Below are 57,671 nucleotides of genomic sequence, written 5' to 3' on the forward strand. Positions count from 1 at the left end.
CTCCTCTCTAGCTTGCTCTAACTTGTTTTTTGACACGTAAATTTTCGCAAGAGTCATATGCGCTGCATCAGCATAGACGGTACGGTTATGTTCATGAATTAATTCATTCGCATAAGCTCGCACTGCTTTAATATTTTGGTTAGAAAGAGCAACCATCATTTGTTCATAGGCAACGGATGCTTGTTGTGTCAGCTTGTCCTGATGCCAGTTTAAATATCGATATCCAGCAATACCAAAGAGTATAAGCGATAATACTACGGTGACTAGATTACCGTATTGCTTCCACCATTTTTTTATCGATTCTAATTGTTCCTCTTCAGTCATATACACTGACATAATACTCTCCTGCACTCACTCAAAATAATCTTTTAAAACTTGATTAATCATATTTTGATCTACTGTAATTTGTTCCGCTTCATTACGTAAATCCTTAATACTAATTTGCTGATTCGCTAATTCATCTTCGCCCAAAATCAAAGCCAGGCGTGCATCACTTTTATCTGCTTTTTTAAATTGACTTTTAAAACTGCCCCCAGCAGTATTTACGGATACTTCAATTTCCGGATAAGTACTACGTATCATTTCAGAAATTATGAGTCCTCGTACCACCGCCTGCTCATTGACAGCAATAATATATAACGCATTTTTCTTTTTCTCTTTTTTCAAAAGATTCAGCGTTTCCATCAGCAAGTATATTCTCTCTATACCCAATGCAAAACCTACCGCAGGCGTTGGGTTACCACCTAATTGCTCTACCAATATATCATATCGGCCACCAGCGCAAACTGTTGCCTGACTGCCTAATTTATCGGTCACCCATTCAAAAACAGTATGTCCATAATAATCAAGCCCTCTAACCAAAACAGGATTGACTACATAAGGCACCTGTAATGCATCCAGACCATCACAGAAAGACTGAAAATGCTCACGACTTTTTTCATCAAGAACATCAATTAATTTTGGTGCATTAGCTAGTAGCTGCTGCATCTCAGGATTTTTACTGTCCAAAATGCGTAATGGATTGCGAGTTAATCTACGTTTGCTGTCCTCATCCAACTGATTTTCATGATCAGTTAAATACTCTACCAGAATTTCTTTATAACGTTGACGCTCAGCTAACTCACCTAAAGTATTTACTTGTAATTGTACAAAATCCGAAAAGCCTAAGTGATCCCAAAACTTGCGAGACATGGAAATCAACTCTAATTCAGCCATGGCGCCAGGCATTCCAAATACCTCAACACCTAATTGATTGAATTGTCGATATCTTCCTTTTTGGGGTCTTTCATGACGAAACATCTGCCCTATATACCAGAGTTTTTGCTGTTGGTTATGTAAGAGGCCATTTTGTAAACAAGCACGCACACAACCGGCAGTACCTTCTGGTCTTAAAGTAATACTGTCTCCATTTAAGTCATTGAAAGTATACATTTCTTTTTCAACTATATCAGTTACTTCACCTATAGTTCGTTTAAATAGTTGGGTACTTTCAATAAGTGGAAAACGTATTTCCTGATAACCATAACTGGACAGAACGCTTATAAAAACTTGTTCGATAGAACGCCATAATGCCGTCACCTCAGGCAAAACATCATTCATTCCTCGTATTGCTTGAATTCGTTCAGCCACCTATCTTCTCCAGAGGTGACATTTCTTGCTTAGGATTTAATAATGACTGCATTTTTGATATATCAGTGAGCTTTAGCTCTGTTGTTTCCGTTGTTGGTGTTTGATTCAACGATAAATCGGCAGGAGCACTTTTGGCAGGAAATACTTGTTGTGTATCACTGTTTTTTTGCCACCAAATACCTACAGCAACAATCACGCCTAAAGCAAACAAAATAGTAAACCAGCGAATAATATGTTCTGCCTTATGAGATTCACGTTTACTTTGCTGCCATAAAAGCGCGCGATCAGATTTTTTCTCAACGACAAACTGCTCATTAAATATTGCTAAATAAGGTTCAGGCGAAGTACCAAGTAATTTAGCATACGCACGTAAATATCCTTTAACGAAGACAGGCTCTGGCAACAAATGGAACTCATTGTTTTCAATTAGCTCAATAATACGTGCCCGCAAGTGCAATTTATTAGCAACATATTCAATTGTATATCCTTTTTGCTGGCGTATGCTGGCAAGTTGCTCGCCTGGATTTTTATCATGTTCTATTATATTTTCATCCAGTGTGGTTATTGTATTCATTATTTACTCCACTATTATCGATATTGGAATTCAAATTATTTATGCTTTGTTCATATTCTGCAGCTATAGCATGTTGCCCAACTTTATCAGAAGCCTCTTTGGCTAAAGATAATAAAACTCTATCATTCAAAACTAATTCTGGATGCTTCTGTACTAGAGCGTATGCCTCTGAGTCATGGCCAGCTTTAATTTCGATTTTCAGTAATTCATAAAAAGATACCTTTCGAGAAGGGTCTTGGTTTAATGCTTTTGCGAAATAAACCTTAGCCTTATCTTCATTAGGAACTGATAGCGCACAAAGACCTGCATTCTCATAAGCTCCCGCAGTATTTACATACTTTAAATCATTAACCGCTTTTAAAAAGTAAGCCTCGGCTTTTTTATAATCGCCTTGTCGACACAAAAATGCACCATAATTATTGGACTGGGCGCCGCCATTCCCTGCTAATGACAAGGCCTTGACATAATATTTCTCTGCTTGGTCTAATTCTTTTGTCTGCTCAAAATAATAAGCCATTGCCGAATTGACATCAGGGGATCTCGGCTCTTGTTCCAATGCGGTGATAAGCTTTTTTTTCGCTCTTGGTCTATCACCTTGTTTTAAATAACCTAAACCTAACTGAACATTATATGATGCAGCCCTACTGAGATTCGGTTTTTTTAAATTTTGTTTTTCACTTTCTTCATCATGTGCGCATGCCTGCAAAAACAAGCTGGCCACAATAAATAAGAGATAAAACTTTTTTAACACAATATTTCACACTAAGGTTAGAAATGATTGCGCATTATAACCGCTTACAAATAAATTAAAAATGATTTGTCACAAATAATGACTTTATTGTGGCACAAAAGTTTAGGCCAGGCGTAATCATTGCTCTGCTGGATGCTGCTCTTGATTTTTTTTAGGCATAAAATGTAATTTTTGCCACCTCTCAGAGCGGCTTGTTCTGTCCTTAACTTCGCCAGCCAACTGCCCACATGCAGCATCGATGTCATCGCCACGTGTTTTTCGGGTAATTGTGTTAATACCATGGGCAATTAATTTATCTCTAAATGCATCAATTGCTTCCTGAGATGAACGCTGATATTGCGTCATTGGAAAAGGATTAAATGGAATTAAATTGACCTTAGATGGAACATTGCGTAACAACTTTATTAATTGACTTGCATGTTCAGGTTGATCGTTAACGCCTTTGAGCATGACATACTCAAAAGTCACTTTTCTTCGTGGTTCATCTTTAAAATAATCTTTACATAAAGCCATTAACTGAGCCAGAGGATATTTTTTATTTATAGGCACCAGCTCATTTCTTAATTCATCATTGGGAGCATGCAAGGAAACAGCAAGGGCTACAGGACTAACTTCTCTTAAACGTTGCAGATCAGGTAATACCCCTGAGGTACTTAAAGTAACACGACGTTTTGATAATCCATAAGCAAAATCATCCATCATAATGTTCATTGCTGACACAACATTATCGAAATTAAGCAAGGGTTCCCCCATACCCATCATCACCACATTAGTGACTTTTTTGTCATGCGCTCCCTGCTGTTGCGATAGCTCACGGACAGCCAACCACACTTGTCCGATAATTTCACCTGTAGATAAATTACGATTAAAACCTTGCTTTGCAGTAGAACAAAACGAGCAGTTTAACGCACATCCTACTTGGGAAGAAACACAGAGAGTCCCACGATTTGCTTCTGGAATGTATACCGTCTCAATGCAATTACCACAATCAAGCTTTAAAAGCCATTTATGAGTGCCATCATTAGACTTCTGACAAGCAACTATTTCAGGTAACTTAATATTCGATAGTTCAGCCAGCTTTTCTCTTAATGACTTGCTTAAATTAGTCATTTTTGTGAAATCAGATAAACCTGCTTGATGAATCCATTGAATTATTTGTTGCGCACGATAAGATTGTTCGCCCCAACTATCCAATAGCTCACGCATTTGTTGGTAATTGTAATCCAGCAGATTTACTTTTTGTGCAGTCATTTTTGCTCCAAATTTAATGACTCAATGAATAGAGTTGCAGCCTGGGTGCAACGTAGCGGAACTCGGGAGTGGGATATGAAATGACTCATAAACCCCAGATTCCGCTACGCTGCACTCAGCCTACAATACAACACTACTCGTGCCATTAAATATCAAAAACTATTTCTTATCTTTCGCAAACTTCATGAGGTTCAAAGAAGAAAGCAATTTCACGAGCCGCATTTTCAAGACTATCAGAACCATGTACTGCATTCGCATCAATACTATCAGCAAAATCAGCGCGGATAGTTCCTGGAGCAGCTTCTTTAGGGTTTGTTGCACCCATAATGTCTCTGTTTTTCATGACCGCGTTTTCACCGTGTAATACTTGAATCATCACTGGACCAGAAATCATGAACTCAACCAAATCATTAAAGAAAGGGCGTGCACGGTGAATATCATAAAAATTTTCTGCTTGTTCGCGAGAAAGTTGCATCATTTTTGCAGCGATTATGTTTAAACCAGCACTTTCAAAACGAGTATAGATTTGGCCAATAACAGATTTAGCTACTGCATCAGGTTTAATAATTGACAATGTTGTTTCTTTTGCCATCGTGGACTCCATAGGGGTTTAGTTAAAGTGCAATATTATACACGAAATGCCGGCTATATGGCTAATATAAATTCATTTTTATATGAATATGCTCTTGATGGCAAAAGCAAAACTAATGTGCTACAACCTTGTTTTGCTTTTTTATATTGATTATTACTCAATTGCCCCAATACTTTTATCAAAATATAAAGGCTCACGATTAATCTCATCTTGCGCAGGATCAATTTTGTATTCAGGTAAGGATTTCATTAAATCAACAACACGAATAATCGTATCGAAAAATTGATTTCTGTACGCATTGGCTGTCCGATTTAACTCATCCGCTTGGTCCACATATTCCATTACCTGATCATCAAAATCTATGTCCAGTTGCAAAATTTCTGCTAACGCGGCTTGTATTTTTCTTTTTAAGTCTTCTGTCAATGAAATTTTAAGCATTTCATTCATTTTCTCTATAAAAAGAGATTCATTAGCTTGAACTTCTGCCATATTGCAATAAATCAAAGCGTGATTAACTGCCTTTCGTATTTGGCTCTTTTTCACTGAGAGAGCAGCAGTTTTAAATATACTATTAATTGACTTAATTGCTTTTTCCAATTCCGTGTTAAACATTTGAGTAATTTGAATCAAAATACGTTGGCTGGTAGCAATCAAGTAATCATGATTCCCCTGTACCTTTTGAAACTCCTCACCAAGCGCAACTAATTGTTGTCGCTCGTTTTCTATCACTTCACGTGTTGCAGCACCTTGTGCCTCCTCACCTTTGGAGTTTTCACCAGAAAGCAGATAATCAATGTATAATTTTTGCACATAAACATGATAATCGTTTGCTTGCTGTAAGACGATACCATTGAGAACACTTTTTAATGGAACTAGTAATATGCGATGATAAAAACTAAATGGACTTTTAATCGCTGCAACCAATTCTGTTTGCACCAAATTGATTTTGTATCTACCTAATATACGCTCAGCGGTTATTACTCCATAAGTTGAAAACCATTGGCTTAACTCAGTATCAATTTCTTGCTCGTTCATTTTTCATCCAATTTAATTTCTTTAAGGTATATGATATAAGACAGTTTATTTTAATTAAGTATAGTGTGTATCCCGCAGATGTTAAAACGATTAGATAATGATTTACAATTATTAAATAACTTTCTTCAGGTAAAAACACCCCAAGCATGGTTAGATTACGCAGCAAATCATATTCCTTTACTATTAATTGACCATGCCCATTGTGAGCGCAAAGCTGCAGCGACTGCAATTAACTTTATGAGCAAATATCCAGAAAAAAGAGAACTTGTTGACGTAATGTCTCCTTTAGCTCGTGAAGAGTTACTGCATTTTGAAAAAGTCATTCATTTTATGACCCAAAAAGGGATCGAATTTTGTCCGCTACAACCCTCAGGCTATGCGACACAAATGCATAAACTGGTTACGAATAAGGATGTACCTCAGCGTCTAAGTGATCAACTGATCATTGGTGCCATTATTGAAGCCCGTTCCTGTGAGCGTTTTTACGCAATCATTCCTTATCTAGAGGATCAAGATTTAATCAAATTTTACAGAACTTTAATTAAATCCGAGGCGCGTCATTTTGAGAATTATTTGAGACTTGCAAAATTATACGGTGGTGATATAGAACAGCGTTTAAAATTGTTTTTATCTTTAGAAAATGATTTTATTTTAGCAACTGACTCGGTATTTCGCTTTCATAGCGGAATACCGCAGCTTCAATGAGTCATTATGTAGGTGTGGGCGTACTATTTTGCTCTGGCTCTTGTTGCTCACCATATTTCAATTTGGCGTTTGCTTTTAAGAATGAAGAAAAGCTAGTATTAGGATCGTTGTTTAAATCATTAAACACATCTTCATCTAATAATGCACCAGTTGTCTTATTTTTATATGCTACTGGAGTCCCACGAGGAGTCCCTGGAGGATTGAGGATAGGTTCATAACCATTTTCTTCTAACCAAAGGTCAACAAATACCTTAAATGCTTTATTTGCTTCATTTTGTTCTTTTACAAGCCTTCCATCTGCAGTTTTCTTATCACCTAAGGAAGCCCCAGTATCAGCACGAGTTAAGTCAGCGATATGAACTTTTCCATCTTTAAACGTAACCTTATGATCTAAAACAGGGGAAGCAATATCACCGACACCTTTAATAAGCTTATGCATTATCGCTGCTTTAATCGACTGATAGATCCTTTCGTTAGGATGAAATATAGCGCCAATATAAGGAACATTTTTAGTTTTTGTTTTCACATAGTCCACTAGCTCGCCGCCAACTTGATCAACAGATATGTTTATTGCTTTATTAAGCTTTGTTAACATGTTCAGCAAGGACATCATGTTAGAACGCCAATCGTTGAAGGCATTTTGCTCTGAGTTAATCATACTGTCAGCCAATTGATCGACTTCTTGCCAATAAGTTTCTGGCCCGCCCTCTCTTCGATTTTTGAGTTTATGCTTGTTTCTCAAGTCGTCCATAAACTTGGCCCACTTTTGTCGCTGCGCCATTTGCGCAGTCTCAAGACCTGATTGCCAATCTTTATCGCGTTGATCTTTACGGAGTTTCTCCACGCCCTCTACGGAGCTTTTATTCGCTTCATCCCTTCGTTTATCAAATTCAGTCGACATATCAGATCACTCCAAAATCAAGGGCGGGCAAAATAGAACCCTTTTGTATTATGATAACACAACAGCTGGGGTTTGTCATCCCAGTCACTGAGGACATACCGTTTTAATTCTTGCGAATTATTTTGATAAGAAATTATGCCAGGTTTATGGGTATGGCCATGAATTAATTGGGTCACTTGATAATGCAACATGTGCTTAATTACCTCAGTTGCAACCACATCCATTTCATCCAAAGGTTTGTTTTGATTCATCTGGCTACGGTAACGTATTTGCTTCACTAAGCGCTCACGATATTTTCTTGTTAAACTTAAAAATAAGACAGGAAATATTCTGTTTCGAGTTATCAGTCGAAAACGTTGATGCGCCAAGTCTTTAGTACAATATCGATCCCCATGTACTAAGAGTATTTTTTCCTGGCCTAATTGGATTACAGTCGGTTCAGGCAAAATTGTCCATCCAGCTAGTTTTGCAAAAGCTTTCCCCAATAAAAAATCACGGTTTCCATGCATATAAAATATATTAATTCCTTGTTTTTTTAAAGAAAATAGCTGCTGTGCAATACCTCGACTCCATTCATCAGTGGTATCATCTCCCGCCCAAGCATGAAAAAAGTCACCGAGAATATAAACATTTTTAACTGAAATCTTTGCCCATTCAAGAAATTGATTAAAACGTTCCTGAATGGCCTGCTCTTCTGGATGCAAATGAAGATCAGAAATAAAAACAGCTTCTATCATAAAGGCTCAATATGTATGTGATCATCCATTAAATAAATTTGACACGGTCCATTATAAGGTTCAATGGCATCGCTTAAGCGATAATATCCAGCAATTGATACTAACTCAGCCTCAAGTGATTGACAAAAAATTCTCGCCTCTTTATCACCGGAGATCCCCGCTAAAGCTCTGCCTCTTAAAGCACCATAAACATGAATGCAACCATCAGCTAACAATTCAGCACCATGGCTGACTGAAGAGGCAATCACCAGATCGGAACCCTTTGCGACTACTTGCTGTCCTGAACGAACTGGCGTGGTAATTAATTTTGTTATTGTTTTTGTTGATTCATGATGATTATTTTCAATTGGTCGCTCAATAATAGGCTTATCTTGAGTCGACGATGCATGTAAGACTGCTAACCCATGGCATTGAGCTAATGTATTATGTACGACACTTCCTCCTTGAATGGCAACAGGAATCATCCCATGTGTGCGCGCGGTTTGGAGCAAAGACGGTAAATCAAATTCCAATTGTTGTACCGAAGACAAATCAAAAACAACAGGGGTATGTTCAAATAATTTGGGGGCTTTGGCAACAGTGTCAACCAGCTGCTGCGAAAAAATATTAGGGTCTGTATTTAATACATGCAATACAGTAAACGTATAAAGACGGCCCTTCAGTTTAAATGCTTGAGTTTGTGTTGTATGTTCACTCATGAGTATGATATCCATAACGAATATTTTTGTTTATACTAACATGTGAAAACCAATAACAGAAGGATATTAAGGTGGATAAACGGTGGTTTGAACAATATCAGAAAGGAGTTCCGCACGAAATTGACTCGAGTCAATATTCTTCCCTCGTAGATTTGTTTAAAGAATCATGCACGCGTTATGCTAAAAAAACCTCATATATCAATTTGGGGAGCGGTATTACTTTTAGTGAACTGGATGAGTTAAGCAGGGATTTGGCTGCGTACCTTCAACAACTTAAATTGGATAAAGGCGCACGCGTAGCAATCATGCTCCCTAACGTTCTTCAATATCCAGTAGCTTTGTTTGCTATCTTACGTGCAGGTTATGTAGTTGTTAATACCAACCCACTGTACACTACAGACGAACTGATTCACCAGATGAATGACTCAGGCGCTGAAGTAATCATTGTTCTTGCAAATTTTGCAAAAACCGTTGAAAAGGCACTAAGCGCCATTCCAGCATTAAAACATGTCATTGTCACTGAAATAGCCGATTTGTTTCCAACGCCGAAGCGTATTATTGTCAATGCAGTAGTTAAATACATTAAAAAAATGATACCTGCTTATGAGATTCCTCACGCAGTAGCATTTAATTATGCATTGCTTGAAGGAAAACAGGCGCCATTACATCACGTAGAGTTAGGTCATAATGACATTGCATTTTTGCAATATACCGGAGGAACAACCGGTGTGGCAAAAGGTGCGATTTTAACTCATGGCAATATGGTCTCTAATGTCCTGCAAGCCGAAGCATGGATTACACCTATAGGTTTAGATGGTGATGAAATCATTGTTACAGCGATTCCGCTGTATCACGTTTTCTCCCTTACGGCCAATTGTTTAACTTTTTTAAAACTGGGTGCAAAGAACATTCTTATTACAAATCCCCGTGATGTAGGACACTTTATTAAAGAAATCAAAAATGGGCATTTTTCAGCAATTACCGGTGTTAATACCTTATTTAATGCTTTATTAAACCATCCTAAATTTAAAGAAGTCGATTTCAGTAAACTAAAAATTTCACTTGCTGGCGGGATGGCATTACAAAAAAGTGTAGCACTTAAGTGGCTGGAAACAACCAAGACGCCTGTATTAGAAGCTTATGGTTTAACAGAAACCAGTCCTGCTGCCATTATGAATCCTATGAATCTTACTGAATATAATGGAAGCGTAGGATTACCAGTTCCTTCCACCGATGTGATTATCCTCGATGATGATGAGCATGAAGTGCCGGTAGGAACAAGCGGGGAAATATGTATTAAAGGTCCTCAGGTAACTCCGGGATATTGGAAACGACCCGATGAAACCGCTATGGTGTTTACTAAAAATGGCTATTTAAAAACAGGTGACATTGGCAAAATGGATGAAGAAGGTTTTATTTATTTGGTCGATCGCAAAAAAGATATGCTACTTGTCTCTGGTTTTAATGTTTATCCAAATGAAGTAGAACAAGTTATCTCAATGCATCCTGGTGTTTTAGAGGTTGGGGTTGTTGGTGTTGTTGATAAGGAGTCCGGTGAGCGTGTTAAAGCCTGTATCGTGAAAAAAGATCCTGATTTAACTGCAGAACAAATCATTGCTTATTGTCGAGAGCATTTAACTGCTTATAAAGTTCCCAAAATAGTTGAGTTTTACTCTGAGCTCCCCAAAACAAACGTAGGGAAGATTCTGCGTCGAGCCCTTAAAGATACTCATGCGGCCTCTCCGAGCCTCCCTGAGAAAAAACCTGCTGTTACCATATAAAATCTTTAGTGTAGCCCGGATTAGCACAGTGTAATCCAGGCTACTTTAATACTAACTGCTTCATTATGTGAGCCGTTGCCCCCCAAACCCAATCTTCATTTGCAGTAAATTCACAGGTGACATAACGACGTCCTTCTCGATCAAATATATAATCTTTATAATTTTTTGCATCTTGAACTAATGTCATTGGAATGGATATGAGGCGAACTACTTCCTGCTGATTTAACTGATAAGGTTGAACAGACTCAACACTCGCATACCAAGGATGAATAATACTTCCTAACAACGTTCTTTGTGCGTTTAATTCTTTGATCAACGTAACGCGGTCTGAGTCAATCCCCAACTCTTCTTGTAGCTCTCGGAGCGCAGTCGCATAATAATTCTCGTCCCCCTCTTCCCATGAACCACCTGGGAAACAAATTTCACCAGGATGCGCCCGCAATTGGTCACTGCGTTTTGTCAAAATTAACGAGTCAGATAATTGCTCATACAGAACAACCACTGCAGAATGCACAATTCTTTTCCCTTTAAGTTCATTTAAGTCCATTAATAACCGCTGCTATTTTGATGAAACATTCACGATATTCATCTTCACTGTCTGAGTCAATAACTATTCCACCACCAGCAGCTAAATGTAAAATATTTTCTTTGGCGGTGATTGTACGAATGGCAATATTAGTATCAAAACGGCCATGTCGTGAAAAATAGCCTATGGACCCGCAATAAATCCCTCGGGCGTAAGACTCTTGCTCTTGAATAATTCGCATGGCTTCAATTTTTGGCGCGCCTGTAATAGACCCCCCAGGAAAGCAAGATACAAATGCTTCAAAAGGCGAAATTTGGGGCATGCATTGCGCTTCAATCGTACTTACTAAATGATGTACTGAATTATAACTTTGTACTTCACATAAATTAGTAACATGCACCGAACCGGGCTGAGCAATTTTACCTAGATCATTTCTTAATAAATCAACGATCATGACATTCTCGGCGCGATTTTTTTCACAAGAAATTAATTTATTTTTTAAATGACCATCTTCAACAAGATCATGAGATCGTCCTATTGTTCCTTTAATAGGAGAAGTCACTACTTTACCCATTTCATGAAGCAGAAATCGTTCTGGTGAGAAACTTAAAATATCAGCATGTTCTGTTCTCAAAAAAGCAGCAAATGGAACAGGGTTTTTCAAACAAATTCTTTCATAAAAAGCCCAGCTGTCTCCCTCATAGGCGGCATGAAATGCTTGTGTCAGATTAACTTGATAGCTTCTTCCGTCTTTCAACGATTGATAAACAGAGGAGAATGCCTCAAGGTAATCCTCTTTAGTCATCAAAGGAGTAAAATTGCTTCTAATTGTTGCTACACCAGGTTGACGAATGGGGTTATTCCATAATTCAAGTACTTCATCAACTATTCTAGGCGTTGATTGATGTGTATTGGCAGCAAATAATGTGATGGCCTTTTTATAGTGGTCAACAATAATGGCCCAATCATATAAACCCAAATTTAATAAAGGCATATTCTCTAATGTGGGTTGTATATTAGCATTAATACCGAGCAACTTTGCTCCAAGATCATAGGCTACATATCCCAGGGCTCCTCCCTGAAAAGGGAGATCCGTCACCGAGGGTATAGGAGATAAAATTTGACTTATTTTTTTCAATGATTGTGATAAATCAGAAGCATTTTGATCGATTTGGATAAAATCATAAGGATAAGCACTAAGAATATCGTAGCGCCCATGAGTTCGGTCAGTACTTTCTAAAAGAGCAAAACCAGGTAAATGCCTTAATTTTTGGTAATAATCGTGTAGCGCATAATGATAGTCCAATGAATGTAGTACAAACTGACTCAAAATAAACCTCATAGGTAATTAATTATTAAGAACTTACTTTTATGTAACCTGATGCAACACTGCGAACCCAGGATATCAATATTTAATAATTTCCAGATTCGCAGTGTTGCATCCAGGCTAACTCTGATAACACGAAATCAACACTAATACTCTGGTTTTTGAATTAATTTGTGAGTATGCTATGCAAACGCTTTATTGACAAGGAGCCACATATGGCAACAGTTGCTCAATTTGATATTACTTATATTCAATTTTTAAATGAACATGGAAAATTAGTTGGCCAACTGCCCACTTTTGCCCATGATCATTCGGCGCTAAAAGAACTTTATAAAACCATGGTTCTGACCCGTACCTTTGATAAAAAAGCTATTGCTTTGCAAAGAACTGGTAAAATGGGAACTTATGCTCCTATTAACGGACAAGAAGCAATTTCTACGGCTATTGGACATGCGATGCGTCCCGAAGATGTACTGATTCCTTATTACCGTGATTATGCAGCTCAGTTTCAACGCGGCGTGAAAATGTCTGAAATTTTAGCTTTCTGGGGTGGTGATGAACGTGGCAGTCAGTTCTCCTCTAATGCAGAAGACTTACCCATATGTGTTCCTATTGCCTCTCAATGTTTGCATGCAACAGGTATTGCATTTGCTTTCCAATATCGTAAACAACCACGTGTTGCCGTAGTTTGTCTTGGTGAGGGAGGAACCTCTGAAGGCGACTTCTATGAAGCAATGAATGTCGCAGGTACTTGGAATTTACCTGTTGTTTTTGTAGTGAATAATAATCAATGGGCAATTTCAGTACCTAGAAACCAACAGACGGGCTCAAAAACGATTGCACAAAAAGCAATAGCTGCTGGTTTTGAGGGCATACAAATCGATGGCAATGACATATTGGCAACAAGACAAGTTATCGGCGATGCGATTGAAAAAGCGCGACGTGGTGAAGGCCCTACTTTAATTGAGGCTTTATCTTATCGTTTATCTGATCACACAACGGCTGATGATGCCACTCGTTATCAACCTGGTTCGGAAGTTGAACAAGCCAAACCTAAGGAACCCATATCACGTTTTAAAGAGTTTCTCGTAGAACAAAAAATCTGGAGTGCACAAGACGAAGAACATTTAGTAATCCACTGTGCTGAGGAAGTAGAAAAAGCAGTCGATGAATACTTAAGTATGAAAACACAGCCTATCAGCAGTATTTTTGATTATCATTACGCTGAATTACCTGAGTATTTAGTAGAACAACGCGCAATAGCTATGGAGGAAGCATCTAATGCCTGATATTACGTTGATTGAGGCAGTAACTCAGGCTTTGGCTTATGAGTTAGCTCATGATGAAAATGTTGTTGTTTTTGGAGAAGATGTTGGCAAAAACGGCGGTGTATTCCGTGCCACAGTAGGATTGCAAGAGCGCTTTGGTGAAAAAAGAGTATTTGATACTCCTCTAGCAGAATCCATGATTGCTGGATTGGCGATTGGAATGTCAATTCAGGGGCTAAAACCTGTCGCTGAATTTCAGTTTATGGGATTTATTTATCCTGCTATGAACCAAATTATTTCCCATGCTGCTCGTATGCGCAATAGAACGCGTGGACGGTTACATTGTCCTCTCGTTTTTCGAGCTCCTTTTGGCGGAGGTATCCGCGCTCCTGAACATCATTCAGAAAGTACAGAAGCATTATTTGCTCATATTCCTGGATTACAAGTAGTAATCCCCTCTTCACCCAAACGAGCCTATGGCTTGCTTTTAGCCGCTATGCGTAATCCTGATCCCGTGATTTTTCTTGAACCCAAACGAATTTATCGTTTGGTCAAGCAACCCGTAGAGGATAATGGTGAAGCACTTCCTATCGGTAAATGCTTTACTTTACAGCAAGGTGATGACGTCACTTTAATAAGCTGGGGCGCTAGCATGCATGAGACCCAACAGGCAGCAAAACAATTAAGCAGCGAAGGAATTTCTTGTGAAATCATTGATGTTGCAACCATCAAACCACTGGATATAGAAACAATTCTAGCTTCGGTAGAAAAAACTGGACGTTGTGTTATCGTTCATGAGGGAGCAAAAACTTGTGGGGTTGGCGCTGAAATTTCAGCACAGATTATGGAACATTCTATGGCTGATTTAATGGCTCCGGTCCAACGAGTAACTGGATATGACACTGTAATGCCCTATTTCCAACTGGAAAAGCAATACATCCCCAGTGTTACACGTATTAAAAACAGCGTTATGAGCATAATGGAGTAATAATGAATATTTTCAATCTACCTGATTTGGGTGAAGGCCTACCAGATGCTGAGATACATGAATGGTTCGTCAAAGAAGGCGATACTGTGGTGGCAGATCAACCGTTAGCTTCTATGGAAACTGCAAAAGCTGTAGTGGATGTACCTTGTCCTCAGTCTGGAACGATTAGCAAATTATATGGGAAACCTGGTGATGTAATTAAAACAGGAGAACCTTTGGTAGCTTTTGAATCAACCAGTGCTAAACCAGCAGATAAAGGAACAGTAGTTGGTAAATTAGAAGAAAGTAACGAAATCTTTGAAGATAATTTTACTGTTGGTGTCCAACACTCTAAAAATCGAATTAAAGCAACTCCCGCAGTGAAAATGCTTGCTAAAAAGTTAGGCATTGATTTATCTACAGTTAAAGGAACTGGAGAGTTTGGTGTTATTACGCGGGATGATGTTCAGACACAAGCAGATAAAAACGCTGAAGTTCCTGCTGGTTTTGAGCCGCTACGCGGAGTTAGACGAGCAATGCTCAATAGTATGATTCAATCTCATACAGAAGTAGTTCCTGTAAGTATTTTTGATGAAGCAGATATTAGTGCGTGGAAACCAGGTACTGATATTACAGTTCGCTTAATTAGAGCAATCACCTATGCTGCTAAAAAAGAACCAGCACTCAATGCATGGTTCGATACCAAACATAGTGCACGTCAATGTTTTGAGCAGGTACATCTTGGATTGGCTATGGATAATGAAGAAGGATTGTTTGTGCCTGTAATTCATAATGCAGGAACACTTTCCGATGCTGATCTGCGGAAAATGATTAATGACTTTAAAAAATCGGTGAGCAATCGAGAGATTACTGCAGATAAATTGAAAGGTGCAACGATAACTCTTTCCAATTTTGGAAAATTCGCTGGCCGTTTTGCAAGCCCAATTATTGTTCCACCGATGGTTGCCATTCTAGCTGTAGGCCGACTCTATCAAGGTGCTGTTGTGAATAACTCAGGAGCCATAGAAGCGCATAATATGCTGCCTTTGTCATTGAGTTTTGATCATAGAGCAGTTACTGGAGGCGAGGCAACTCGTTTCTTAGGTGCAGTAATGGAGTCCCTGCAGAAGGAATAGTAAATTCTTTCTCTTGATGGATGCAACCTGGGTGACGTGTAGAGGACCAGGGATCCAAGCTTAAATCATAGTTCAATCCCGGGTTACGGCTATGCCTCACCCGGGCTACAATTAACAATGTCTATCAAAGAAAAAGCATATTATTGTTGCATTTTTTGTTGTATTTTACCTTTTACTTTTTCAGCCATTTTCATTTTACACTGTTGCAATTGCTCTGGACTAAAATTGGTATTAGGTAATTTTTTTTGTCCCATTGCTACAGGTAAAACACAGTCTTTGACTAATTCCTTACCCGCACCTTGTCCACCTTTAAAGTATCCGTTTTGCATACAGGAGATTGCAATAGCTTTACATGGTCCTGTCCAGCCAAATAACGAAACACTCATTAATAAGCTAAATATACCAATCTTTGCAAATAATTTGTTCATATTAATAATTCCTTTTAGATTGAGGATAAAAAAATCCTATTTTTGAGAACTGCCTCTAAAATATAGCACAATATTTACACATTGCTTTTATTGTAAATAAAGAAGAAAAAACGAATACTTTCATATCTTTTCAAGAGCTCTTAGCGGGAACAAGCCACTTACTATTGAGTCAAATAGCCTATCAGAAGCATCGTAAACCAGGTATGAGCTCCCTTTCTTGATTATGAAACAGAGCATTCAATTTTTCAGCGGAGTTAGCCCAAAATAGTGGCTGTTGGTTGATACTATAGCCACTAGGGGTTAATTCCATATAGCGCTGATTTATCAGCATTACTCGCTATAACCCTTATTCAGCAAGGCTTATAGAGAGAGCATTGATGGTTTTATCCTCCAACAGCAATTTCGCAACCTTATGAATATTAATAGTTTTTTCTGACTTGCAAAATGTAAATATTCATAACAAATTAAATACGTCAAAGTAAATAATATTAGTGCTGCTGGTTCCAAAAGAAAGATTATTTTCGTCAAATTCTTTTTAAAAGTTAAGTATATTTTTCTATCACAATGAATTAGTGTGCACTCATGGATAATGGCATTAAAGGGATTCTCCCAACGATTAAATCATCAGCGTAATAAAAGTAGGGGTATCTTTGTTGTATGAAGCATATAGCTCGTGGTACTACCAACAAAAAACTGTCGTATTTTTGAATGTCCAAATGCGCCCATGATCAATAAATCGATTGCGTGAAGTTCAGCATAATCACTTAAGACAGACTCAACCTCTCCCTCTAATCGAGCACCGACCACATTGACTCCCACCTCTTCTAATGATTTTTTTGCCCCTAAAAAAGCTGACTCATGATTGTTTTTATTAGCCATCACCAAATGGCAGGTTACTCCCTCTAGCAAATGAGAGTGTTCCATCAGGCTATTAAGTACTTTATTTGCACTGGGACTGGCATCAAAAGCAAACATCACTTCTTTGGGAACATTAAAATCCGGCAGAGCGATTAATATAGGACAATGCAGGGTACGAATAATCGTCTCTAATTGACTGCCTATTTGCGATGCATGTGATTGTGTTTGCTCCCCTTGTCGTCCGATTACCACTAATTTTGTTTCATGTTCAAGTGCTAGTAATGTTTCAATGAGGCTTCCATGTCTTTGCAGACAACGAGCCTCTTTAATACCATCAGCTACTATTCGATGATGAGCCTCTTCTAAAAGATGCTTACCGTGTTGTAACGCTATTTTATTTCGCTTCTCATCAAGCGCTGCTAATTCTTCAAGTAATTGTTCACGGCTGCCCAAACCAATAGTACCAGTGAGGTTTGCATGAGAAACCTTTGAAGGATTATCTAATGTATGTAATAGAGTCAGCGGTATTTGAAGTTTAACCGCAGCCCAAGCAGCCCAATCACAAACAGCAGTGGATGGTATTGAACCATCAATACAGGCGATAATCTGATATGACATGAGTTGACTCCTTAACTCAGTGACCGTTCATAAATTTTTCAAGTTCATCGGGCTTATCATGAACGCTAAAACGATCAACAAGTGTTGCCGTTGCTTCATTCATACCGATAATTTCAACATCAGTACCTTCTCTTCGGAATTTTATAACGACCTTATCTAATGAGGAAACTGCGGTAATATCCCAAAAATGAGCATGGCTGACATCGATAATAATTTTATCAATGGCTTCTTTAAAATCAAATGATTGCATGAATTGCTCTGATGAAGCAAAGAAAATTTGACCCAGCACATTGTAGGTTCGACAAGTATTTCCAGCATCAATTGTAGAGCGAATTACAATAAATCGTCCTACTTTGTTAGCAAAAAACAGTGATGCCAGTAATACCCCAATAAATACTCCATAAGCCAAATTATGTGTGGCAACGACTACCGCCACTGTTGCTATCATTACAATATTAGATGATAGCGGATGTTTTCTAAGATTTTTTAATGAATCCCAAGAAAAAGTGCCGATGGACACCATAATCATTACTGCGACCAAAGCAGCCATTGGGATATGTGAAACCCATTCACTTAAAAAAACCACCATTAATAGAAGTACAACACCCGCAGTTAAAGTGGATAGGCGACCACGACCGCCAGATTTGATATTGATAATGGACTGGCCAATCATAGCGCAGCCCGCCATTCCACCAAGAAATCCTGTAACAATATTGGCGACCCCTTGTCCCTTACATTCTCGGTTTTTATTGCTCGGTGTGTCCGTCAGATCATCTATAATCGTTGCGGTCATCATTGACTCTAAAAGACCTACAACTGCAAGTGCCAAAGAGTAGGGAAATATAATAACCAATGTTTCAAAAGTGAGGGGGATTTGTGGCCAAAGGAATACTGGTAATGTATCGGGTAAGTTACCCATATCTCCAACCGTTCGAATCGGCAGGTCAAAAAATATAAAGAGTGCTGTTAAACCAACAATACAAACCAGAGGCGATGGTATGGTTTTATTAATATAAGGAAATAGGTAGATAATCACCAGTCCACCTGCCGTCATGGCATAGACATGCCAAGTCACGTTGGTTAATTCTGGCAGTTGCGCCAAAAAAATAAGGATGGCGAGTGCATTAACAAAACCCGTGACCACTGAGCGTGACACAAAGCGCATCAAACTACCCAGTTTCAAATAACCCGCAATCATCTGAAAAATACCAGTGAGCAGAGTTGCTGCGAGAAGGTATTGTAAACCATGTGCTTTAACCAAAGTAACCATCAACAGCGCCATAGCTCCGGTAGCAGCGGATATCATCCCTGGTCGACCACCGACAAAGGCACTAACAACTGCAATGGAAAATGAAGCATAAAGGCCTACTTTAGGATCTACGCCTGCGATAATTGAGAAGGCTATCGCTTCTGGAATTAGTGCTAATGCAACAACAATGCCTGCCAATAGGTCTGCGCGGACATTGCCAAGCCAGTCCTGACGTGTGGAATAAAATAACATCTTAAGTTTTATCCTGTTAATTGAAATCAATAAACTATGATTTAGGTTTTAAAGTTAGATTTTAAAAACTAATAGCAGAGGAAATCGACCTACTAAGGTAGGGTCTTATCTCTTTAAGTATTTTTATGGCGGCTAAGGTGGGGTAGATAAATAAGTGATCAAAATAATTTGTTGTAAATTAATAAACTGACGTCAAGTATACAAAAATTCATGCTGAATCACAATAACAAGTATTATGGCTTTTGTATTCGGATTTGTAAAAGTAAATTAGCTAAATGCCAACAGTATGCTTAAAACTCAAAAAACCACGCTGTAATCTTTGATCCCAGAGTTTAATATTTTTAGATAGACTCCTTTACTCCAATAGGTACACACCTGAATTTAAGGTATTTATATAAGGTTGGTTTTGAGATACCTAGTTGTTTTGCTATATTATCGGACGTTAATTCACCTTGTCGATAAAGTGCTTCTGCAGCACATGCCTTTTCAGTGGCTTGCTTAGTAAGGCCTTGGGGTCGTCCACCCGTTCTACCCCTTGCTCGTGCAGAAGTCAGACCAGCCATGGTACGCTCACGAATTAAATCTTTTTCGAACTCCGCCAAGGACGCAAATAGATTAAACATCAGCCTTCCTTGGGCTGTAGTAGTGTCAATGGGGTCTTGAATACTAATGATTCCAATTCCTTTTTTTATTAATTCATTGAATGTCGTGATTAAATGTTGGAGCGACCTACCCATACGATCGAGCTTCCATATAATTAATGTATCTCCTGATTTTAGTAATGTGAGTAATTCATTTAACTTAGGTCGATCAGTTTTAGCTCCCTTGGCTACTTCTCGAAATATTTTTTGGCAGCCTGCTTTGGTGAGCGCATCAATTTGTAAATCAAGATTTTGGTCTCGGGTTGAGACTCTCGCATATCCATATATTACACAATCGTTCATTATACCTTCTCTTTATAAGTTCTTTTAACTTTGATAGAATTAACCAATTTCGTTAACTATAAAGCCTTTGATTTCAGGTTGCTAGTGAAGCCTGCGCGGTAGTTAATAATAACCAGCGTTTTTTTTAACTCCTTCCTCTGGCAAAAAAACTCACTGCCTTCAATTTGGAATAACTCTGTGGCTATTAGTGATCATCTTTCCATCTTATCTCAAGAAGAGATAAGTTTACTGTACGATGTGCCTAAAATTGATGAAGAAGACCGTCAATTATTATTTGAAATAACGCCCGAGGATGAGGCTTATCTAAATCAACAGACTATTGTAAACAATAAAATCAATTACCTTCTGCAAGTAGGATATTTTAGGGCAACTAGAAATTTTTATAAATTTACCTTTCAGCAAGTAAAAGACGATACGCTGTATATTATCAATCAACATTTTCCAGAGACTAATTTCCCAAAAAAAGACATTGATATTAATAAACATTACTCTGCCCAAAAAATGATTTGTGGTATTTACAATTACAAACGTTCAGATGCTGAATTTATTGTTAATTTGAACCGTTATGCCAAAAGGCTAACTACCCGTGATTTGCAGCCAAAATTTGTTTTCGATGAACTCCTTGAGTTTTGTGAGCAAAATAAAATTATTCGTCCTAAATATTCAACCCTACAGAGCATTGTTTCAAAAGCTATTAGTCGTGAAGAAAACAGACTAACTTTAAAATTAGAGCGTCTATTAAATAAAATCGAAAAAGCTGACCTTGATAGCTTATTGGCAAAGGAAGATCTATTTCACAATTTAACCTTGTTGAAAAAAGATCCGAAAAATTTTAATACCAAAGAAATGCAGAAAGAACTCTCCAAACAAAGAAAAATTATCGCCTTATTCAATAAAGCAAAAATGGCAATCCCTCTTTTGAGCATTTCCCGGCAGAACATTCAATATTATACAGGGCTTGCTGAATTCTATGACATCAACATACTTCAAAAAATAAACAGGAAAAAGGCAAGGCTATATTTGATCTGCTTTGTTTGGCAGCGTTTTGTTAAATTAAACGATCACCTGACTTCATTTTTTATTCACAAAATGGGTACTTACGAAGATTCAGCCAAAACTCAGGCACAAGCTGGTGTATTGGAAGCCAAGCTTGGAATAGATCCTGCTCGAAAAACAGCAAGTAAGATTCTAAAAATTATTGCTAATCATGACATTGTTCCAGACAATATTAGGCCAAATTGCTATGAGATTATTGAGCAGAAGAATTTTAGTTTATTTGCAGAAAAATTAGCAAATCCATCGATAGATGAACGAGACTATACATGGGCTTATTATGACAATGAATTTGGAGCTATTAAAACGAATTTGCGTTCTATTTTTACAGCTTTGGACTTCAATTCTGAGCAACATGCAGATTTAGGTAACGCGATAGCGTTCATGAAGCAACTAATAAATAGCAAGGACAAAGTAGAGGATACAACGGCACTTGGAGTCCCCCTCGCATTTGTACCATCAGGGATGACAAAATTTTTAATTTATAAGAAACCAGTTCGATCTTCTGGCAAGGGATTAAAGAAAATTAAGTTTGTTGATATCAAGCGTTATGAGGTAATGCTGTACCAGCAAATTACTAAAGAGCTTAACTCTGGAAGTCTGTTTATTTCAGACACAGTGAATTATCGTCGATTGGAAGATGAGTTAATTTCTAAGGATTCCTGGCTAAAGGACAAAACAAAAATACTTGATAATTTATCGGATTGCCTAATTCTAAAACCTATAGCCGAGTTGCTTAAAGCTATGGAGAAAGAGATTGACGGACTATATAAGCGAGTCAATCACCGAATTGTTTCAAAGCAAAATAAAAACATTAAAGTCGATGAGGATAAGTTAACCTGGCGACTACCCTATAAAAAGAAAGAAGATCTCGCTAATAATCCTTTTTATAAAAAACTTGAAACAGTTAGTCTTGCCAGTGGCATTGAGTTTACAGCCCAAGCAACAGGTTTTTTTGATAGCTTTAGCCACATATTAAATAAAGGAACTAAGACATTGGTAAAACCTGAACATGCCAAGGCCTACCTTATAGCGCAAGGAGCCTCTATTGGGAAGAAGCGATTGGCTGAATCTTCTGATGTAAGTATTCACGATTTAAATAATGTTGAAGGTACTTTTATTCGATTAGATTCTCTGGTTGACGCTGGTGATCAAATTATTAATCATATTGCGAAACTACAAATTTTTGAATATTACAATTTATCTGACTACGGAATACATGCAAGCCTTGATGGACAAAAATTAGAAACAAAATATCAAACTATTATGGCAAGGTACTCCACAAAATATTTTGGTTATGGAAAGGGTGTGGTTTCTTATAGTTTAATTGCTAATCATTTACCAGTTAATACTAAGGTAATTGGTGCAAATGAGCATGAAAGTCATCATGTTCTGGATATTGTTTATAACAATACCAGTGATCTAAAGATTACAGCCGTATCTGGAGATATGCATAGCATCAATCGAGTTAATTTCGCACTGATGTATTTGTTTGGTTATGATTTTATGCCACGATTTACCAAAATAAATAGAAAAGCCGACAAAAATCTTGTCGCATTTAAAAAGCCAAATGAATACAGTAAATTTTTAATAAAACCCTCCAAAAAAATAAGCAAACAATTAATTATTGATGAATGGGACAATATTTTAAGAATTATCGCATCCATTGCGATGAAAGAAACCTCACAAAGCACGGTAATAAGAAAACTATCCTCTTATACCCAAACAAACTCTACCTTAAAGGCACTAATCGAGTTTGATAAGATTATTATGAGCATTTATATGCTTAAATATATTGATGATGTTGAAATGAGACGTTGTGTTCACCGTGCATTAAATAGGGGTGAAGCATTTCATCAGCTACGTGCAGCCATACTCAAAATCAGTGGCAAGCAATTGTTAGGAAAAACTGACAAAATGCTAGAAATAAATAATCAGTGCAATAAAATCTTGGCTTGTTGCATGATCTATTACAACACATCCTTATTATCATCTCTTTTAGATCAGGCCAAACAACGTGGTGACGAGGTGTTATGCAATGAAATTAAACGATTATCACCTGTTGCTTGGCAACATTTTAATATGCTTGGGACATTTACATTTTGCAAATCAGAAAATATTATTAATATTCATGAGGTTGCGAAATTACTGTTAGACGAAGAAATTATCAATGGTAGCTCCATAAGCCTTGCTACATAAGGGTTATAGCGAGTAATGCTGATAAATCAGCGCTATATGGAATTAACCCCCACTATTATAACGTCCTCTTGCAGAGGTATGACAGTGCATAAAAAAAATCAGTCGTTCAAGACGCTGATTAATCCTTTTTAAATCCATTTTAGTGTAGATACCTTTTCTTTTTTCAACATTTTCTAATGCCGTAGTTAAGGGGGGCTTTTGTTCATAATTCTCTTTGAGTGTTTTTAACAACTCATTATAGCGTTGCTGTTCGCAAGGAGCTGTCAATAATTCGGATTTATCAGCAAATAATTTTTTTACACTATGATACCGACGCCCTGAAGGCTGAACTGCGGCTAAAACACCTATCTCCGATGATTCACATATTAGTTTATTAAATAAACGCACACTTCCTTTAGAGTGAGCAATACACATAAGCATGTTATATCGCTTGCTATATGGAAGACGCTCATAATTTGCAATCAGATCAGGAATTTTTTTATATAACTCAACACAGGAGCTTATAGGATGTTTTTCAACATCTTGATTCAATAAACCACATTCTTTCATTGTACATAGTAAAGAAGCCAACTGCTTGTTATTGATTATGTATTGCCCAATGGCTCGTTTACACAATAGCAAGAGTTCTGATAGAGTTTTTTTGTGGCGTGACATATCAAAAACTGCAAAGTGACATCTTCTTTGTCTAAGATCAGAGAGCAGATAAGTGCTTTGCTTTTGATTATTCCATGGATTGATTAGAGTAACTTCAAAATCGCCTTGTTGCAAAGGGATAATTTTTTCGACTCGCAATGCATGACGTCCATGCCTCTTACCAAACTCATCAATGCGCCCAAAATCCATTCCTATAAATATAGGAACATTGGGGTTTATTGTTTTTAACTTTACAAGCTTATCTGGATCACGAAAACCCGTTACATAAATCCCTAAAAGCTTACCTAAAAATTCGGTGTCTCTGTGTGTAACAGCGGGATTATTATGAAATTTATTGTGAATGTTATGCGCACGAATGCTTTCTCCTTCCCAGTCTATCTGGTAAAAATAAGCGCTGATGCGTTCTAAAATTTTGACTGCGAGAGAATTGGAAGAGACACCGATTTTACTCTCATCGATTTCTTTTAATTTTTTATTATCAATAAAAATAACATCTTCGTCAGTGACTGGATCGTAAATGCAAGTATATTTCCCACTCATTTTTTCCGAATGCAACTTCATACTGTCATCAGTACGTTTAATGTGGAGAGTAATACCAGCCTCTGTTTGTTTGAATTTCGTACGAACAGCATCTACCCCGTCTGTTTCATTATTAAAAATGCAATCTAAGCTACTTAAGAGAAAGCAATCTCCAGTCTTGCCCTGCTTGATGGTAATGTGTTGACCTTTTTTCGGAAATAATGGTGTCATTGATTACAAATAATCAGTTAGTGAGTACAAATTATTAGACATAATATATTAAAGGATAAATATTAGTACATAATTTATATGATGACACACGATATCTGTGTAATTTAATAGCAAATTAACGCTTTATCAATCTGATTGTTTGCAACGGCCATGTATCAAATACAGCTGTGGTGAATGCTTGTCAATCTATGTCCGTGCAATTATATTCAGTAAAACAGCGAGTCGACATCCTGCATATGTAGCTTGTTTTTGCACTAATAGCTGGGCATTTTCTTGATATTTAGCACTGGGTGTTTCATTAGGGTTCATTTGATAAACATTTTTTAAAGCCAATTTATAGGACATATTTGCCCATTTAGCAGGCCTTGTTTGTTCTTCAATATGCGAACAAGGTAACTTTTGCTCCAATTGCTGGGCAGTATTCTTCACTCGTGCTACATCATATCGCCCAAGAAAGAAACCAGCCCCATTATCCCAATATTGGTGCAAATTTTTACCTACTGGATTTGTTCCTAAAAAGAATAAATTACCACCTAAATCTCCCTTAGGATGTTGAGCACTCACTCTAGTGATTGCATGTAATGGTTGATGGATATCACCTGTTATATGAATCAACATACGTAACGCAAGTTTTTTGTCCGATGCAGATGTCTTTTTAGAAGAAAGTACAGAAGTCGCCTGCTTAATTGTCCGTATCGCATTGGTACTTTCAACAGGAGGCACAGCGGTTCCGTCGCTGGAAAAAGGTTTATCAATATAATGCATTACATCATACCAATACACTTCCCTCCACCTGATTTCATCCATCCAAGTGGATGCACTAACAAAGCTTGAATTAGGCGTATTATGTGTGCGTGAACGTAGATATTTAAAGCACATTTCCTTGGCTTTTGGTGATAAGTTATCATAGGCAATTTGTGCCACTACCCTGTGGCCTGCAGCATTCCATGCATAGCTGTTTAAGGCGCCTAAGCAAAAAATAAGTCCATATATAATTCGTGACATAATTAACCTAAATAGGGAGACCACGCAGGCTCTTGTACATCTCCATCACGTGCAGGCAGTCTCATTCTTATTCTACCGTCAAGGGAAACGATACCTAATACACCTTTATCTTGATTGTGAGTCGCATAAAGAATTAAACGACCATTTGGTGCAACAGATGGAGACTCATCACGACCTGAGGAGGTTAGGCTGACAACAGGACCACCGCTTGCACTTTGTAATCCTATGTTAAATTGCCTGTCATCTCGATGCAACATAATAATATTTTTCATGTCTGGAGTATAAGATGCACGCGCATTGTAGTTGCCTTCAAAAGTTAGACGCGATACTTGGCCATTGGCTAAAGACAAACGATATATTTGTGGCGATCCACCTCTACCCGAAGTAAATAATATACTTTTACCATCTGGAGCATAACGTGGCTCCGTATCAATAGCATCACCAAAGGTTAATTGCTTCATAGTACCTGTATTGATGTCTATATTATAGATTTTAGGTGTTCCACTTTTAGATAATACTACAGCAAGTTCCCTTCCATCAGGCGACCATGCCGGAGCACCGTTGATTCCTGGGAAACTAGTAATTAAACGTCTTTGGCCCGTTTCAACTGAAACAGTAAATATTTGTGCTCTTTTTTTCTCAAATGAAACATAAGAAATGCTTTTACCATTTGGTGCCCAAGCTGGAGACATAATAGGCTCAGAAGAGACTAATAAACTTTGAGGATTATGTCCATCAGCATCAGCAACTTCCAGTGAGTAATGAGTACTGCTTGTAGTTCTTTGCACAGAAATATAAGCGATGCGCGTAGAGAATATCCCCTTCTCTCCAGTTAATTTTTGATATACCTCATCACTAATATGATGCGCCAAGGGCCTTATTTGATTCGCGCTAATTTGAAACGTTTTGGTTAATAAAGTTGCCCCATTAGCAACCGCATCAGATAGGGTAAAACTTACTTCGTAATGATTTCCTACCTGACTTACGCGACCAGTGACAACACTGTCTGCACCCAATTGTTTCAGCGTACTTACCGCCGATTGCGAATTAGCGCCTTGAGGACCTGAAACGATGCGAAACTGTCCTGATAAATTTAAATCGTTCTCAATAACTTGTCCGATTTCTTGTGCAGCACTATCTGAACCAAAAGAATTAATTGCAATCGGTAATGCTGAATTAATCCCTTGAGTTAATTCCAAATCTAGAGCAAAAACTTGCTGCGTCAAAAGTAATAAACATAGTGTAATAATTCGGTTAATCACGAGTTTTACCCCCTCACTTGTTCTGGTCGAACGGTTAAACTTATATCGCGAAACAGATTAAATGTTTCTGCATTCGCAGGTACAGGTAGCGGAGACGCCTTACGAATTGCTGTTTGTGCTGATCGGTCAAGTAATGGATCGCCACTACTACGGGTTAAAGTAACCTCCATTACCGTCCCATCAGGCGCAAGACGTATTCTGAATTGGCTCGATAAGCTGCTGTCAACGTTTTCAGGCAATATCCAATTTCTACCTATGGCATTTACAATAAGTGCTTTATATTTGTCGACTTCACCAGCTATACGTGCTTGTCTTTCAGCATTTTGCGCTGCTTGTGCTTGTTTGGCAGCTGCATCAGCCGCTGCTTGTTTTTTCTTTTCCATTTCTGCTTTTTTTGCCAGTTCGGCATTTTCCTTTTCAGCTTTTTCCTTCTCAGCTTGAGCTTTTTCTGCCATTTTTTTCTTATTCAAATCGGCAAGTTTTTGAGCTTCTAATTTCTGTTCTTTTACCAATTCTTCTTTTTGCTTTTTTAATTCCTCAACACGCTTCGCTTCTAATGCTTTTTGCTCAGCAAGTTTCTTGAGTCGCTTCTTTTCTTCCTCTGCTTGCTTTTTACGTGCAATCGCTATTTTATTGGCTTCTTCTTTAAGTCGTGCAATTTGTTGTTGTTCCTTTATTCTTTGTTGTTTAGCTGCTTCAGCTTGTCGCTTAAGTTCATTTTGTCGATTGATTTCGGCTCGTTTTTGTTGCTCACGTTCTTGCTTTAAGCGATTAACTGTTTCCATTACCTGCTTATTATCAACACTAACTGCCTTCACTACTTCAGGTTGTGGCGTTACAGCAATGGGCTGATCGACTCCTGGAGTATTCTTAGTTTCTGCTGTTAAAACAGGTCGTTGGCTTGAGTTGTCAGTTAATAACATCACGATTAAAAAAAGGTGTAAACCGAGCGCGGCAAAAAAGGCCTTACGATAACTAGGATTGCTTATCATGCTTGCCCCTCTGTTTTTTCTGCCCCTGAATCATCAGTCAACAATCCGACTTGCTCTGCGCCCGCTTGTTTAAGTAAGGCCATAGCCTGAACGACTTTTCCGTATGCTACCCCCTGATCTCCTTTTACTAGTACATTAAGCTTTTGATTTGATTGCTTTGCTAATTCCAATTCTGCAGCAACACGAACCACTAAAGCTTGAGACTCTATAGGTTCAGCAGGTGTACTACTGATGTTAAGGAAATAAGTGCCTTGCTGATTTACTGAAACAATAATAGGCTCTCTATCTGTAGGTGCCAAAGTCTGGCTTGCAGCTTTGGGCAGATCCACCGTAACTCCCTGACTCAGCATAGGTGCCGTGATCATAAAAATAACAAGTAAAACCAACATCACATCGATATATGGCACAACATTAATTTCTGATATGGGACGTTCGCGCTTGGTTTTTGCTCTGATCATTTCAAATTCTACCCTCTTACAGTATCACTGTTTTGTTGTTCTATAAGCGATATTAATTCTTCCTGAAATAAATCAAACCGATTTAATAAATCATTAGCACGTGTTGTATAGCGGTTGTATGCAATAACCGCTGGTATTGCTGTAAATAAGCCTAAAGCTGTAGCTACTAGTGCTTCTGAAATACCCGGAGCCACCATCGCAATAGTCGCTTGTTGTGCATGGCCTAATGCCTGAAAAGAGGTCATTATACCCCAAACCGTGCCAAATAATCCTACATAAGGTGCGATAGAACCTACTGAAGCGAAAAAGGGTAAATGCTTTTCTAGTTTTTCTGCTTCTTTTGCATGAGTAATTTGCATCACTCGCTGTATCGGCTCAATAATGACATTACCTTGTTTTCTGGTCCGTACAAATTCTTTAAAACCTGAATGGAAAATGGCTGCCATGCCATGACGCTCATTTAAATTACTATCAATATCAGCATAAAGTCTGCTTAAATCGCCACTATCCCAAAATCTTCGACTAAACGCTTCGGTAAGCTGTTTTTTTCGGTTAAAAAACCAGGCTCGTTGAAATATTAATGTCCAAGAAGTAATGGATGCAGCAGCTAGTAAAATCATGACTGATTTAACAACCAAACCTGCTTGCATAAAGTACATTAATACATTTGCTTGATTACTCATCTATATTATCTCCAGTACCAAGATCTTATCTATTTTTTCGTAGCCAATATTTGTAGCCTAGGTAAAGGCGTAAGCCGCAACCCAGAATTCTGGACTTGAATAAGGCTCATTTCCCGAGTTCCGCATCGCAGCACCGAAGCGACTCACCTATGCCACGATAATTTTTTTATTTAGTGTGGAAATCGTTTTGGTTTTAAATCACTATCCACACATACCACTTGAATTTTAGCCTCACAAATTATTTTGCCGTGTTGATTGCGCATGCTTTGTTCAAATAAAAAACTACAAGCCCCTAATTGCTGTAGTTGGGTGCTCACTGTCAATAAATCATCCAATCGAGCAGGTGCTTTATAACGAATATGTACATCGTATATTGCAAAAAGGGTATCTTCTTTCGTCAAATCAGAGAGAATTAAATTATTTTCTCTTAATATTTCAGTCCTTGCTCGTTCGAAATAACAAAGATAATTCGCATGATACACAATTCCCATATAATCTACGTCTTCAGCATACACTCGAAAAGAATGTTGATATGTGGTTTTGGCATCCATTAAATTAGTCCTGCTCTACTGTGTTTAAACCAAAATGCTGATAGGCCCTTTGAGTGGCTATTCTACCTCTTGGCGTGCGCATAAGGAATCCTTGTTGTATTAAAAATGGCTCTAAAACATCTTCAATTGTACCTTTTTCTTCTCCAATTGCTGCCGCGATGCTATCAATACCTACAGGACCACCATTAAATTGTTCAATCACGGCTAACAATAACTTTCTATCCATGAGATCAAAACCATGCTTATCCACCTCCAACATTTCCAAGGCCTTTTGTGCAATATCAACACTAATGATACCGTTTCCCTTAACCTCTGCATAATCTCTAACACGTCGTAGTAAACGATTCGCAATACGTGGGGTGCCTCTGGAGCGTAAGGCGATTTCTCTTGCTCCCTCAGGTTTTGTTGTTACATTAAGTAATTGTGCTGAACGCGTAACAATTTGTGTTAATGAGTCTACAGAATAATATTCAAGACGTTGTACGATACCAAACCGATCTCTAAGAGGAGAGGTGAGTAACCCTGCTCGTGTTGTTGCTCCGATTAGGGTAAAAGGAGGTAATTCGAGTTTAATAGATCGTGCTGCCGGGCCCTCACCGATCATGATATCCAGTTTATAGTCTTCCATTGCTGGATAGAGTATTTCCTCGATTACAGGACTGAGTCTATGAATTTCGTCAATAAATAAAACATCATTTGTCTGTAAATTGGTGAGTATTGCAGCAATATCACCTGCACGCTCAATTACCGGTCCGGAGGTTTGACGCAAATTAACACCCATTTCATGAGCAATAATATTTGCTAAAGTCGTTTTACCAAGGCCAGGAGGACCAAATATTAAGACATGATCCAACGCGTCTTTTCGCTTTTTCGCCGCATCAATAAAAATCTGCATCTGCGAACTTACAGCATCCTGCCCTATATATTCACTAAGACTCAAAGGTCTTATAGCACGATCAATAGCCTCTTCTGAGGCAATACTTTGAGTACTGATTAAGCGGTCACTTTCCAGCATAAAGTTCTTATTAGGAGTTCGGGCGAATGAGGTATTTTATCATATGTTTTTTGAATCGCAGCTTATTTGTTGAATTAATGAAGCGAAAAACAAAAAAATTAATCGTTTTCTTAGGCTCACTCTAATAACCTGAAAACCTGGTTGCCCCGGATAAGGTCTTTGCCTGCTTTCGAGACTACTTTAACCAGGTATTTTCGAATTAGTTTGTCATGCCTACTATTTGAGGATAAAGCCCGCCTTGTTGCTGGGTGTCCTCCTCAAATACTTTAGATGGTTTCTCAGAAGAAGCGGCAACCGGTTTAAAAAACATGATTAAACTTTTTTCTCGGTTAAATTCTTCCTCGACGGGAGCACTCGATTTAAACTCATCAACACACTCAAAAAAGTTACTCACTGAGAATATAGCGGCTAAACCAGCGATTGATAATATACCAAGCGCAAAAAATGGATTAACAGCTGCTAGTGGTGCGGCCATTAGAACACAATAGGAGAAAAAAGCACATGCAAGCCCGGCCCAGAATAATAGCTCTAATGAAGTGAAAATATTCTCAAGAACGATTCCTGTTTTTTTTAGAGATTTGATGTCCGCCATTTCTTTTAATACGTCACCAGGTATTACCGTTCCACTCTTTATCTCTTCGAGCCCATGAACCAAAAGTTCGTAAGTTTGTATGCATGCTTCTTCATTTTCTTTATAGTTTGCTTCAATATATAAGTTGTAGTAATACGCTTTAACTGCTTCTAACTCTCTTTTAATTTGTGCATTTAATTCCACTCCATGAAATAATGCATCAATTTTTTCATTGCATTTTTGTAAACGCTTTGTTCGATTAGACATAATTCATCCCTTAATTGCGCATAAAAAAAATAACATTTAGATTGATCAGTAACTAAACACGTGTTTTATATCATAATTGCTTAAACTATAAAAGATAAGGTATTTTTATCTTCTAAAGTTCTCAATACTAGAGAAATGATGCGCTCATAGTGCTATCTGAAATTTCTATTTTTGAAGCAGGTATGGTTATATCAGGCTGAAAAAAAGCTATTAAATATCGCTTTCTCATCCTCGCTATGCAAGAGTGAGTTGATGCCATAAAGTCGTAAAAACTTGTTACGATATTATTAACTAACCGTTCTTTCAAAGCATTAGGCATGAATGAGCTCTTTTACTTTATTTAAATAGATAAGTGACTATAAAATAATCAAAAAATATTTTATACCATAATTGTTAGAAGAAAAAAATGATCACAATTGATCTATGGATGCCATGACTAATTTTCGAGCCCTAAAAATACGAGATCGTACCGTTCCAATAGGGCAATCCATTTTTTTTGCAATATCTTCATATGATTGCCCATCCAGAATATGCATTCCATAACATAAACGTAACTCATCAGACAAAGTAGAAAGGATTGATTCCAATTGTTCACCAAACTCGATATTAATTAATAAATATTCAGGCGATAATTCAACCGAGGGATAATAGTTATCGGCATACTCAGCCTCCATATCCATACGTAAATTGGCTGTACGATAATGATTTTTGATTGTATTTTGGGTAATACGATACAACCAGGTAGAAAATTGACTTTTCTCTTTAAAATAATGTAGATAGCGATAGACTTTAATTAATACTTCTTGTGCCAAATCACTAACATTTGCACGATCTTGAATATGTAAGTGAATAATTTGCTGTATCTTATTATTATACCGTGACAGTAACAGATTATAAGCCTCCATGCTCCCCTGTCTCGCCAAATTAATTAAGTCTTCATCGCTATAAGAAGCTTCTTTATTCATCACTTCCTCATAATTCCATTATATGAATGACTGTATTTTATTTATATCATATGTATAATTATATACCATTAATTTGTTTTAAGATGTAGGAAGCGCAATTGATTGTTTGTAATCTGGTCAAGGAATAAAACAATTCGCTTTTTTTGTCGGTAGCTTTGAAATTCAATGAGTAGAAAAAAAGAGTTGTGAATAAGAATAGTAGCTTGGGTATACGTTTTTTTATTCCCGCGATAGAGCTCTAAAATCCATCCATTACCTGTAGATTCTATTTTTTTAATTGATGAGCACGGACTTTGCTTAGACCAATCCATTTTGAGTAACATGATAATACAGCCAAGCAAGAATACTTTAATCAAGAGATATACTGATGAATAGAGGATTAAAGCAACTGTAATGGAATAAACTACTAAAATTAAACGCAAATAAGTCTTTGACTTTTCGGGTTCAATTGTTATTTCGGATAATAGTGACAATTTTTTTAAGCTCTTTATCTTGAGGGTCCTCGTGTCCCATCAACCAGGCAAATAGCTCTGGATCAGTACAACTTAATAACGAATTCAACGCATCGAGCTCTTGTGGAGTCAATTGCTCAAGTTTGTGTTCGAGAAACTGGTGTAAAATAAGATCCAACTCCAGCATACCTCGGCGGCAGTGCCATTCAATTCTTGCTTTTTCTTTGGGATCCAACATGGCATATCTCTTTTACGAATGAAGCTACGAGTAAATGATACACTACTGACTTTATAAACGGAAATCATTAACCTTGATATTTACAACGCTACTATGGCGAGTTCAAAAAATCAGATACACTCTGCAAAATTTCAATTGGACAGTTATTCGCTTCTGGGCGTAACTTTTATTTTCAGGCTGACAATAATGAGTAAAATTTTTACATACCCAATTAATAATAGAACATTAACAACCTTTCAAAACTTGGAAAACGAGTTAATATTACTGCCCCAAAAAAATTATTTATTTAATTTGTCTTATCTGGATGTTATTGATGTCGTGGGGGATAAAGCCATTGAGTTTCTTCAAGGCCAATTAACTTGCGACTTAAATACCATATCCGACATCCAAATGATTCAAGGTGCCCAATGTAATCTTAAAGGACGAATTCTTGCATTAATGGATGTTATTAATTGGCAAGGCGTTAAGTTAATTCTCCCTAAAGATTTACAAGAGGCGACTATTAATTCATTAAATAAATACGCTTTACTTTCTCGCGTTTCGCTTAAAACGAACTCCCACTTCCATCTCTTTGGATTTTATTTACAAAATCAAAAAGACATTATTCCTGACACCGAGTTTTTCCCAAATACACTTTATTCTCAAACCTATAATGCGCGTTCTTGTTGCTATCATTTAGGGAATGGATTCTATGTTTTTCTAGTTTTAGCCGAAGATGCACAAGAGATACAACAACGCTTTATGGACAAAGAACAGTTTCTTGGTTCTTTGACCTGGCACACCTTAAGACTATCTCACAAACAGATAGAAATTTATCCTGAATCTCGAGGTCTATTTTTACCACATAGACTTGATCTACAACAAACACCATACGTAAGTTTCAATAAAGGTTGCTATAAGGGACAAGAAATTATTGCACGAATGCATTATAAAGCGACTTTAAAACACCAAATGAACATTTATAAAATTAAAACAGAACAAAAAATTTATTCCGGACAAAAAATACTAAATCAATCTGAAGGAGCAGAACTCGGTGAGCTGATTGATTTTTCTATTCTTGGACCTGAACAGTATTTAATTGCGGTAAGTATACTAAAAGAAACCAATCGCACCGTTTTTCTTGAAGGGCATAATCAATCAGTAGAATTGACAGACATAAATGCTAAATAAGATGTAGGTTGAGTCTTGGCCCAACCTACATAAACTCAGGAGTGATAACAGATAGTGTTCCTGGCTGGCAGCCAGGCTCCAGATATATTAGGCTTCTTGCTCCGCTAATGCATAGGATTGCAAAGTAGTTTGCGTGAGATCCAGTAACTCTCTGATTGCGACAAAGAACATGGTGTAGTTCAGCACCGTACTCGCTTTCAGATCGGCCAAAATATAGCGCCAGCGCTGAATTAACGCACGATGAGCCTCTCCCCAAGAAACAAGACGTGCTTGGAAATCGGGGTTATCTCCATCATAGTTAATCAGTCCAGCAGTGAGTTGACGTTGTTGCCAATCCAAATCATCTCGTAAAGCTTCTCTAGATAAAGACTCCCAATGATTCTCGCTTGGATGTATAATAATTTGTTTTCTTATCCAGGCCAGATCTAAGAACTCGCCAATTCCGAAATAAATTTCAGCAACCTGAGCTACTTTCATATTTTTCTTGTGAGCGATTTCTATAATATCCGTTGCAGCAAACAAACCACGAGTTACGGTTAACTCATGAGCTAAAGCTGGAGGAATATCCTCGTCAATAAGCTCTTGATAATGCTCTGCATATTTTGCTCGTCGTTCTTCATTTAAAATAGCTGGGACGGACATCTTCAGCTCAGTAACGCCTTGTGCATAAAGTTTTACAACTTCAGAAATATCCACAGATCGGCGTTGACTACGCAAGAACCAGCGTGTAATGCGTCGTGCTAATCTGGAATAAAGCATCATCATTTCTATTTGTTTTTTGGCGCTAACCTTAGTACCCAGTTCTTCGATTTGCCTCCAAACAGATTCCAAATTAAGCACTGAACGAGTGATTATGTATGCTCTTACAATGGCTGAAACTGGAGCTCCAGTTTCATCTTGCAATCTGAAGACATAAGTAAACCCCATTTCGTTTACTATGATATTGCTTAAGCGGGTTGCGATAATTTCTCTTCTTAGTGGATGAGATTGCATTTGCTTGCTAAATCGCTCTTGTAAAGGCTTAGGAAACGAACTAATTAAAAATTGCGTCATGTAGCTTTCTTCAGGAACACCTGAAGCCAGAATTTGCTCCTTCAGAATTGTTTTGCTGTAACACATCAATACAGCAATACTCGGACGCATCAAACCTTTACCCATCAACTTACGTTCTAAAATGACTTTATCATCTGGCAAATACTCCAGATTACGATCAATTTTTCCTGATCGCTCTAATTCACTGATATAACGACTTTGCAAATCCAAAGCTTGCAGCGGCTGTGATGCAGACAAGCTAATTGCTCGTGTTTGTAAGAAATTGTCACGAAGTACCAATTTACTTACTTCATCAGTCATTTCAATTAACAATTCATTGCGTTGTTTTGGAGTCAAATCACCAACTGCAACAATACCATTAAGTAGAATCTTAATATTTACTTCTTTATCAGAGCAATTAACACCGCCAGAGTTATCAATGAAATCGGTAAATACCAGCCCACCATTTAGTGAGTATTCAACACGCGCCAACTGTGTTAGTCCTAAGTTACCGCCCTCACCCACAACCTTGCAACGTAATTGTTTTGCGTTAACTCTCGTTGCATCGTTGGTTCGATCACCAACATTCGCATTTGATTCCGTGCTGGCCTTAACATAAGTACCTATTCCTGCACTCCAAAGTAAGTCAACCTTAGCTTTCAAAATTGCTTTAATTAACTCATTTGGCTCAATTTCAGTCTGTTTAATTCCGAAAGCTGCTTGCATTTCTTTACTGACTGGAATTGATTTGGCATTACGGTTAAAGACCCCGCCGCCCTTGGAAATAAGTTTTTTATCATAATCGGTCCAATTGGAACGAGGTAAATGAAATAAACGCTCACGTTCTGTATAGCTGGCTTCTGCATCTGGAGTTGGGTCAATAAAAATATGGACATGGTTAAAGGCACCAATTAACTTGATGTGTTTTGACAACAACATGCCATTACCGAAAACATCACCGGCCATATCTCCAATACCAACCACAGTGAAATCATTATTGGCTATATCCATATCCATTTCATAGAAATGACGCTTCACTGATTCCCATGCACCTTTAGCAGTAATTCCCATTTTCTTATGGTCATAACCGATTGAACCACCTGATGCAAACGCATCACCTAACCAAAAACCATATTCTAATGAAATGGCATTGGCAAGATCAGAAAACGTTGCGGTACCTTTATCGGCAGCAACCACAAGATAAGGATCATCTTCATCAAAACAGATAACATTCTCAGGTTTGACAACCTTACCTTCAACATAGTTATCAGTAATATCCAGAAGCCCACGAATAAATAATTGATAACAGCCTATTCCTTCAGCCATTATTTCTTCACGTGTGCCATTTACTGGCAGCAACTTAGGAACAAATCCACCTTTAGCACCACTAGGTACAATTACTGAATTTTTTACTTGTTGTGCTTTCATCAAACCAAGTATTTCTGTACGAAAATCTTCTCTGCGGTCAGACCAACGCAAACCACCGCGAGCTACCTTGCCACAACGTAAATGAACTCCTTCGAAGCGTGGAGAGTAAACAAAGATTTCAAACATCGGATGTGGCTTTGGCACACCAGGAATAATCTTACTGTTTAGCTTAAGAGAAATATAGGGCTTATGATGTCCATCAGCGTTTAATTGGTAAAAATTGGTACGCAATGTGGCGCTGATAGCATGAATGTACTGTCTAATTATCTTATCTTCGTCAAGATTTGATACGGTATCAAGATCGGCCAATATTTCGATGGATAAATCGGTAAAACGATCTTCTCGATTGGGATCATCAACAGGATTGCAACGAATTTCAAATAATCGCACTAACTTTTTAGCAATGGCAACATTATTATTGAGCGCCATTTCCATATAATCTTGGCTAAAGGTAATTCCAATTTGTTTAAAATACTTAGCATAAGTACGTAAAACAGCTACCTCACGCCAATTAAGACCCGCTGCCAAAACAAGTTGATTAAATCCATCATTTTCAGCTTGTCCAAACCAAACTTTGGCAAATGCATTCTGGAATAATTCTTTAATTTCATCCAAATCAAATTCAATTGGCTTATTATATTGCATGGCAAATTCATTAATCCAAGCAACTTTACCATCCTCAAATTTTAATGGGTATGGACGTTCACTAATCGCACGTAAACCTAATTTTTCCAATATTGGCAAAACATCAGATAGAGGTATGGTTGTATCATGTTGATACACTTTTAATCTAAAACTATTTTCTGATTCATCTAAAGGCTTATAAAAATTAATGCCTAATGTATGTTCTGGGGTAAGTAATTCTATATGTTTAATGTCATAGACCGCTGTTCTTGCAGAAAAAACATCACTATAAGCAATAGGAAATGCATTTTTATAACGAGCGTAGAGGCTATTTGCTTGTTCCTCTCCATACGCCTCATTTAGATGGGTTTGTAAATCATCTGTCCAAGAGCGCCCTGCATCAATCAATTTTTTTTCAATTTCTTTTAAATCATACTCAAATGGCAAATTCGGATTAATTTTAATAATAAAATGAACACGTGCTAGTACCGATTCGGTAAATTGAGTTGAATAAGTGGTCTCAATTGAATTAAAACTCTCATCGAGAATTTTCTTCATCGCCATTCTTAATTCAGTATTAATTCGGTCTTTAGGAACATATACCAAGCATGAGACAAAGCGTCGATAAACATCAACGCGTGCGAATAAACGAATACGCTTTCTGTCTTGCATGTAAAAAATACCCATTGCAATTTCCAGAACTTCGTCTTCTGTTCCTTGAATCAAATCATCTCGTGGTAATGTTTCAAGAATATTTAACAACACTTTACCCGCATGACTGCGTGGATTTAATTTAGAATTTTCCATAATGAGCGCTACCTTACGTCTCAAGAATGGAATTTGTTTGGGGTTAGTATGATAAGCCGCAGAAGTATAAAGACCAATGATTCTTCGTTCACCAATCACTTTCCCTTGAGCATTAAATCGCTTAATTCCGATATAATCTGTGTAAGCATCACGATGAACGCTTGCTAATGTATTAGTTTTTGAAGTAACTAAGATGCGGGGAGACATGGTAAATTCACGTGCTTCAGGTGACATTGCAGAAATGCTACGCGTCATTGATTTAGTCACACTCTCACGCAGAAGCCCTAAACCAGTATTAGGAACAGCTTGTAGCACTGTTTCTTTACCCTTTTCTACTAATTCATAATCCCTCATTCCTAAAAAAGTGAAATGATGGTCTTCAATCCAATGTAAAAATGCCTTGGTCTCTTCTACCTCATCCAAATCAAGCACAGAAGATACTTTATCAATTTCTGTAATTGCTTCTCGAACTTCAGCACGCATTTTCTCCCAATCTTCAAAAACAACGCGATTATCTTCAAGAGCACGTTCACATCCTTTGTGTAATTCTTCAAGCACCTTAGGATCTGTTTGTCGATCAATTTCAAGGAATATAGGCGCTTCATGAATCACACCTTTTTCATCTAACATTTGAGTCCGAGGCAAAATTTCACAAATTCGATTTTCTTTATCTCTTTTAACGCGAATTCCACCCATATGGATAGTAAGATGAGAGGATAATCCCATTCTATGGATTACCAAACGAATTGAATCGACCAAAAATGGCATATCATCACAAATCACTTCGATTACTGTATGTGTTGTTTGCCATCCATGACGTTCATAATCTGGATTATAGATTCTAATTTTTGTTTCATGAGGTGCGCGCTCATGAATCAATGACCAAAAATTTACTACAGCACCGTATAGATCATCTGTAGTCCATGCACTCAGATCTTCCATAGCTACAGTGCCATACAACTGTTTGGCAAATTCGGCGCAAAACTCGGTTTGCTCACCTACCATAGAACTTCTAATTCTATCCACAATGGCTTCAATTAATACGTCTTTACCCTCTTCAAATTTATAAGACATTGTTGCTTTACCTCGTCGATTTTGCCTCAGCCCTACAGCGAGAATTATTGTTTAAAAAATAAATAACCAAGCCACTCTCACCAAAACAGTAAATATACTATTAGGTGGGAGTGGCTCAAAAAATTATGCTGTATTAAGTACATGATGCCTCCTACTTCAAAAGTAGGAAACAACAAACCTTAATATCATGAATCACTAATCGCTATGGTTTTAGTATTTACAAATTCCAATATACCTTCCCTTGATAATTCACGACCATAGCCTGATTCTTTTATTCCGCCAAATGGTAATCTGGGATCAGAAGCCACAAAAGCATTAACGAAACACGCCCCTGCCTCTATTTCATGAGTAGCTATATGCTCCCCCCTGTCCAAATCACGAGTAAACACAGCGGCTCCTAAGCCATATTGGCTTTGATTTGCATAAGCAATACCTTCTTTCTCATCATTGGCTGTGATAATCGCAATAACAGGGCCAAATAACTCTTCATCAAAAGCAGGCATACCTGGTGTCACTTGAGTTAGCAGTGTTGGCGGATAATAAAAACCTTTTCCTTCCGGAATTATACCACCTAGCAATAATTTAGCACCTTGTTTCAGTGATTTTTCTACTTGAATTTGTAAGTTTTCACGCAAATCTAAACGGGCTAATGGACCAAGCTTAGTTTCCGAATCAAGTGGATCACCCATTTTAAACGCGGATACATGTTCCGTTATTTTTTGTACCAATTCTTTTTCAGCTGATTTTAAAACGATGATGCGCTTAGCTGCAATACAGACTTGTCCAGAATTATTAAGTCTTGAATTGACAATACACTCTGCTGCCAAATCAAGATCGGCGTCCTCAAGAACAAGATATGGATCGCTTCCGCCAAGCTCTAGCACCGATTTTTTTAAAAATTTTCCTGCATGACTCGCAACAGCACTGCCTGCACGTCCACTACCCGTCAAGGTAACTGCAATAACATGAGGATGTTCTATAATTTTAGCCGCCCCATCATTATCAACAACTAAATGTTGAAAGAGGTGCTTCGGAAAACCTGCTTCTAAAAATAATTCCTCTATTTTGTTTCCTGTTCCAGTTGAAATAGGTGCGTGTTTTAAAACCGCTGCATTTCCAGCCATAATAGTAGGGACGGCAAAACGGAAAACCTGCCAAAATGGAAAATTCCATGGCATGATTGCAAAAACGATTCCGAGTGGTAGATGGCATACTTTTGCCTTCTTCATCTCAGTTTGAACTATTTTGGGCGCAAGGTATTCTTCTGCGTGTTCTGCATAATACTCACATAACCAAGCGCATTTATTAATTTCTGCTCTACTCGCAGTAATAGGTTTACCCATTTCGGTCGACATTAAACGCGCCAACTCATCTACTTTTGATTTTAAAAGTTGTGCAAGTTGCAACATTAAAGTTTTTCTTTTACTAAAAGGAGTTTTTCTCCACGTCAAATACACCTCATGCCCTTTGTTAATTAACTCATGGGCTTCCTGCTCATTGAGACAATCATAGCTTTGTAGAATTTGTTCCGTTGCAGGATTTACAGTTTGAATTTTCATTATTTCTCCATACAGAATAAAGTATATTTAACTAAAGTTATCAACTCTCCTTGCACACTACTTTTGATTATTGATACTATTTTTATGTTTTTTAACTTTTTTATAAAAAAACAACAAGAGTTTAGCTCAATATATTAATACAATTATTAAATATTTTTAGAAAACTGTATTTTAAATGAGAATGCGTTTAAACAATGTTTTTTTATTAACACTAGGATAATTAATGAATTCAAGCAAACTGCAATTCCATCCATTACAATACGTAGCGGCTTGGTCAGTGCATGTCTTTACTGCAAGCGCAGCCTGTATTGGTATTTTTTCTTTGGTAAAAATGTATCAGCACGAATACATTTTTGCATTATGGCTCATGCTGATTACGGTTGTTATTGATGCTGTTGATGGAAGTCTTGCTCGTTTGTTCAATATTAAGAAAATTTTACCAAAAATAGACGGCGCGTTGCTTGATAACATTGTTGATTATTTAAATTATGTAATAACGCCTTGTTTTTTCTTACTCGTCAGACCCGGCATGCTTCCGCCTACGTACTCTGTCTTTCTAATTGCTGCGGTTTCAATTACTTCTGCTTATCAATTTTGTCAATCTGATGCAAAAACACCAGATCACTTTTTTAAAGGATTTCCATGTTACTGGAATATTACCATTTTATACATGTTTATATTTAATACATCAGCGACAACAAATGCTATTATATTAACCATTCTCTCTATTCTGATTTTTGTACCTGTAAAATACGTATACCCTTCGCGACTCGATTATTTAACAGAATCAAGAATATTGAAGGTCCTGATGCATGTTTGCTCCATAATTTATGCAATTAGCTCAGTATTTTTACTTATAAGCTACCCTAATACAAATGTTATTTGTCTTAGCCTCTCTTTGGCATATGTTGGAATGTATTTATTTTTAAGTTTTTATAGAACCTACTATCCTATGATTAAGGCAAAAATTTCCGCTCATAAGGAGTAGTGCTTCTATTTTTTTATTGTGGGATAGACTTTGCATTTTTTATGATTAAAATAACCCCCAAAGTTTACTTATTGAGGTATTTATGTCTGTATTTCGCCAAATTAATAAATCGATTATTTTTTCCGCTATTCTTATTAGCTCAGCGCAAGCTGCGGGTACATTTCCAAGAGGATGTGAAGTCACAGGATTTGCTTATGCTCAAAACCATCTAATTTTAAATGAGACAGGAAATCAATCTTATTATTTAATACAAAATCATTCAGATGCTCGAGTTGAATTAGAGCGTGTAAATACTGAAGAATCATTTATGACTCCTCCACTACATGCTACATTAGATCCAATGACTTGGGGCGCATTTGCTTCTGATGTCAAAAATTTAAATTTTAAATGTTATAAACGTATCGATGAAAAAACCACCCTTATTGACTGTCGTAATGTATTAGAAGTATGCCAATACCCACGAGTTAAGTTTGCACTAAGCAACATGGGCAATTATTGGATTTCATTTAATAAACCTCAAGGTACAATTATACAAGAATCTGTAGCAAAAGGGATTTACTTAAAATGGTGATTTGTGGCTAAAAAAATATTTATACTCATAGGATGTTTTGGCTCACTTATTATAGTGTGTGGTCTTTTAAAGCATTTTGGCACGACTCCACCCAAACTTCACTCGCAGCTTTACTATTTTATTGGCGGTATTGCATTACTTATAACCGCCATTTACTTTAGAATGCTTTACTTCATAGCCCTCCAATTAATACTTCTTGCAGGGCATGCAGCAATTTTGCTAGGTAGTGGACCCTATACTCAGTTGTTCTTGCCACTATTACTATGCTGCCAACTACTAACATTCTATTTAATGCTTGGCAAAGAAAATAGAGCTTTTTTAATTTTGGGAATTTTTGGCATTGCCTTGCTTTCCATGGGCTTCGCCTACAATGATAAATGGATATTTTTTTCGGGAAGCACTTTTGTTGCTATATATGCTTACTACAGTGGGTATAAAGGATTACCCGCCGCTTATATTTGGGGTATTTTAAACACCGCAATTGCATTACTTGCGCTTTATAGAATACTTTTAATGTAGCATTGTCTTAGCAAAGGGATAATTGTTAGTTATATGCTTGAAGAGATTATTTGTTTAAAGAACCTGGGCTACGCTACCACTTCGCCCAGGTAACAACATGAGACTTACTTAGCTGGAACAATTTCAACATGTAAGTTAGCAATAACATCGCTGTGAACATGTATCTCAACTACGAAACTACCAATCGAATGAAGAGGACCTTCAGGCATTACGATTTCGCGCTTAACGATTTCAACACCTTTATCTGTTAAAGCATCTTTAATTTCATTAACGCCAACAGAACCGTATAATTTGCCTTCGTCGCTCGCCATAGCGCTAATAACTAGACTTATATCATTCAATTTAGCAGCACGTTGCTCGGCAGTAGACAATGACTGTTGTGCTTTTTTCTCCAGCTCTGACCGACGCTGTTCAAACAACTCAATATTTTTGGGTGTTGCAAAAACCGCTTTATTTTGTGGTATCAAGAAATTACGGCCATAACCTGATTTTACATTTACCTTATCACCCAGGTTACCTAAATTTCTCACTTTTTCTAATAAGATAACTTCCATCTTAATAACCCCTTAAATTGATTCGCCAACCCTTGAAGGGAAATACGATCTAAAATTAACTAAACTATCTAATGAACCAAGGACAATGTAGGCGCATAATACAAAAGTCGGTTTCACTAACATTAATAACATTAATAAAATGAACACCTTAACTTGTCTCTTACGAGAGAAAATAAAATAAACCAGACCAAATCCAGAAGCTAAAAAATAACACAGCACTATTGGAAGAACATTCATAGCCAGAGGAATTTCATAGAAAGTAGCTAACAAAACCCCAAAAAAAACTAAAAATGAAACTCTGCCACTTCGAAATGCCATTAGTTCATTCCTGAAACCACCAGGTAAAAATAATTTGGCCTGCATCAAACGAGCAAACATTAAGGAGATTGTCGAAGAAACAATAATACTCAATATCTGAATGCCGAAGAATAATTGCGCCAAAATTACTGAATTTATGCCATTTAGAGTAGAATCAACCAGTTCCTGGTATTGTGTCAAAATCATTTTAAACTGATTAAATTGTTCCACAATAAAACCGGGAGCTAAGAGTTGAAGAAACAGACATCCCAAAAATGCCAATATAAAAAATACCCCAGCTACTGCTTGCCATCGTTCAGCCTTCCGCAAACTTAATGCTGCGAAATAACATGGAAGATAAGCAATAAGAGTATTAATTATTGCTCCGGATAATGGTATTAACATTATCAGTGGAACAGAATGAATCACAAGTGCAGGCAACAAAACATCAAAACCGGACTTTGCACCCTTTCTTAATGTCACCAAACAAACTAAAGCAACTGAAATCCAAGATGCAAAGGGTAGCACTGAAAAAATAACAGCATATAGAATCGCTTGCTGCTTGCTTTCAAGTATTACCTTACATTGTCTTGTTATAAAATTGCCTGCTCGCATCATTATTATTTATTTATGGCTATCACAATAAGGCAACAGACCAAGAAATCTGGCTTGCATAATTGCTCTTGCTAATTGTCTTTGAAAACGAGTTTGTGTACCAGTAATACGACTTGGTACAATTTTACCGGTTTCTGAAATGTAGTTTTTCAGCAAATTGATATCTTTATAATCAATTTCATTGCCGCCTTCCGCACTAAAACGGCACATTTTTTTTCTTCGAAAATAAGCTGACATGAATAAGGCTCCTCTTAAGCAGATCTGGTTTCTTTCTCTTTCTTCATCAAAACAGACTCAGTAGTAATCGCTTGTTTTTGACGAGTAATCAAGTTTCTGATAATTGCATCATTGAATTTGAATGCATTTTTAATTTCATCCAGAGCTTCAAGACTACATTCAATATTCATAAGAATGTAATGCGCTTTATGAACATCACTTATTGGATAAGCTAATTGACGACGACCTAAGTCTTCTTTGCGGTGGATTGCACCACTGTGTTTGCTTATGATCCCTTCATAGCGCTCTACCATTGCTGGCACTTGTTCGCTTTGATCCGGGTGCACAAGAAACATAATTTCATAATGTCTCATGATTTCTCCTTATGGATGAAGCCTCCTGTTATCAAAACAACAACAGTAAGGCAAGGTTTATAAAAAAGCTGCCAATTATAACCATTTTAGATACATCATACAATTATTAATCAATTAAAAATCAAGAAATATCTAAGTTAAACTGAAGAAAGTAGGTATAAATTTATTTTTTATCAATTTGCACTAATTTTTTAGTGACAAGTATCTATGAATTAGGTTACCGTGCATTAAGTAAATGTTATTGATTTTACAACCAACTTATTTAAAAGTTACAGAGGTTTTTAATGGATATAATTTCTCTTCAGTTTGAAGAACCTTTAATAATTCATATTGGTGATGCGGCTGTTAAAATATTAGCTTTTAAAACGCAAGAGCATGGAAATATTAAGTTTGGTGTTGACGCTCCCAGATCAGTTAATGTGCATCGAGAAGAGATTTTTCATGCAATCAGGCAAAAGCAACAGCTTTTAGAAACGGCCGAGTAAATCTTTAAGTGAGTCAGCGATAATCATGCTCGATATCATTTTGCCGGATCAATTCTGGCATTATCTTCTATGGCTCATTCATAAACGATTTTCATTGATATAAGTACTTACCTGAGCAAATAAATGCTGCACGAGTTCGGACAAATTCTTATTATCTGATGATAAATGAGAAAAAATCTAAATTTTTCGTATCAAACCCGTAGGATATGCCAGCTCATTTTGAATCACTTTACTATTGCTGAAGTTGGAAAGATTGTTAATTCTTAATTGATTTTGCAACATTGCTTGCAGTGTTGCACTACGTTGTTCACTCAAAAGTGGATGCACTTGTATTACCCACGCACCATCCTGTTTGCCAATTTTTACTGGTTCATTGATTACACGGACTGGGGTTCCTGTGGGAACTATGCGAAACAAATATTCAATATCATCCGGAAACATACGGATACATCCGGCGCTTACACGCATACCAATTCCGTCAAGCTTGTTGGTACCATGAATGAGGAACGTTGGCCATCCCAACCGCAAAGCATGTTGACCTAAAGGATTATAAGGCCCCGAAGGAAACTCATCTGGAAGAAAATCACCATTTTTCTCTGCCTCCGCGCGCAGATTTTCTGTCGGACGCCATTTAGGATTCGCTTCTTTGGCGATGATCTTAGTTACTCCCAAAGGAGTACTCCATCCTTTTCGACCAATACCCACAGGAAAAGTAATCACCACATTTTCATTTTCAGGAAAATAATACAGTCGATATTCAGCTAAATTAATGACAATTCCTTTTCTAGGAACATTAGGTAAAATGTACTGTGCAGGAATAACAAGTCGTGAATTAACGATTAAACGCGTTGGATCGATTTGAGGATTGGCCCTGGTAATTTCATAATAACCAACATCAAAATGTTTCCCTATCTCATCAATTGTTACATTTGCTTCAGAGAGTGCGTATTGAATTTCGCCAACAACATCACCTGTTGCTGGTAAAACCAAAGTGGTTGCATTAGCGATAAATACATAAGAGAATTGTAAAATAAACAAAAAAAATAAGTTTTGTTTGGTTAAGAGCACTGGCAATGAATTACCCTTAATTTACGTTGGTATAAGGCCGCTAGCCTGACTTTTTTGCAATTTTGTAGCCTGGGTGAACCCAGCAGAGCCGGGAGTAGTAAAACTCGGGTTCCGCTGCGCCTCACACAGGTTACGATATATGCTTCATAAAAACAACATAATCAAATCACAAACTTTCATCTACTTTAAAACGCTCACCATACTTAGATTCAAGAGTTTTAAATAAATTTTCTAAATTATTTGTCCCAAAATCTTTAGCATAGTTCATAGGCCCACCACGAAATGGAGCAAATCCTGTACCGAAAATCATACCTGCATCCAGCAAATCCGCATCAGCAACAACACCTTCTCGTAAACAAGCAGCTGATTCATTAACCATCCTAAGGATTAGTCTGTCTGCAATATGAGGATCGATTGGTGTATTAGGCTGTTTTTTAATTGGCTTACCATTTTTATATTGATAAAGACCTTGGCCTGTTTTACGCCCTAGTTTGCCTTCCTTAACCATATCACGAAGTTTTTGTGGAACAGTTCCACCAAAATGGCCTGTTAAGTTTTCAGCAACAGCTAATCCGACATCCAGTCCTACAGTATCAGCCAATTCCACAGGCCCCATAAACATGCCAAATGACAAGGCAGCTTCGTCAATAGTCTCAGCGCTATAACCTTCATCCAATAATTGGACACATTCCATAAGATAAGGCATCAGTACTCGATTTACTAAAAATCCTGGGCTGGATTTAACCGGTAGTGGAAGCTTGCCAATTTGATTCACAAAAGCGCACGAATTAAGCTCAACTTTCTTAGATGTTTTTGAACTACTTACTACCTCAACCAAATCCATCTTAGCTACCGGATTAAAGAAGTGAATTCCAACCAAGCGATTGGCATTGCTCATGACACTACTCATTTCATCCAGAGGAATACTGGAGGTATTAGTCGCAATGATGGCATCTTTTTTAGCAAGTTTCTCAACTTTTTTCATAATTTCTTGTTTTACTGCAAGATTTTCAAAAACCGCCTCAATAATGACATCTGCTCTTGCAATACCATGTCCTTCTGGATCGGGTATTAAATTGTCCATTGCAGCTTGTATCAAACGTGGCTTACGTAGTTTTTTCTTATATAAAGCATGAGCACGACCAACTGCAGGAGCAATTTGAGCATAAGATTGATCCTGTAACGTCACTCGTATGCCTCGTAGTGCACACCAAGCAGCAATATCCCCCCCCATTACACCAGCACCTATAACATGAACATGGCTCGCTTTAAAATCACTACCTTTTGCAAAACCTTTCAAACGCTCTCGTAAATAAAAAGCTCGGATTAAATTTTTTGAAGTAATTCCACTTGAGACTAGATGCTCTACAGAGTCTATTTCCTTCAAATAAGCCCTATCTCCCTGCCCTCCCTCTTTTTCCCACAGATCAATAATGGCATAAGGAGCCGGGTAATGTTCTTTTCGTACCCGTTTAGCAACATTACGACGCATTAAAGCAGCGATTAGCTTTCTCATCCATGCGCTATTCGTCAATCCCTGTACAAATGAAGGTTTATGTTTCGCAGGCTTGTTTTTAATAAAATAAATCGCAGCTCGTTTTAACTGTCGTACAGGTACTACATCATCAACCATGCCTAAACTCTTAGCTTTGGCAGCAGGTACGGCACTTCCAGTTAAAATAAATTGTGATAAAGCATTAAAGCCGCCAATTAATTGAGGTAACCGTACGGAACCACCCCAGCCTGGGTGTATGCCCAACATCACTTCAGGTAAACCAATACGGGTATCTTTTTCATCGCTTGCAACTCGATAGGTACAAGCTAAAGCCAACTCACATCCACCGCCCATACAAAAACCGTCTATCATAGCAACACTAGGAATTGTTAATGCCTGTAAGCGAGCAAATACTGCTTGTCCTTTTCGTAAAAAGTCTACCGCTTGTGCTGGGGTTTCAAACGTTGAAAAGACATTCACATCTGCACCCGCAATAAATCCTTTATCCTTAGCAGAATAAACAATCAGACCTATAGCGTTTTTATCCTGAGAAATTTCATGCAAAAGGCTATTTAATTCATCCAAAACTTCTTCATTAATACTGTTTACAGAAGTATCTTTTCTGTCTATACCTAACCACAGAATATTGTCACTGTCTCGTTGTAAGTCCCAATGTTTGTAATTATTCATGTCCTTTCACCTCAGTCACTCGTTCAAGATACATAGCCCCGCCCTGTCCTCCACCAATACAAATAGAAGCCATACCTCGCGACTCATTTCTTTGTTCCAATGATTTCAAAACGTGCAATACAATACGCGCACCACTTGCACCTATTGGATGGCCAGCTGCAATTGCACCTCCATCACGATTAAGTTTTTCAAGTGAAGGTCCACCCATGGCCTTTTCTAAGCCTAATTGGGTGCGGCAGTACTCTTCATCATTCCAAGCTGCGACACAACCTAGAACTTGCGCAGCAAACGCTTCATTGATTTCCCAACAATCCATGTCTTCGGGTTTTAATTTTTGTCTTTGCAGGATAGGTGTTGCTGCATGAACCGGACCAAGCCCCATTTGTGAGGGATCAAGTGCAGACCATTGTGAATCAACAATTCGACCAATTACTTTTAATCCATATTTTTTTACTGCATCAGCACTAGCCAATAATAATAAGCATGCGCCATCAGTTATTTGCGAGCTATTACCAGCAGTGACCATTCCATATTTTTTATCAAAAAACGGTTTTAATTTAGCTAATTTTTCTACAGTTGAATCAGCTCTTATGCCATCATCTTGTGGATAAACTTTTCCTTTATAGTCAATAATCGGTGAAACTTCTGTCATTCTATTTTCAGCATAGGCTTTGGCCAGTCTTAAATGACTTTCAGTGGCAAATTGATCCATTTGCTCACGAGTAAGATGAAAGCGATAAGCGACTTTTTCTGCCGTTTGCCCCATATTCATACCAACAATAGGGTCAGTCAGACCGCGCAATAAAGCAATAACGGGCGCGAGATAAGCAGGCCTAAATTGTGTTATTAGGCCTAATTTTTGTCCCATGTTCTTAGCGCCATACCAATTGGCCAACCAGGATGTCATTTTTTGATTGAACAATAATGGAGCATGACTCATTGCATCAGTACCGCCTGCAAGAACCAAATCACTGCGACCACTCGCAATTTGCATGGCTGCATTATCTAGTGCCTGCATCCCAGAAGCGCAATTCCGCATCACAGTAAACGCAGGTACTTTATCACCGCATCCTAAACGCAAGGAAACCACTCGAGCGATATTGGCTTCATCTGGGCTAGGCATAGCACAACCAATAATCACTTCATCCAACTCAGTTGGAGCAAAAGGCTGACGATTTAATAAAGTCGTCCCGGCAGCTACCGCTAAATCAGATCCAGAAAAAGGACCTATTCCCTTGGCTTTGAGAAATGGCGTACGATTTCCATCAACAACATACACCTCTCGACCATGTAAATTCGACTTCTGTTTCATCGATCCTCCTTATTTTAAATTGCGGTCACGTCACTGCAACGATGTTTCATTAAAAGATAACACTCTCAACTAGTCCCGTAGCAATCGAGAAGCGATTGTCTTAATAAAGGACCAAATCTTTTAACTAAAACGCCATTACTCTTCACTGACATTAGCTCCGATTTATGAATGATAAAGAGTAGCAGTAATCATGAAAATTTGGAATTTTTTATAAGGTATTAAATATAAAATTAATTTAACTAACTTCTTGAAAAAATGAGTACAATAAGATTGGCATAAATAATTATCCTCACACTGATTAATTATAGATCATTTTATGTGTCTAAATTTTTATATTGTCAGCTTCGCTTCAATTTCTAAATAATTCATATTGACGACAAGAAAATACCTGATATACTGCCGAACCATTGATTGGAGAGATGGCCGAGTGGTCGAAGGCGCTCCCCTGCTAAGGGAGTATGGGAGAAATCCCATCGAGGGTTCGAATCCCTCTCTCTCCGCCAGTCAACGCGCCCGTAGCTCAGTTGGATAGAGTATCTGGCTACGAACCAGGGGGTCGGAGGTTCGAATCCTTCCGGGCGCGCCATTTTCAATAAAAAACACAAAAGTAAAATCACTCCGAAATAGCAGCCAAAACATCCAATGTCTTTGGCCCGGAAGTGTTCGAACCGAACGAGGTTCGACAAAGTGCGCAGCGAAGAGCGCAAAGCGCGGCGAACATTTTGGACGCGCTTTAGCGCGCCGCAAAGCGGTGAGGAAGGAACAAAGTGACTGACGAATCTATCCTTCCCCTGAATCTTGGAAGCATTTAATTTTAATAGCATAATCTAAATATTAAATAATATTTATCCTTCCGGGCGCGCCATTTTTAATAAAAATCACAAAAAGCAAAAATCACTCCGAAATAAAAGCCAAAACATCTAATGTCTTTGGCCCGGAAGTGTTCGAACCGACCGAGGTTCGACAAAATGCGCAGCGAAAAGCACGACGTGCGGCGCAGCATTTTGGACGCGCTTCAGCGCGCCGCAAAGCGGTGAGAAGCGAACAAAGTAAGCGACGAATCTATCCTTCCTCTGAATCTTGGGATCAATTAAATTTAATGATGCAATTTCTTCTTACGCAATAAATCCTTCCGGGCGCGCCATTTTTAATAAAAATCACAAAAAGCAAAAATCACTCCGAAATAGTTGCCAAGGCATTCAATGTCATTGGCCCGGAAGTGTTCGAACCGAAAGAGGTTCGACAAAATGCGAAGCGAAGAGCGCAAAGCGCGGCGCAGCTTTTTGGACGCGCTTCAGCGTGCCCCAAAGGAGTGAGAAAGGAACAAAGCGACTGACGAATCTATCCTTCCCCTGAATCTTGGGATGGTTTAAATTTAATTCTTAATAACAAATCACTAATAACGTCCAGCCTTCCGGGCGCGCCATTTTATCAAGCATTTAAGTATGTTTTACAAGAATTGAAAAAGGAGTATGTAGCAAATTTGTAACACCTTTTTCAAATTCTTTCATAAAAATTGGTATCAAGACATTAGCTGCAGCCCACTGAGCCTATTGCAGACCAATTATTATTATCACTCACTTCTTTCACCGCCTCATCATGTAAGATTAAAAGCAACTGGCGAATATGTAACATTAAAAATATGATTAATTATCAATACTTCCAAGTTCTTTTTCTTATGAAAAATGCCTTGGAGCAATTTAAAAGAAACTTAACTCAAGGTGTTTTTTTCTACGATTTAGAACAGTCGTTTGATCTTACTTAGCACATAAGGGATAGAGCACCAACCAACAATGCCCTCTATAATCAATGCCAGTCCTAATACGATATAAAAATACTTTCCCATTCCAAACAGTGCCGCAATACACAGTGCTGAACCAATTATTGTCCGGTTTATCCGATCTGTTTTATCTATATTACATACAAATCTCATCTTACTTCCCCTGTTAGATAAGCAACTGTTTAACTTTCAAAAAGACTTTCTATAGTCGCCTGCATTTCTCAGCCTGACTGGGCTTGGCATAATGAAAAATTTCTTTTATGGATACATTTCCACTTAATTCCTGGGCAAAGGTTCATCTTTTCGAGGAGCCCCTTGTTCTAGATACTGCTCCAAATATCCCCTGCTTTCTTGTGGTAATCGTTTCGTTAAAAATTACCAACTCTGTTGATGACAGCCTGTCATTATTAACTTAAAACGCAGCAATGACTAGGCTCCACAGCGTCTATCATCTTAGCCATGCTAATTTCTTTAACGTGAGGGTAAGATAAAATCATGCCATTATTTTGACTAGGTAAGAGAACACTTAGTGGGAAGGTGCCCGGTTTATCATCAAAATAACTGATATTGTCTGCCCATTTGCCACCCGTTAAGCTTCTAAATTGAGTCATAGCATCAGCATAATCTGACATTTTAGAGGTTGTTTGGGTTAATGTATCTTTCATTGTTACGAGATATTCTTTAGTAGGCCAGAAAAGAGGATAACACTCAAAATATCCTTGAAGGTAGATCAGATTTCCTTCAGTAGTATTGGGGTTACAATAATCTTCAATATGTTGCATCATTAATTGGTGAATATCTTGGCATATTGCGGGAGATCTAAAATCACAAAATACTACCTTAATGTTTTTATTAAGTAATTCAGAAATTGCGTTATTAATCCTGGAGGATACAGCGCCATCAAAATGCATTCCTAAATATAGTTTTTCATGGGTATTAATAGAACTATCCTTCTCAAGATCCATTTTGAAATGTGGATCAATATTAATAATCAAGTGGTTGTTACTTGAGTTAAAAACCAGATTCTGGCACCAGGAAGTGTCTACATGAGGCCCTGATCCAATCAAAATGATTACTTCCTTAACCCCCGCACCGGAATTTTCTAATGCATTGACAAGAGTTGTTAAATTATTGTTGCATTCACCTTTATTGACCCCTATTCGACTAAACATTTTTAACCTTATGTATTAATTATAACTGTGCCAATATAACACACATGATCAATAAATGGAACAATTGATTATTATCAAGACAATTAGATTGAGTATAAATATGAAACATTGGATGGCAGGGCTTGCTGCTTATCCTTTACAGCCTAAGAAACCTTCTCTCAGTTTAATTCAGCTTCTCTGATTGATGCAATATAATATCAAACTCACGTTAATTAAGGACTATAAGGAGGTGAATGCATGACATGGGTAATTGGTTTGATTGGGCTTGGTACTGTGAACAAAGGGGTATTGGATTTTTATCATAACTCTGAAGATAGTGCGTATCTCGCAGAAAAAGGTGTAAACCACTGGAGGATAGCGGAACATATCGTAGTAAAGGATCCAACAAAACAGCGAGAAGTGCAAATTCCAGAAGGATGTGTACTTACGGGCAACGTTAAGGAAGTATTACAAGATCCTAAAGTTAATATAGTTATGGTGGCAACTGGAGACCCAGAGTGCGATCGGAAAGCGATTGTTGCGGCTCTTAATGGAGGTAAGCATGTGATTACAGCCAATAAAGCAGTTATTGCTCAATATGGCGAAGACCTTTTTAAGTTAGCACAAGAAAAAGGTAGGCATCTAGGAATTGAGGCCACTACGATGGGTGGTGATCCCATTATTTCAACCCTCCAAAATTTACCATCAGTAGTTCAAAAGCTAGAAGGAGTAGTTAATGGAACAACCAATTGGCTTCTGGAGGCATTGGATCGCATGCCTTTTAATGAGGCATTAGCTCAAGCACAAAAAGAAGGTATTGCGGAAGCAGATCCTTCCGCAGATACATCTGGAAAAGATGCTGCTGATAAGGCAATTATTCTCGCGAGAACCGCCTTTGGTGCAAATATGGAACAAACTTATAATTTAGTAATGTCTAGTCGTAATGGCATGAAACTCTTTCCTCTCATTATATACAAGAGCTGGCTCGCGATTTGGGTGGAGCAGTAAAGCTGTTATATGCCGCTGAAAAGAATGGCAATACTCTGAAAATCCGTGTTTGGCCTACTGTGATTAACAAAGAACATCCTTTAGCGACCCTAACTGGATGTAACAATGGCATAGTTATCACTACTAATGCCAAACAATATATTCTCAGTGGCCCGGGAGCAGGACGAACACCGACAGGTACAGCAATGATGACCGATTTTCTAAAAATTGCGACCAATACTATGCCAGTACCAATGAAGCCAAAAGTGATGTCGATTGAAGTGGATAAAAAGCAGCATTACATACGCTTCAATTCTTCTATGAATATATCAGCGTTATGTTTAACCGAGGGAGTTCGTTATTCTAGAGTAGGCGACGAACATTGGTTAGTTATGGATGAAGATAAGGATTATCAGGAATTATCACATAATCTGAGCACAAAGAAGATCCCTTGTCTCGATATCTTAATTGATCCGTCTTTTGCTCCCCATCTGTTGAGAAAATTTCCTAAATCAGCTAGTAGTTTACCAAAACTTTCTATTTTTGCTTCAGACGTTCAACAGATGATTCCGTTAAGCATCGATAAAAAAGTGCTAGGTCTCTAGTTAAAAAATTCTGGTATGGCTTCCCCATCAAGGAATTTAAATCAGCAAAGAACTGTCTTAAATTAAAAATTTAAGACAGTTGCTACGCTTGCTCGAAAGCACTTGCTTAAGATTAAATAAATTGTAGACTATTAAATATGAAACCTCTTGCACGTGGATATATACATTTAGCAGCATTTTTTATCGCTCTTTGTGCATGCGTTATACTAATCATTTACAGCAATGGAGCTTACGCCATTTTTGCCAGTGTAATATATAGTATTAGCCTTATTGGACAATATGGTGTGAGCGCGCTTTATCATACCCGCATGTGGACTCGACAAAAATATTTATTACTTAGACGCATTGATCATGCCGCTATTTTTGTTTTAATCGCAGGATCAGCAACTCCAATTTGCCTACTTAAGTTAAAAAACGCCTCTGGAATGCAACTTTTATTCGTCTTTTGGCTAGTTGCAATAATTGGAATATTAATAACAACCTTATGGACTCACGTACCCAAATGGTCTAGAGCGGTTCTTTATATCGCTATGGGTTGGATTGGAATTCTCTATTTTCCCGAAATTAAATCTTCGCTAGACACAACAAATATTCAGTTATTAGTAATAGGAGGAGTTACCTATACTCTAGGTGCTATAATCTATGCTTTTAAGTGGCCAAATCCCTTTCCTAGGGTCTTTGGATATCATGAAGTCTTTCATGTTTTAGTTGTTTTGGGGAGTGGGTTTCATTTTTGGCTTAACTATAATATAGCAACTTAATTCTGTATCTGAATTTCGTCATCGATTGGCGAGTTCATCGAATGAACCAAGTCTGGTACCAGCTGAGTTATCCGACGAACAGACAAATGAGATCAACATACCCTACGCGTCCTTTTCTAATTATTTTTTAAAAGAATTTTTTCCCTTAGCTTCTGCTCGGTTAAAGGATGCTCGGTATGACTCGTGTGATGTTCAGATGTACTGATCTGAATATCAGGTAGATTACTTGTTGAGCCATCCGGCATACTCATTTGGTTTAATAATAAACCTATTTTTGGTTCTGGGATTCCTATCTTACACTGTAATTGGCCCTGGGGCGGAATCTGGGTATTTAAATTGTGGAAGATAAAATCACATCCTTCTCCACTAAGGATTATAAAAGCCTTATTGATAGGGCATTTTACTCTTCGTATCTCATCACTGACCTCTTGAAGCAAGAGATCTAATGAAGAATTGGGCCAAAAACTTTCCAGCCTATTATGGCTAATAAAATGAATAACATTATATTGCCACCGACGATACCATAGTTGCCATGAGAAAATTCAGTTCGATGCCAATACAATCCGAAAAGTAACCAAACGAGCATCAGAACCCAAAACAAAACTCCAATAGGCATTTTATACTCCTTGTTTGTTAACCAGAAACCGTATTTTAAATTTAATAATTAAACCTCAACCACCTTAGTAAATTATAGCCGACAATCGACACAATTTAGACCAAATGGAATTATTTATATGCCGTAAGCTTATGAAAATGAACGTGGTTACTTAATATAAAGTGTAGTGTCATATATGTGTTCCACAAGCGATGCTCTAAAAAAATTAGATATTTTGCAACGCCCCCTCTTTTCTATGAAAAGGCTATCTTGTCCTATTAACTTGATTCCCCCCCTCATTATCCATGGCTTGTTTTGCTTCGCTCTCTTCTTTTTCCTGTGTTTGTGCTGAATCTTCTGGATGATAAAAATGAGGCATATCACAAACAGGGCAAGATGAGTGTTTTGATGGGCAAACGTAACAACAGAACTTATTAAACAGACATAAAACAACTCCTGCAGCAAATAATGAGACTATTCCAAGACCACTGTGAGTAGAGATAGTTAAGCCGGTTGCGATAGCCAATAGGATAACTCCTAGGACTTCAAATCGCAGTGTCCAAAAACATCTGACCTTCGAACATTCCATTTTTTTCATTTTATTACTCCTAGTATTAACAATGCATTGATATTATTACCGTAAACGAGCTTTCATTAATTCTAGACTACTATTTGATTCTCCGTAGTTTTTCGTTGGAGATTAGCTTCGTTGGACAAAACCCATAGTATTTTCCTTACATACACTTTCAACACTCTACGTTTAGTATGTTTTTTACCACTATTTAATAACAGTGAGTCAATGTCCATAGCATTTTCTTATCAAACACCAGTATTGATTTTCAAACGGATTCGGATTGCAGTAACCAAAAGCAGAGGGATTTTGAGTTTTATCGTCCAATCCATGACGGGATAAATGATGGATGATCTTATTTTTCATTTTTGTGTCTTTAGAATTAACAAGAGAATTGGTGTTTGGTAACTACGAAATCCTGGAGTAGCTGCACTTTCCTATTGTTTTTCGTATAACTTTTGCACAGATAGTAATATTTAAAACAACATTCTGTGCTACAGTTATATTATGCATTTAATTTCAAGGAGAAATATAATGCTTGGTACAATATTACTTGTTGTATTAATACTCATTTTAATTGGTGCTTTACCAACATGGGGGCATAGTAGAGAGTGGGGGTATGCACCATCAGGAATTATAGGGACTATTTTAATAATTGTTCTAATATTATATTTGCTAGGTCGTGTATAGGTTAGGTTTTTAAACTTTAGAAAGTAAAGTCAATCAAGAAAGGAATTTTAAATTTAATCGTTGCGAGTATTTTTGTTATCACTGCATCCTCAAGTATACTGAAGTAAAAACAGGGCTTCTTTCAAATTGGATTTGCACAAAGCAACTGGCCGAATTTTACAGCAACTGAAATTTCAACTTCTATTGATAAACATTATCTCTAATACAAATTTATAAAATAATTTTATTTAATAGATAATTGTTATTCTATGAAACTACAGAATATTTTCTTAAGTAATTGTAAAACAGTTAGGCTATTAATCATGTTAGTA

General features: G+C 37.6%; 56 protein-coding genes and 2 tRNA genes (1 of these 58 only partly in view). 18 read left to right on the forward strand and 40 right to left on the reverse strand.

Features of this window, described 5'->3' with window-relative positions; genetic code table 11:
• The 7 genes from BGO44_RS08535 to BGO44_RS08565 form a co-directional block, all read right to left on the reverse strand.
• Positions 1-336, reverse strand: partial view of a YfgM family protein gene (locus BGO44_RS08535; RefSeq protein ID WP_058510428.1) — the start only. The gene continues 339 nt to the left of window position 1, outside the view; only the first 336 of its 675 coding nucleotides appear in the window; its start codon is at positions 334-336; the stop codon falls past the left edge of the window.
• A 15-nt stretch (positions 337-351) separates the two neighbouring features.
• On the reverse strand, positions 352-1,599 hold the full coding sequence (gene hisS, locus BGO44_RS08540) for a histidine--tRNA ligase (RefSeq protein ID WP_416338556.1): 1,248 nt from the start codon (positions 1,597-1,599) through the stop codon (positions 352-354).
• A 22-nt stretch (positions 1,600-1,621) separates the two neighbouring features.
• Positions 1,622-2,203 (reverse strand): helix-turn-helix domain-containing protein, encoded by a 582-nt coding sequence (locus tag BGO44_RS08545; protein ID WP_058510430.1) that lies wholly within the window; start codon positions 2,201-2,203, stop codon positions 1,622-1,624.
• Entirely contained in the window at positions 2,178-2,954 is a 777-nt protein-coding gene (gene pilW / locus BGO44_RS08550; RefSeq protein WP_058510431.1) for a type IV pilus biogenesis/stability protein PilW, read from the reverse strand. Before pilW ends, BGO44_RS08545 begins: the two co-directional genes overlap by 26 nt.
• Positions 2,955-3,071: 117 nt before the next feature.
• The gene (gene rlmN / locus BGO44_RS08555; RefSeq protein ID WP_058510432.1) at positions 3,072-4,205 is read right to left on the reverse strand and encodes a dual-specificity RNA methyltransferase RlmN; all 1,134 of its coding nucleotides are present in this window, start codon (positions 4,203-4,205) and stop codon (positions 3,072-3,074) included.
• A 166-nt stretch (positions 4,206-4,371) separates the two neighbouring features.
• Positions 4,372-4,797, reverse strand: coding sequence for a nucleoside-diphosphate kinase (gene ndk, locus BGO44_RS08560; RefSeq protein WP_058510433.1), 426 nt, complete (start codon positions 4,795-4,797; stop codon positions 4,372-4,374).
• Between the two features lie 153 nt (positions 4,798-4,950).
• On the reverse strand, positions 4,951-5,832 hold the full coding sequence (locus tag BGO44_RS08565; RefSeq protein ID WP_058510434.1) for a hypothetical protein: 882 nt from the start codon (positions 5,830-5,832) through the stop codon (positions 4,951-4,953).
• A gap of 78 nt (positions 5,833-5,910) precedes the next feature.
• Between BGO44_RS08565 and BGO44_RS08570 the strand changes: the two genes are divergently transcribed.
• The gene (locus BGO44_RS08570; protein WP_058510435.1) at positions 5,911-6,537 is read left to right on the forward strand and encodes a MiaE family protein; all 627 of its coding nucleotides are present in this window, start codon (positions 5,911-5,913) and stop codon (positions 6,535-6,537) included.
• 4 nt (positions 6,538-6,541) lie between these two features.
• Here the strand turns inward: BGO44_RS08570 and BGO44_RS08575 are convergent, their stop codons facing one another.
• Genes BGO44_RS08575 through minC form a run of 3 tightly spaced genes read right to left on the reverse strand, consistent with a single transcriptional unit; the run spans position 6,542 to position 8,873 of the window.
• The gene (locus BGO44_RS08575) at positions 6,542-7,438 is read right to left on the reverse strand and encodes a hypothetical protein (protein WP_058510436.1); all 897 of its coding nucleotides are present in this window, start codon (positions 7,436-7,438) and stop codon (positions 6,542-6,544) included.
• A gap of 17 nt (positions 7,439-7,455) precedes the next feature.
• Positions 7,456-8,175 carry a UDP-2,3-diacylglucosamine diphosphatase gene (locus BGO44_RS08580; protein WP_058510437.1) on the reverse strand — a complete coding sequence of 240 codons (720 nt, stop codon included), beginning with the start codon at positions 8,173-8,175 and terminating at the stop codon, positions 7,456-7,458.
• Positions 8,172-8,873 carry a septum site-determining protein MinC gene (gene minC / locus BGO44_RS08585; RefSeq protein ID WP_058510438.1) on the reverse strand — a complete coding sequence of 234 codons (702 nt, stop codon included), beginning with the start codon at positions 8,871-8,873 and terminating at the stop codon, positions 8,172-8,174. Before minC ends, BGO44_RS08580 begins: the two co-directional genes overlap by 4 nt.
• 71 nt (positions 8,874-8,944) lie before the next feature.
• On the opposite strand from minC, the gene BGO44_RS08590 reads away from it, so the two are divergent.
• The gene (locus BGO44_RS08590) at positions 8,945-10,654 is read left to right on the forward strand and encodes an AMP-binding protein (protein ID WP_058510439.1); all 1,710 of its coding nucleotides are present in this window, start codon (positions 8,945-8,947) and stop codon (positions 10,652-10,654) included.
• Between the two features lie 40 nt (positions 10,655-10,694).
• Here BGO44_RS08590 and BGO44_RS08595 read toward each other — a convergent pair whose 3' ends face one another.
• Entirely contained in the window at positions 10,695-11,201 is a 507-nt protein-coding gene (locus BGO44_RS08595) for an NUDIX hydrolase (protein WP_058510440.1), read from the reverse strand.
• On the reverse strand, positions 11,188-12,510 hold the full coding sequence (pabB, locus tag BGO44_RS08600) for an aminodeoxychorismate synthase component I (protein WP_058510441.1): 1,323 nt from the start codon (positions 12,508-12,510) through the stop codon (positions 11,188-11,190). Before pabB ends, BGO44_RS08595 begins: the two co-directional genes overlap by 14 nt.
• Before the next feature lie 212 nt (positions 12,511-12,722).
• Here pabB and pdhA point away from each other — a divergent pair, with 212 nt between their 5' ends.
• From pdhA to BGO44_RS08615, 3 genes are read left to right on the forward strand one after another with little or no spacing between them, the layout of a single operon-like run.
• A complete protein-coding gene (pdhA, locus tag BGO44_RS08605; protein WP_273197969.1) occupies positions 12,723-13,796 on the forward strand; it encodes a pyruvate dehydrogenase (acetyl-transferring) E1 component subunit alpha in 1,074 nt (357 codons plus the stop codon).
• A complete protein-coding gene (locus BGO44_RS08610; RefSeq protein ID WP_058510443.1) occupies positions 13,789-14,763 on the forward strand; it encodes an alpha-ketoacid dehydrogenase subunit beta in 975 nt (324 codons plus the stop codon). The genes pdhA and BGO44_RS08610 overlap by 8 nt, the downstream gene beginning before the upstream one ends.
• Positions 14,764-14,765: 2 nt before the next feature.
• On the forward strand, positions 14,766-15,878 hold the full coding sequence (locus tag BGO44_RS08615; RefSeq protein WP_273197970.1) for a dihydrolipoamide acetyltransferase family protein: 1,113 nt from the start codon (positions 14,766-14,768) through the stop codon (positions 15,876-15,878).
• 140 nt (positions 15,879-16,018) lie between these two features.
• Here the strand turns inward: BGO44_RS08615 and BGO44_RS08620 are convergent, their stop codons facing one another.
• From BGO44_RS08620 to BGO44_RS08635, 4 genes are all read right to left on the reverse strand, one after another.
• Positions 16,019-16,306: a hypothetical protein gene (locus tag BGO44_RS08620; RefSeq protein WP_058510445.1), complete on the reverse strand. Its 288-nt coding sequence runs from the start codon at positions 16,304-16,306 to the stop codon at positions 16,019-16,021.
• 624 nt (positions 16,307-16,930) lie between these two features.
• Positions 16,931-17,782, reverse strand: coding sequence for a universal stress protein (locus BGO44_RS08625; RefSeq protein ID WP_273197971.1), 852 nt, complete (start codon positions 17,780-17,782; stop codon positions 16,931-16,933).
• A gap of 16 nt (positions 17,783-17,798) precedes the next feature.
• Positions 17,799-19,283: a SulP family inorganic anion transporter gene (locus tag BGO44_RS08630; protein WP_273197972.1), complete on the reverse strand. Its 1,485-nt coding sequence runs from the start codon at positions 19,281-19,283 to the stop codon at positions 17,799-17,801.
• Positions 19,284-19,624: 341 nt separating this feature from the next.
• Complete coding sequence (locus tag BGO44_RS08635; protein WP_273197973.1) at positions 19,625-20,227, reverse strand: recombinase family protein; 603 nt, start codon at positions 20,225-20,227, stop codon at positions 19,625-19,627.
• Between the two features lie 177 nt (positions 20,228-20,404).
• Between BGO44_RS08635 and BGO44_RS08640 the strand changes: the two genes are divergently transcribed.
• Positions 20,405-23,479 carry a Tn3 family transposase gene (locus BGO44_RS08640; RefSeq protein WP_273197974.1) on the forward strand — a complete coding sequence of 1,025 codons (3,075 nt, stop codon included), beginning with the start codon at positions 20,405-20,407 and terminating at the stop codon, positions 23,477-23,479.
• A 42-nt stretch (positions 23,480-23,521) separates the two neighbouring features.
• On the opposite strand, the gene BGO44_RS08645 is transcribed toward BGO44_RS08640, so the two are convergent.
• The 11 genes from BGO44_RS08645 to BGO44_RS08695 all read right to left on the reverse strand — a co-directional run bounded on the left by BGO44_RS08645 (position 23,522) and on the right by BGO44_RS08695 (position 33,342).
• Positions 23,522-24,883: a hypothetical protein gene (locus BGO44_RS08645; protein ID WP_273197975.1), complete on the reverse strand. Its 1,362-nt coding sequence runs from the start codon at positions 24,881-24,883 to the stop codon at positions 23,522-23,524.
• Positions 24,884-25,069: 186 nt separating this feature from the next.
• Complete coding sequence (locus BGO44_RS08650; RefSeq protein ID WP_273197977.1) at positions 25,070-25,888, reverse strand: S1/P1 nuclease; 819 nt, start codon at positions 25,886-25,888, stop codon at positions 25,070-25,072.
• A gap of 2 nt (positions 25,889-25,890) precedes the next feature.
• Positions 25,891-27,150 (reverse strand): Tol-Pal system beta propeller repeat protein TolB, encoded by a 1,260-nt coding sequence (gene tolB, locus BGO44_RS08655; RefSeq protein ID WP_058510448.1) that lies wholly within the window; start codon positions 27,148-27,150, stop codon positions 25,891-25,893.
• Positions 27,151-27,155: 5 nt separating this feature from the next.
• Complete coding sequence (gene tolA / locus BGO44_RS08660) at positions 27,156-28,142, reverse strand: cell envelope integrity protein TolA (protein WP_058510449.1); 987 nt, start codon at positions 28,140-28,142, stop codon at positions 27,156-27,158.
• Entirely contained in the window at positions 28,139-28,600 is a 462-nt protein-coding gene (gene tolR / locus BGO44_RS08665; RefSeq protein WP_058510450.1) for a protein TolR, read from the reverse strand. Before tolR ends, tolA begins: the two co-directional genes overlap by 4 nt.
• An 8-nt stretch (positions 28,601-28,608) precedes the next feature.
• Positions 28,609-29,283, reverse strand: coding sequence for a protein TolQ (gene tolQ / locus BGO44_RS08670; RefSeq protein ID WP_058510451.1), 675 nt, complete (start codon positions 29,281-29,283; stop codon positions 28,609-28,611).
• A 170-nt stretch (positions 29,284-29,453) separates the two neighbouring features.
• On the reverse strand, positions 29,454-29,834 hold the full coding sequence (locus BGO44_RS08675) for a YbgC/FadM family acyl-CoA thioesterase (protein ID WP_058510452.1): 381 nt from the start codon (positions 29,832-29,834) through the stop codon (positions 29,454-29,456).
• A gap of 4 nt (positions 29,835-29,838) precedes the next feature.
• Entirely contained in the window at positions 29,839-30,849 is a 1,011-nt protein-coding gene (ruvB, locus tag BGO44_RS08680) for a Holliday junction branch migration DNA helicase RuvB (RefSeq protein WP_058510453.1), read from the reverse strand.
• Positions 30,850-31,048: 199 nt separating this feature from the next.
• Positions 31,049-31,687, reverse strand: a complete 639-nt coding sequence (locus BGO44_RS08685; protein ID WP_058510454.1) for a DUF5638 domain-containing protein — start codon at positions 31,685-31,687, stop codon at positions 31,049-31,051.
• 410 nt (positions 31,688-32,097) lie between these two features.
• Positions 32,098-32,652: a sigma-70 family RNA polymerase sigma factor gene (locus BGO44_RS08690; RefSeq protein ID WP_058510456.1), complete on the reverse strand. Its 555-nt coding sequence runs from the start codon at positions 32,650-32,652 to the stop codon at positions 32,098-32,100.
• A 444-nt stretch (positions 32,653-33,096) separates the two neighbouring features.
• Entirely contained in the window at positions 33,097-33,342 is a 246-nt protein-coding gene (locus tag BGO44_RS08695; protein ID WP_058510457.1) for an FAD assembly factor SdhE, read from the reverse strand.
• Between the two features lie 186 nt (positions 33,343-33,528).
• Between BGO44_RS08695 and ygfZ the strand changes: the two genes are divergently transcribed.
• Positions 33,529-34,512 carry a CAF17-like 4Fe-4S cluster assembly/insertion protein YgfZ gene (gene ygfZ / locus BGO44_RS08700; RefSeq protein WP_273197979.1) on the forward strand — a complete coding sequence of 328 codons (984 nt, stop codon included), beginning with the start codon at positions 33,529-33,531 and terminating at the stop codon, positions 34,510-34,512.
• Positions 34,513-34,599: 87 nt separating this feature from the next.
• On the opposite strand, the gene BGO44_RS08705 is transcribed toward ygfZ, so the two are convergent.
• Together BGO44_RS08705 and BGO44_RS08710 are read right to left on the reverse strand one after the other, a co-directional pair.
• Complete coding sequence (locus tag BGO44_RS08705) at positions 34,600-39,477, reverse strand: NAD-glutamate dehydrogenase (protein WP_058510459.1); 4,878 nt, start codon at positions 39,475-39,477, stop codon at positions 34,600-34,602.
• A gap of 185 nt (positions 39,478-39,662) precedes the next feature.
• Positions 39,663-41,036, reverse strand: coding sequence for an NAD-dependent succinate-semialdehyde dehydrogenase (locus tag BGO44_RS08710; RefSeq protein ID WP_058510460.1), 1,374 nt, complete (start codon positions 41,034-41,036; stop codon positions 39,663-39,665).
• 223 nt (positions 41,037-41,259) lie between these two features.
• Between BGO44_RS08710 and pcsA the strand changes: the two genes are divergently transcribed.
• From pcsA to BGO44_RS08725, 3 genes are all read left to right on the forward strand, one after another.
• Positions 41,260-42,024: a phosphatidylcholine synthase gene (gene pcsA / locus BGO44_RS08715; RefSeq protein ID WP_058510461.1), complete on the forward strand. Its 765-nt coding sequence runs from the start codon at positions 41,260-41,262 to the stop codon at positions 42,022-42,024.
• Positions 42,025-42,106: 82 nt separating this feature from the next.
• Complete coding sequence (locus tag BGO44_RS08720) at positions 42,107-42,595, forward strand: hypothetical protein (protein WP_058510462.1); 489 nt, start codon at positions 42,107-42,109, stop codon at positions 42,593-42,595.
• Positions 42,596-42,598: 3 nt separating this feature from the next.
• Positions 42,599-43,114, forward strand: a complete 516-nt coding sequence (locus BGO44_RS08725) for a hypothetical protein (protein WP_058510463.1) — start codon at positions 42,599-42,601, stop codon at positions 43,112-43,114.
• A 104-nt stretch (positions 43,115-43,218) separates the two neighbouring features.
• On the opposite strand, the gene rplI is transcribed toward BGO44_RS08725, so the two are convergent.
• Genes rplI through rpsF form a run of 4 tightly spaced genes read right to left on the reverse strand, consistent with a single transcriptional unit; the run spans position 43,219 to position 45,170 of the window.
• Positions 43,219-43,668, reverse strand: a complete 450-nt coding sequence (gene rplI / locus BGO44_RS08730) for a 50S ribosomal protein L9 (protein WP_058510464.1) — start codon at positions 43,666-43,668, stop codon at positions 43,219-43,221.
• Positions 43,669-43,680: 12 nt separating this feature from the next.
• On the reverse strand, positions 43,681-44,583 hold the full coding sequence (locus BGO44_RS08735; protein WP_273197981.1) for a hypothetical protein: 903 nt from the start codon (positions 44,581-44,583) through the stop codon (positions 43,681-43,683).
• 6 nt (positions 44,584-44,589) lie between these two features.
• Positions 44,590-44,817 (reverse strand): 30S ribosomal protein S18, encoded by a 228-nt coding sequence (rpsR, locus tag BGO44_RS08740; protein ID WP_010653600.1) that lies wholly within the window; start codon positions 44,815-44,817, stop codon positions 44,590-44,592.
• 14 nt (positions 44,818-44,831) lie between these two features.
• Positions 44,832-45,170 (reverse strand): 30S ribosomal protein S6, encoded by a 339-nt coding sequence (rpsF, locus tag BGO44_RS08745; protein WP_058510465.1) that lies wholly within the window; start codon positions 45,168-45,170, stop codon positions 44,832-44,834.
• A 284-nt stretch (positions 45,171-45,454) separates the two neighbouring features.
• Between rpsF and BGO44_RS08750 the strand changes: the two genes are divergently transcribed.
• Positions 45,455-45,655, forward strand: a complete 201-nt coding sequence (locus tag BGO44_RS08750) for a carbon storage regulator (protein WP_058510466.1) — start codon at positions 45,455-45,457, stop codon at positions 45,653-45,655.
• A 177-nt stretch (positions 45,656-45,832) separates the two neighbouring features.
• Here the strand turns inward: BGO44_RS08750 and BGO44_RS08755 are convergent, their stop codons facing one another.
• The 3 genes from BGO44_RS08755 to BGO44_RS08765 form a co-directional block, all read right to left on the reverse strand.
• Positions 45,833-46,723 carry a L,D-transpeptidase family protein gene (locus BGO44_RS08755; RefSeq protein WP_058511683.1) on the reverse strand — a complete coding sequence of 297 codons (891 nt, stop codon included), beginning with the start codon at positions 46,721-46,723 and terminating at the stop codon, positions 45,833-45,835.
• Positions 46,724-46,889: 166 nt separating this feature from the next.
• Positions 46,890-48,908: a 3-hydroxyacyl-CoA dehydrogenase NAD-binding domain-containing protein gene (locus BGO44_RS08760; protein WP_273197988.1), complete on the reverse strand. Its 2,019-nt coding sequence runs from the start codon at positions 48,906-48,908 to the stop codon at positions 46,890-46,892.
• On the reverse strand, positions 48,901-50,220 hold the full coding sequence (locus BGO44_RS08765) for an acetyl-CoA C-acetyltransferase (RefSeq protein ID WP_058510468.1): 1,320 nt from the start codon (positions 50,218-50,220) through the stop codon (positions 48,901-48,903). Before BGO44_RS08765 ends, BGO44_RS08760 begins: the two co-directional genes overlap by 8 nt.
• A 413-nt stretch (positions 50,221-50,633) precedes the next feature.
• Here BGO44_RS08765 and BGO44_RS08770 point away from each other — a divergent pair.
• The 3 genes from BGO44_RS08770 to BGO44_RS08780 all read left to right on the forward strand — a co-directional run bounded on the left by BGO44_RS08770 (position 50,634) and on the right by BGO44_RS08780 (position 51,346).
• Positions 50,634-50,723, forward strand: a tRNA-Ser gene (locus tag BGO44_RS08770).
• A 6-nt stretch (positions 50,724-50,729) separates the two neighbouring features.
• Positions 50,730-50,806, forward strand: a tRNA-Arg gene (locus BGO44_RS08775).
• Positions 50,807-51,160: 354 nt separating this feature from the next.
• Positions 51,161-51,346, forward strand: coding sequence for a hypothetical protein (locus tag BGO44_RS08780; RefSeq protein ID WP_273197989.1), 186 nt, complete (start codon positions 51,161-51,163; stop codon positions 51,344-51,346).
• A 612-nt stretch (positions 51,347-51,958) separates the two neighbouring features.
• On the opposite strand, the gene BGO44_RS08785 is transcribed toward BGO44_RS08780, so the two are convergent.
• The gene (locus BGO44_RS08785; RefSeq protein WP_273197990.1) at positions 51,959-52,153 is read right to left on the reverse strand and encodes a YgaP family membrane protein; all 195 of its coding nucleotides are present in this window, start codon (positions 52,151-52,153) and stop codon (positions 51,959-51,961) included.
• A 254-nt stretch (positions 52,154-52,407) separates the two neighbouring features.
• The gene (locus tag BGO44_RS08790; RefSeq protein ID WP_273197991.1) at positions 52,408-53,172 is read right to left on the reverse strand and encodes a hypothetical protein; all 765 of its coding nucleotides are present in this window, start codon (positions 53,170-53,172) and stop codon (positions 52,408-52,410) included.
• A gap of 237 nt (positions 53,173-53,409) precedes the next feature.
• Between BGO44_RS08790 and BGO44_RS08795 the strand changes: the two genes are divergently transcribed.
• The 3 genes from BGO44_RS08795 to trhA all read left to right on the forward strand — a co-directional run bounded on the left by BGO44_RS08795 (position 53,410) and on the right by trhA (position 55,504).
• Positions 53,410-54,159 carry a homoserine dehydrogenase gene (locus BGO44_RS08795; protein ID WP_273197994.1) on the forward strand — a complete coding sequence of 250 codons (750 nt, stop codon included), beginning with the start codon at positions 53,410-53,412 and terminating at the stop codon, positions 54,157-54,159.
• Positions 54,144-54,743 (forward strand): hypothetical protein, encoded by a 600-nt coding sequence (locus BGO44_RS08800; protein WP_273197995.1) that lies wholly within the window; start codon positions 54,144-54,146, stop codon positions 54,741-54,743. Before BGO44_RS08795 ends, BGO44_RS08800 begins: the two co-directional genes overlap by 16 nt.
• 137 nt (positions 54,744-54,880) lie before the next feature.
• Positions 54,881-55,504 (forward strand): PAQR family membrane homeostasis protein TrhA, encoded by a 624-nt coding sequence (gene trhA, locus BGO44_RS08805; protein ID WP_273197998.1) that lies wholly within the window; start codon positions 54,881-54,883, stop codon positions 55,502-55,504.
• Positions 55,505-55,946: 442 nt separating this feature from the next.
• On the opposite strand, the gene BGO44_RS08810 is transcribed toward trhA, so the two are convergent.
• Both BGO44_RS08810 and BGO44_RS08815 read right to left on the reverse strand, forming a co-directional pair.
• Complete coding sequence (locus BGO44_RS08810; protein ID WP_273197999.1) at positions 55,947-56,120, reverse strand: hypothetical protein; 174 nt, start codon at positions 56,118-56,120, stop codon at positions 55,947-55,949.
• Between the two features lie 244 nt (positions 56,121-56,364).
• Positions 56,365-56,697 (reverse strand): hypothetical protein, encoded by a 333-nt coding sequence (locus BGO44_RS08815; RefSeq protein ID WP_273198001.1) that lies wholly within the window; start codon positions 56,695-56,697, stop codon positions 56,365-56,367.
• A 507-nt stretch (positions 56,698-57,204) separates the two neighbouring features.
• On the opposite strand from BGO44_RS08815, the gene BGO44_RS08820 reads away from it, so the two are divergent.
• The gene (locus tag BGO44_RS08820) at positions 57,205-57,360 is read left to right on the forward strand and encodes a DUF3309 family protein (RefSeq protein ID WP_273198003.1); all 156 of its coding nucleotides are present in this window, start codon (positions 57,205-57,207) and stop codon (positions 57,358-57,360) included.
• The last annotated feature ends 311 nt before the right edge of the window (positions 57,361-57,671 follow it).

It is taken from the genome of Legionella sp. 39-23, from assembly GCF_001897665.1.
Classification (GTDB): domain Bacteria; phylum Pseudomonadota; class Gammaproteobacteria; order Legionellales; family Legionellaceae; genus Legionella; species Legionella steelei.

Bases quoted from the DNA above. Each gene is read 5' to 3' on its own strand.
- tolA (WP_058510449.1), bottom strand. From the start codon at position 28,142: ATGATAAGCAATCCTAGTTATCGTAAGGCCTTTTTTGCCGCGCTCGGT.
- BGO44_RS08630 (WP_273197972.1), bottom strand. From the start codon at position 19,283: ATGTTATTTTATTCCACACGTCAGGACTGGCTTGGCAATGTCCGCGCA.
- ruvB (WP_058510453.1), bottom strand. From the start codon at position 30,849: ATGCTGGAAAGTGACCGCTTAATCAGTACTCAAAGTATTGCCTCAGAA.
- rpsR (WP_010653600.1), bottom strand. From the start codon at position 44,817: ATGTCAGCTTATTTTCGAAGAAAAAAAATGTGCCGTTTTAGTGCGGAA.
- BGO44_RS08620 (WP_058510445.1), bottom strand. From the start codon at position 16,306: ATGAACAAATTATTTGCAAAGATTGGTATATTTAGCTTATTAATGAGT.
- rpsF (WP_058510465.1), bottom strand. From the start codon at position 45,170: ATGAGACATTATGAAATTATGTTTCTTGTGCACCCGGATCAAAGCGAA.
- trhA (WP_273197998.1), top strand. From the start codon at position 54,881: ATGAAACCTCTTGCACGTGGATATATACATTTAGCAGCATTTTTTATC.
- BGO44_RS08625 (WP_273197971.1), bottom strand. From the start codon at position 17,782: ATGTCATATCAGATTATCGCCTGTATTGATGGTTCAATACCATCCACT.
- BGO44_RS08615 (WP_273197970.1), top strand. From the start codon at position 14,766: ATGAATATTTTCAATCTACCTGATTTGGGTGAAGGCCTACCAGATGCT.
- BGO44_RS08705 (WP_058510459.1), bottom strand. From the start codon at position 39,477: ATGTCTTATAAATTTGAAGAGGGTAAAGACGTATTAATTGAAGCCATT.
- BGO44_RS08815 (WP_273198001.1), bottom strand. From the start codon at position 56,697: ATGAAAAAAATGGAATGTTCGAAGGTCAGATGTTTTTGGACACTGCGA.
- BGO44_RS08790 (WP_273197991.1), bottom strand. From the start codon at position 53,172: ATGTTTAGTCGAATAGGGGTCAATAAAGGTGAATGCAACAATAATTTA.
- BGO44_RS08570 (WP_058510435.1), top strand. From the start codon at position 5,911: ATGTTAAAACGATTAGATAATGATTTACAATTATTAAATAACTTTCTT.
- BGO44_RS08610 (WP_058510443.1), top strand. From the start codon at position 13,789: ATGCCTGATATTACGTTGATTGAGGCAGTAACTCAGGCTTTGGCTTAT.
- BGO44_RS08675 (WP_058510452.1), bottom strand. From the start codon at position 29,834: ATGGATGCCAAAACCACATATCAACATTCTTTTCGAGTGTATGCTGAA.
- pcsA (WP_058510461.1), top strand. From the start codon at position 41,260: ATGAATTCAAGCAAACTGCAATTCCATCCATTACAATACGTAGCGGCT.
- BGO44_RS08690 (WP_058510456.1), bottom strand. From the start codon at position 32,652: ATGAATAAAGAAGCTTCTTATAGCGATGAAGACTTAATTAATTTGGCG.
- ygfZ (WP_273197979.1), top strand. From the start codon at position 33,529: ATGAGTAAAATTTTTACATACCCAATTAATAATAGAACATTAACAACC.
- rlmN (WP_058510432.1), bottom strand. From the start codon at position 4,205: ATGACTGCACAAAAAGTAAATCTGCTGGATTACAATTACCAACAAATG.
- tolQ (WP_058510451.1), bottom strand. From the start codon at position 29,283: ATGAGTAATCAAGCAAATGTATTAATGTACTTTATGCAAGCAGGTTTG.
- BGO44_RS08820 (WP_273198003.1), top strand. From the start codon at position 57,205: ATGCTTGGTACAATATTACTTGTTGTATTAATACTCATTTTAATTGGT.
- hisS (WP_416338556.1), bottom strand. From the start codon at position 1,599: ATGAATGATGTTTTGCCTGAGGTGACGGCATTATGGCGTTCTATCGAA.
- BGO44_RS08685 (WP_058510454.1), bottom strand. From the start codon at position 31,687: ATGTCTAATCGAACAAAGCGTTTACAAAAATGCAATGAAAAAATTGAT.
- BGO44_RS08720 (WP_058510462.1), top strand. From the start codon at position 42,107: ATGTCTGTATTTCGCCAAATTAATAAATCGATTATTTTTTCCGCTATT.
- BGO44_RS08580 (WP_058510437.1), bottom strand. From the start codon at position 8,175: ATGATAGAAGCTGTTTTTATTTCTGATCTTCATTTGCATCCAGAAGAG.
- pdhA (WP_273197969.1), top strand. From the start codon at position 12,723: ATGGCAACAGTTGCTCAATTTGATATTACTTATATTCAATTTTTAAAT.
- BGO44_RS08765 (WP_058510468.1), bottom strand. From the start codon at position 50,220: ATGAAACAGAAGTCGAATTTACATGGTCGAGAGGTGTATGTTGTTGAT.
- BGO44_RS08635 (WP_273197973.1), bottom strand. From the start codon at position 20,227: ATGAACGATTGTGTAATATATGGATATGCGAGAGTCTCAACCCGAGAC.
- BGO44_RS08695 (WP_058510457.1), bottom strand. From the start codon at position 33,342: ATGTTGGATCCCAAAGAAAAAGCAAGAATTGAATGGCACTGCCGCCGA.
- BGO44_RS08650 (WP_273197977.1), bottom strand. From the start codon at position 25,888: ATGTCACGAATTATATATGGACTTATTTTTTGCTTAGGCGCCTTAAAC.
- BGO44_RS08810 (WP_273197999.1), bottom strand. From the start codon at position 56,120: ATGCCTATTGGAGTTTTGTTTTGGGTTCTGATGCTCGTTTGGTTACTT.
- BGO44_RS08565 (WP_058510434.1), bottom strand. From the start codon at position 5,832: ATGAACGAGCAAGAAATTGATACTGAGTTAAGCCAATGGTTTTCAACT.
- BGO44_RS08710 (WP_058510460.1), bottom strand. From the start codon at position 41,036: ATGAAAATTCAAACTGTAAATCCTGCAACGGAACAAATTCTACAAAGC.
- BGO44_RS08645 (WP_273197975.1), bottom strand. From the start codon at position 24,883: ATGACACCATTATTTCCGAAAAAAGGTCAACACATTACCATCAAGCAG.
- BGO44_RS08750 (WP_058510466.1), top strand. From the start codon at position 45,455: ATGGATATAATTTCTCTTCAGTTTGAAGAACCTTTAATAATTCATATT.
- ndk (WP_058510433.1), bottom strand. From the start codon at position 4,797: ATGGCAAAAGAAACAACATTGTCAATTATTAAACCTGATGCAGTAGCT.
- BGO44_RS08575 (WP_058510436.1), bottom strand. From the start codon at position 7,438: ATGTCGACTGAATTTGATAAACGAAGGGATGAAGCGAATAAAAGCTCC.
- BGO44_RS08595 (WP_058510440.1), bottom strand. From the start codon at position 11,201: ATGGACTTAAATGAACTTAAAGGGAAAAGAATTGTGCATTCTGCAGTG.
- tolR (WP_058510450.1), bottom strand. From the start codon at position 28,600: ATGATCAGAGCAAAAACCAAGCGCGAACGTCCCATATCAGAAATTAAT.
- BGO44_RS08545 (WP_058510430.1), bottom strand. From the start codon at position 2,203: ATGAATACAATAACCACACTGGATGAAAATATAATAGAACATGATAAA.
- minC (WP_058510438.1), bottom strand. From the start codon at position 8,873: ATGAGTGAACATACAACACAAACTCAAGCATTTAAACTGAAGGGCCGT.
- BGO44_RS08785 (WP_273197990.1), bottom strand. From the start codon at position 52,153: ATGAGATTTGTATGTAATATAGATAAAACAGATCGGATAAACCGGACA.
- BGO44_RS08760 (WP_273197988.1), bottom strand. From the start codon at position 48,908: ATGAATAATTACAAACATTGGGACTTACAACGAGACAGTGACAATATT.
- rplI (WP_058510464.1), bottom strand. From the start codon at position 43,668: ATGGAAGTTATCTTATTAGAAAAAGTGAGAAATTTAGGTAACCTGGGT.
- BGO44_RS08795 (WP_273197994.1), top strand. From the start codon at position 53,410: ATGACATGGGTAATTGGTTTGATTGGGCTTGGTACTGTGAACAAAGGG.
- BGO44_RS08735 (WP_273197981.1), bottom strand. From the start codon at position 44,583: ATGATGCGAGCAGGCAATTTTATAACAAGACAATGTAAGGTAATACTT.